The organism is Agrobacterium sp. ST15.13.013 (genome assembly GCF_027956525.1).
GTDB classification, from domain to species: domain Bacteria; phylum Pseudomonadota; class Alphaproteobacteria; order Rhizobiales; family Rhizobiaceae; genus Agrobacterium; species Agrobacterium salinitolerans.
Map to the genome: position 1 here is coordinate 110293 of NZ_JAQKGP010000008.1, position 55575 is coordinate 165867.

General features: G+C 62.3%; 56 protein-coding genes and 1 pseudogene (2 of these 57 cut by a window edge). 44 read left to right on the forward strand and 13 right to left on the reverse strand.

Annotation, left to right across the window (positions count from 1 at the left end; genetic code table 11):
* From PL597_RS10640 to PL597_RS10670, 7 genes are all read left to right on the forward strand, one after another.
* Positions 1-1296 carry the 3' portion of a heavy metal translocating P-type ATPase gene (locus tag PL597_RS10640; protein WP_271365122.1) on the forward strand. It extends 1287 nt beyond the left edge of the window, so the window shows 1296 of its 2583 coding nt (coding positions 1288-2583); its start codon lies off the left edge, out of view; it ends in the stop codon at positions 1294-1296.
* The gene (cueR, locus tag PL597_RS10645) at positions 1293-1715 is read left to right on the forward strand and encodes a Cu(I)-responsive transcriptional regulator (RefSeq protein ID WP_006311241.1); all 423 of its coding nucleotides are present in this window, start codon (positions 1293-1295) and stop codon (positions 1713-1715) included. The genes PL597_RS10640 and cueR overlap by 4 nt, the downstream gene beginning before the upstream one ends.
* A gap of 53 nt (positions 1716-1768) precedes the next feature.
* Positions 1769-1969, forward strand: a complete 201-nt coding sequence (locus tag PL597_RS10650) for a heavy-metal-associated domain-containing protein (protein ID WP_271365123.1) — start codon at positions 1769-1771, stop codon at positions 1967-1969.
* Positions 1970-2037: 68 nt separating this feature from the next.
* Positions 2038-2304: an AbrB/MazE/SpoVT family DNA-binding domain-containing protein gene (locus PL597_RS10655; RefSeq protein WP_127758200.1), complete on the forward strand. Its 267-nt coding sequence runs from the start codon at positions 2038-2040 to the stop codon at positions 2302-2304.
* The gene (locus tag PL597_RS10660) at positions 2304-2663 is read left to right on the forward strand and encodes a type II toxin-antitoxin system PemK/MazF family toxin (RefSeq protein ID WP_142912434.1); all 360 of its coding nucleotides are present in this window, start codon (positions 2304-2306) and stop codon (positions 2661-2663) included. The genes PL597_RS10655 and PL597_RS10660 overlap by 1 nt, the downstream gene beginning before the upstream one ends.
* 69 nt (positions 2664-2732) lie before the next feature.
* Positions 2733-3002 carry a ribbon-helix-helix domain-containing protein gene (locus PL597_RS10665; protein ID WP_077982680.1) on the forward strand — a complete coding sequence of 90 codons (270 nt, stop codon included), beginning with the start codon at positions 2733-2735 and terminating at the stop codon, positions 3000-3002.
* Positions 2992-3357 carry a type II toxin-antitoxin system RelE/ParE family toxin gene (locus PL597_RS10670; RefSeq protein ID WP_271365124.1) on the forward strand — a complete coding sequence of 122 codons (366 nt, stop codon included), beginning with the start codon at positions 2992-2994 and terminating at the stop codon, positions 3355-3357. Before PL597_RS10665 ends, PL597_RS10670 begins: the two co-directional genes overlap by 11 nt.
* On the opposite strand, the gene PL597_RS10675 is transcribed toward PL597_RS10670, so the two are convergent.
* Positions 3354-3602 (reverse strand): hypothetical protein, encoded by a 249-nt coding sequence (locus PL597_RS10675; RefSeq protein WP_077982678.1) that lies wholly within the window; start codon positions 3600-3602, stop codon positions 3354-3356. The two genes, PL597_RS10670 and PL597_RS10675, sit on opposite strands and share 4 nt — an antisense overlap.
* A gap of 176 nt (positions 3603-3778) precedes the next feature.
* On the opposite strand from PL597_RS10675, the gene PL597_RS10680 reads away from it, so the two are divergent.
* A complete protein-coding gene (locus PL597_RS10680) occupies positions 3779-5167 on the forward strand; it encodes an MFS transporter (RefSeq protein ID WP_173989587.1) in 1389 nt (462 codons plus the stop codon).
* Between the two features lie 75 nt (positions 5168-5242).
* Here PL597_RS10680 and PL597_RS10685 read toward each other — a convergent pair whose 3' ends face one another.
* Together PL597_RS10685 and PL597_RS10690 are read right to left on the reverse strand one after the other, a co-directional pair.
* On the reverse strand, positions 5243-5416 hold the full coding sequence (locus PL597_RS10685) for a hypothetical protein (protein ID WP_077982677.1): 174 nt from the start codon (positions 5414-5416) through the stop codon (positions 5243-5245).
* Positions 5417-5484: 68 nt separating this feature from the next.
* The gene (locus PL597_RS10690) at positions 5485-7200 is read right to left on the reverse strand and encodes a glycoside hydrolase family 32 protein (RefSeq protein WP_089153233.1); all 1716 of its coding nucleotides are present in this window, start codon (positions 7198-7200) and stop codon (positions 5485-5487) included.
* Positions 7201-7368: 168 nt separating this feature from the next.
* On the opposite strand from PL597_RS10690, the gene PL597_RS10695 reads away from it, so the two are divergent.
* Complete coding sequence (locus PL597_RS10695) at positions 7369-8829, forward strand: protein adenylyltransferase SelO (protein WP_271365177.1); 1461 nt, start codon at positions 7369-7371, stop codon at positions 8827-8829.
* Between the two features lie 194 nt (positions 8830-9023).
* Here the strand turns inward: PL597_RS10695 and PL597_RS10700 are convergent, their stop codons facing one another.
* On the reverse strand, positions 9024-10124 hold the full coding sequence (locus PL597_RS10700) for a saccharopine dehydrogenase family protein (protein ID WP_173988442.1): 1101 nt from the start codon (positions 10122-10124) through the stop codon (positions 9024-9026).
* A gap of 144 nt (positions 10125-10268) precedes the next feature.
* On the opposite strand from PL597_RS10700, the gene PL597_RS10705 reads away from it, so the two are divergent.
* Complete coding sequence (locus PL597_RS10705) at positions 10269-10700, forward strand: Lrp/AsnC family transcriptional regulator (protein ID WP_271365125.1); 432 nt, start codon at positions 10269-10271, stop codon at positions 10698-10700.
* 114 nt (positions 10701-10814) lie between these two features.
* Here the strand turns inward: PL597_RS10705 and PL597_RS10710 are convergent, their stop codons facing one another.
* Positions 10815-11183 carry a winged helix-turn-helix transcriptional regulator gene (locus PL597_RS10710; RefSeq protein ID WP_271365126.1) on the reverse strand — a complete coding sequence of 123 codons (369 nt, stop codon included), beginning with the start codon at positions 11181-11183 and terminating at the stop codon, positions 10815-10817.
* Positions 11184-11325: 142 nt separating this feature from the next.
* On the opposite strand from PL597_RS10710, the gene PL597_RS10715 reads away from it, so the two are divergent.
* A complete protein-coding gene (locus tag PL597_RS10715; RefSeq protein ID WP_271365127.1) occupies positions 11326-12165 on the forward strand; it encodes an SDR family oxidoreductase in 840 nt (279 codons plus the stop codon).
* A gap of 23 nt (positions 12166-12188) precedes the next feature.
* Here PL597_RS10715 and PL597_RS10720 read toward each other — a convergent pair whose 3' ends face one another.
* Complete coding sequence (locus PL597_RS10720; protein ID WP_271365178.1) at positions 12189-13829, reverse strand: alpha/beta hydrolase; 1641 nt, start codon at positions 13827-13829, stop codon at positions 12189-12191.
* Positions 13830-14188: 359 nt separating this feature from the next.
* On the opposite strand from PL597_RS10720, the gene PL597_RS10725 reads away from it, so the two are divergent.
* From PL597_RS10725 to PL597_RS10775, 11 genes are all read left to right on the forward strand, one after another.
* Positions 14189-14704: a hypothetical protein gene (locus tag PL597_RS10725; RefSeq protein ID WP_271365128.1), complete on the forward strand. Its 516-nt coding sequence runs from the start codon at positions 14189-14191 to the stop codon at positions 14702-14704.
* Positions 14701-15960, forward strand: a complete 1260-nt coding sequence (locus tag PL597_RS10730) for a DNA-packaging protein (RefSeq protein WP_271365129.1) — start codon at positions 14701-14703, stop codon at positions 15958-15960. Before PL597_RS10725 ends, PL597_RS10730 begins: the two co-directional genes overlap by 4 nt.
* A gap of 570 nt (positions 15961-16530) precedes the next feature.
* Complete coding sequence (locus tag PL597_RS10735; protein WP_271365131.1) at positions 16531-17169, forward strand: hypothetical protein; 639 nt, start codon at positions 16531-16533, stop codon at positions 17167-17169.
* 58 nt (positions 17170-17227) lie between these two features.
* On the forward strand, positions 17228-17536 hold the full coding sequence (locus PL597_RS10740; protein ID WP_003522330.1) for a Dabb family protein: 309 nt from the start codon (positions 17228-17230) through the stop codon (positions 17534-17536).
* A 269-nt stretch (positions 17537-17805) separates the two neighbouring features.
* On the forward strand, positions 17806-18972 hold the full coding sequence (locus PL597_RS10745; RefSeq protein ID WP_271365132.1) for a phage portal protein: 1167 nt from the start codon (positions 17806-17808) through the stop codon (positions 18970-18972).
* Between the two features lie 194 nt (positions 18973-19166).
* The gene (locus PL597_RS10750; protein ID WP_077982668.1) at positions 19167-19487 is read left to right on the forward strand and encodes a DUF6107 family protein; all 321 of its coding nucleotides are present in this window, start codon (positions 19167-19169) and stop codon (positions 19485-19487) included.
* A 29-nt stretch (positions 19488-19516) separates the two neighbouring features.
* The gene (locus PL597_RS10755; RefSeq protein ID WP_077982667.1) at positions 19517-20089 is read left to right on the forward strand and encodes an HK97 family phage prohead protease; all 573 of its coding nucleotides are present in this window, start codon (positions 19517-19519) and stop codon (positions 20087-20089) included.
* Between the two features lie 32 nt (positions 20090-20121).
* Positions 20122-21390, forward strand: coding sequence for a phage major capsid protein (locus tag PL597_RS10760; protein WP_271365133.1), 1269 nt, complete (start codon positions 20122-20124; stop codon positions 21388-21390).
* Between the two features lie 100 nt (positions 21391-21490).
* Positions 21491-22060, forward strand: coding sequence for a head-tail connector protein (locus PL597_RS10765; RefSeq protein ID WP_271365134.1), 570 nt, complete (start codon positions 21491-21493; stop codon positions 22058-22060).
* Positions 22061-22063: 3 nt separating this feature from the next.
* Complete coding sequence (locus PL597_RS10770; protein WP_271365135.1) at positions 22064-22399, forward strand: phage head closure protein; 336 nt, start codon at positions 22064-22066, stop codon at positions 22397-22399.
* Positions 22396-22791, forward strand: coding sequence for a DUF3168 domain-containing protein (locus PL597_RS10775; RefSeq protein WP_271365137.1), 396 nt, complete (start codon positions 22396-22398; stop codon positions 22789-22791). Before PL597_RS10770 ends, PL597_RS10775 begins: the two co-directional genes overlap by 4 nt.
* Before the next feature lie 7 nt (positions 22792-22798).
* Here the strand turns inward: PL597_RS10775 and PL597_RS10780 are convergent, their stop codons facing one another.
* Positions 22799-23998, reverse strand: a complete 1200-nt coding sequence (locus PL597_RS10780) for an MFS transporter (protein ID WP_271365138.1) — start codon at positions 23996-23998, stop codon at positions 22799-22801.
* Positions 23999-24087: 89 nt separating this feature from the next.
* Between PL597_RS10780 and PL597_RS10785 the strand changes: the two genes are divergently transcribed.
* The 21 genes and pseudogenes from PL597_RS10785 (at position 24088) to PL597_RS10885 (ending at position 46409) form a co-directional block, all read left to right on the forward strand.
* Positions 24088-24495, forward strand: coding sequence for a phage major tail protein, TP901-1 family (locus PL597_RS10785; protein WP_142912623.1), 408 nt, complete (start codon positions 24088-24090; stop codon positions 24493-24495).
* Entirely contained in the window at positions 24495-24854 is a 360-nt protein-coding gene (locus PL597_RS10790; RefSeq protein ID WP_077982662.1) for a gene transfer agent family protein, read from the forward strand. The genes PL597_RS10785 and PL597_RS10790 overlap by 1 nt, the downstream gene beginning before the upstream one ends.
* A complete protein-coding gene (locus PL597_RS10795) occupies positions 24851-25060 on the forward strand; it encodes a rcc01693 family protein (protein WP_269825833.1) in 210 nt (69 codons plus the stop codon). The genes PL597_RS10790 and PL597_RS10795 overlap by 4 nt, the downstream gene beginning before the upstream one ends.
* 70 nt (positions 25061-25130) lie before the next feature.
* Positions 25131-25712, forward strand: a complete 582-nt coding sequence (locus PL597_RS10800) for a phage tail tape measure protein (protein WP_269833764.1) — start codon at positions 25131-25133, stop codon at positions 25710-25712.
* A 45-nt stretch (positions 25713-25757) separates the two neighbouring features.
* Positions 25758-26396 (forward strand): TIGR02217 family protein, encoded by a 639-nt coding sequence (locus PL597_RS10805; protein WP_269824404.1) that lies wholly within the window; start codon positions 25758-25760, stop codon positions 26394-26396.
* Positions 26393-27283, forward strand: a complete 891-nt coding sequence (locus PL597_RS10810) for a DUF2163 domain-containing protein (RefSeq protein WP_271365141.1) — start codon at positions 26393-26395, stop codon at positions 27281-27283. The genes PL597_RS10805 and PL597_RS10810 overlap by 4 nt, the downstream gene beginning before the upstream one ends.
* On the forward strand, positions 27280-27714 hold the full coding sequence (locus PL597_RS10815) for a C40 family peptidase (protein ID WP_173988463.1): 435 nt from the start codon (positions 27280-27282) through the stop codon (positions 27712-27714). The genes PL597_RS10810 and PL597_RS10815 overlap by 4 nt, the downstream gene beginning before the upstream one ends.
* A gap of 15 nt (positions 27715-27729) precedes the next feature.
* Positions 27730-31531, forward strand: a pseudogene (locus PL597_RS10820) (baseplate multidomain protein megatron).
* A gap of 34 nt (positions 31532-31565) precedes the next feature.
* Entirely contained in the window at positions 31566-31772 is a 207-nt protein-coding gene (locus PL597_RS10825) for a hypothetical protein (RefSeq protein ID WP_035262738.1), read from the forward strand.
* A gap of 136 nt (positions 31773-31908) precedes the next feature.
* Complete coding sequence (locus PL597_RS10830; protein WP_003497070.1) at positions 31909-32163, forward strand: hypothetical protein; 255 nt, start codon at positions 31909-31911, stop codon at positions 32161-32163.
* A gap of 93 nt (positions 32164-32256) precedes the next feature.
* A complete protein-coding gene (locus tag PL597_RS10835; RefSeq protein ID WP_006311298.1) occupies positions 32257-32928 on the forward strand; it encodes a response regulator transcription factor in 672 nt (223 codons plus the stop codon).
* On the forward strand, positions 32918-34318 hold the full coding sequence (locus PL597_RS10840) for an ATP-binding protein (RefSeq protein WP_137409984.1): 1401 nt from the start codon (positions 32918-32920) through the stop codon (positions 34316-34318). Before PL597_RS10835 ends, PL597_RS10840 begins: the two co-directional genes overlap by 11 nt.
* A 105-nt stretch (positions 34319-34423) precedes the next feature.
* Positions 34424-34852 carry a hypothetical protein gene (locus PL597_RS10845; RefSeq protein ID WP_077982653.1) on the forward strand — a complete coding sequence of 143 codons (429 nt, stop codon included), beginning with the start codon at positions 34424-34426 and terminating at the stop codon, positions 34850-34852.
* A gap of 174 nt (positions 34853-35026) precedes the next feature.
* Positions 35027-36181: a c-type cytochrome biogenesis protein CcmI gene (gene ccmI / locus PL597_RS10850; protein WP_271365179.1), complete on the forward strand. Its 1155-nt coding sequence runs from the start codon at positions 35027-35029 to the stop codon at positions 36179-36181.
* Positions 36178-36690 carry a cytochrome c maturation protein CcmE gene (ccmE, locus tag PL597_RS10855; protein ID WP_269825828.1) on the forward strand — a complete coding sequence of 171 codons (513 nt, stop codon included), beginning with the start codon at positions 36178-36180 and terminating at the stop codon, positions 36688-36690. Before ccmI ends, ccmE begins: the two co-directional genes overlap by 4 nt.
* On the forward strand, positions 36687-38678 hold the full coding sequence (locus PL597_RS10860) for a heme lyase CcmF/NrfE family subunit (RefSeq protein WP_271365143.1): 1992 nt from the start codon (positions 36687-36689) through the stop codon (positions 38676-38678). The genes ccmE and PL597_RS10860 overlap by 4 nt, the downstream gene beginning before the upstream one ends.
* Positions 38675-39139 (forward strand): cytochrome c-type biogenesis protein, encoded by a 465-nt coding sequence (locus PL597_RS10865; RefSeq protein ID WP_271365145.1) that lies wholly within the window; start codon positions 38675-38677, stop codon positions 39137-39139. Before PL597_RS10860 ends, PL597_RS10865 begins: the two co-directional genes overlap by 4 nt.
* Before the next feature lie 152 nt (positions 39140-39291).
* Positions 39292-40845, forward strand: coding sequence for a Do family serine endopeptidase (locus PL597_RS10870; protein WP_271365147.1), 1554 nt, complete (start codon positions 39292-39294; stop codon positions 40843-40845).
* Between the two features lie 205 nt (positions 40846-41050).
* Positions 41051-41809, forward strand: coding sequence for a response regulator transcription factor (locus PL597_RS10875; protein ID WP_080791074.1), 759 nt, complete (start codon positions 41051-41053; stop codon positions 41807-41809).
* A 9-nt stretch (positions 41810-41818) separates the two neighbouring features.
* Positions 41819-43228, forward strand: coding sequence for a sensor histidine kinase (locus PL597_RS10880; RefSeq protein WP_271365180.1), 1410 nt, complete (start codon positions 41819-41821; stop codon positions 43226-43228).
* Between the two features lie 211 nt (positions 43229-43439).
* Positions 43440-46409 (forward strand): bifunctional [glutamine synthetase] adenylyltransferase/[glutamine synthetase]-adenylyl-L-tyrosine phosphorylase, encoded by a 2970-nt coding sequence (locus PL597_RS10885; protein ID WP_271365150.1) that lies wholly within the window; start codon positions 43440-43442, stop codon positions 46407-46409.
* A gap of 216 nt (positions 46410-46625) precedes the next feature.
* Here the strand turns inward: PL597_RS10885 and PL597_RS10890 are convergent, their stop codons facing one another.
* The 3 genes from PL597_RS10890 to pepN all read right to left on the reverse strand — a co-directional run bounded on the left by PL597_RS10890 (position 46626) and on the right by pepN (position 52296).
* Positions 46626-48962: a PAS domain-containing sensor histidine kinase gene (locus PL597_RS10890; RefSeq protein WP_077982645.1), complete on the reverse strand. Its 2337-nt coding sequence runs from the start codon at positions 48960-48962 to the stop codon at positions 46626-46628.
* A 226-nt stretch (positions 48963-49188) separates the two neighbouring features.
* Positions 49189-49509: a carboxymuconolactone decarboxylase family protein gene (locus PL597_RS10895; protein WP_271365152.1), complete on the reverse strand. Its 321-nt coding sequence runs from the start codon at positions 49507-49509 to the stop codon at positions 49189-49191.
* A gap of 138 nt (positions 49510-49647) precedes the next feature.
* On the reverse strand, positions 49648-52296 hold the full coding sequence (gene pepN / locus PL597_RS10900) for an aminopeptidase N (protein WP_271365153.1): 2649 nt from the start codon (positions 52294-52296) through the stop codon (positions 49648-49650).
* 440 nt (positions 52297-52736) lie between these two features.
* Between pepN and PL597_RS10905 the strand changes: the two genes are divergently transcribed.
* A complete protein-coding gene (locus tag PL597_RS10905) occupies positions 52737-53672 on the forward strand; it encodes a DMT family transporter (protein WP_269824396.1) in 936 nt (311 codons plus the stop codon).
* A gap of 299 nt (positions 53673-53971) precedes the next feature.
* Here PL597_RS10905 and PL597_RS10910 read toward each other — a convergent pair whose 3' ends face one another.
* The 3 genes from PL597_RS10910 to PL597_RS10920 all read right to left on the reverse strand — a co-directional run.
* Complete coding sequence (locus PL597_RS10910; RefSeq protein WP_003509784.1) at positions 53972-54163, reverse strand: hypothetical protein; 192 nt, start codon at positions 54161-54163, stop codon at positions 53972-53974.
* A gap of 152 nt (positions 54164-54315) precedes the next feature.
* On the reverse strand, positions 54316-55200 hold the full coding sequence (locus PL597_RS10915) for a uracil-DNA glycosylase (protein WP_271365154.1): 885 nt from the start codon (positions 55198-55200) through the stop codon (positions 54316-54318).
* Between the two features lie 43 nt (positions 55201-55243).
* Positions 55244-55575, reverse strand: the 3' end of a protein-coding gene (locus PL597_RS10920; protein WP_271365155.1) for an Hsp70 family protein. It continues 967 nt past the right edge of the window; the window shows 332 of its 1299 coding nt (coding positions 968-1299); its start codon lies off the right edge, out of view; the stop codon is at positions 55244-55246.

The following is a 55575-nucleotide window of genomic DNA, read 5'->3' on the forward strand; positions in this document are numbered from 1 at the left end:
CGCATGGTGGAGGAGGCGCAAGGATCCAAGCTGCCGATCCAGCTGTTGGTGGACCGCGTCACCGCGCTTTTCGTGCCCGTTGTCATAGCAATCGCTGTTCTGACCTTCATCGTCTGGGCGATCTTCGGCCCCGAACCCGCCTATACATTCGCGCTGGTCAATGCGGTCGCGGTGCTCATCATCGCCTGCCCCTGCGCCATGGGTCTCGCCACGCCGACATCCATCATGGTCGGCACCGGACGGGCGGCGGAGCTGGGCGTGCTGTTCCGCAAGGGGCAGGCGTTGCAGGAGCTACGTTCGGCTGAAATCGTCGTGGTCGACAAGACCGGCACTGTCACCAAGGGCCGCCCGGAACTGACCGATCTTGTGGTTGCCGAAGGATTTGCCGACAACGAGGTGCTGAGGCTGGTCGCCGCCGTCGAGGACCGCTCGGAACATCCGATTGCCGAAGCCATCGTCCGGGCTGCGGAAGAAAAGAATGTGACGACCCCGGCAGGACTCGAACCCACAACCGTCGAAAACTTCGAGAGTGTGACGGGCTACGGCATCGCCGCCACCGTCAATGGCCGTAGGCTGGAAGTCGGTGCGGATCGTTACATGGCCAAACTCGGCCATTCCGTCGATATTTTCGCTGAGGTCGCCGCAAGGCTGGGAGATGAAGGCAAGACGCCGCTTTATGCCGCCATTGACAACAGGCTGGCGGCTGCGATTGCCGTCGCCGATCCGCTGAAACCCTCGAGTATCGCTGCGATCAAAGCATTGCAGGCGATGGGCATAGAAGTGGCGATGGTGACGGGCGATAATGAACGCACGGCAAACGCCATAGCCCGGCAGGTCGGCATTTCCCGCGTGGTGGCGGAAGTACTGCCCGAGGGCAAGGTGAAGGCGATCCATGAGATGCGGGCAGGCGGCAAGGTGCTGGCCTTCGTGGGGGACGGCATTAACGATGCGCCGGCGCTCGCCGAAGCCGATATCGGCATTGCCGTCGGCACGGGCACGGATGTCGCCATCGAAAGCGCCGATGTGGTGCTGGTTGGCGGCGATCTTCTGGGCGCAGTCAACGCCATCGAGATGAGCCGGGCGACCATGCGCAACATCGAGGAAAACCTGTTCTGGGCCTTCGGTTATAACGTGGCGCTGATACCGGTTGCGGCGGGCGTGCTCTATCCGGCCTTCGGCATCACCCTGTCGCCGATGATCGGCGCGGGTGCGATGGCGCTCTCCAGCGTCTTCGTTCTCGCCAATGCGCTGAGATTGAAACGGGCGAAGGTGGTCCATCGGGAGGTGACGTCATGAATATCGGGCAGGCATCGGAAGCATCGGGCGTTTCCGCCAAGATGATCCGTTATTACGAGCAGATCGGCCTCATCACGCCGGCCGCCCGCACCGGCAATAATTACCGGGTCTATGGCGAGCAGGACGTGCACAATCTGCGCTTCATCAAGCGGGCGCGCACGCTCGGTTTCTCGCTGGAAGAAACCGAGACGCTGCTGAAACTCTGGCAGGACAAAAGTCGTGAGAGTTCGGCGGTGAAGGAGATTGCGCTCGTCCACATCGCCGATCTCGAGCAGAAGATCGCCGAGATGAAGAGCATGGTGAAGACGCTCTCTCATCTCGCCCATTGCTGCGGCGGCGACCACCGGCCCGATTGCCCCATCCTCGATGATCTCGCGGGTGCCGACAAGACAGACGGCAAGCCAGCCAGAACTCACTGAACTTTAATGACAACCGGCGCGACAATATCGCTACCGGCCAGAAGGAGAAAACCATGAGTGCAACCACCTTCCTCATTCCGGACATGACCTGCGGCCATTGCGAAAAGACGCTGCGCGGCGCTCTGACGGAGGCTCTTCCCGGCGCATCCGTCAGCATCGACCTCGATGCCCACAAGCTGACCGTGGCGGGCGACGGCGCAACCGCGGAAGCGGCGATCCGCGAAGCCGGTTATTCGCCGGAACGGGCGGGTTGAGGCACGACCTCCGTTTGCGCAGGCTTGAAAATGTGCTACATATATTGCACAAAATGGAGCGCAGACTGATGACCGTAACGACGAGAATAAGACGTCAGGGCGGTGCGGCGGTGATGACCATCCCGCCCGCTCTTTTGAAAATGCTGGGACTGGAAATCGGTGAGCAATTGACGCTGGAGGTCGATAACGGCGCGCTGGTCGCAAGCCCTGTTCGGCAGGAAAAGAAACGCTTCACGCTTGCCGAATTGCTGGAGGGGGCGGATGAAGTCGCCGCTCTCAATGCCGGCGCGCGGGAATGGGACGAAGCGCCGCCAGTCGGCAAAGAAGCTCTTTGATGGTCCGCAGTCAGGTTCCAAAACGTGGCGACGTTTATCTGGTCGACCTCAATCCTGTGATCGGCAGCGAAATCAGGGACGAACATCGTTGTATCGTCATCACGCCCAGAGAAATCAACGCGGTTGGACTGTGCCTTGTCGTTCCCGTGACCACGGGCGGGCTATTCACGCGCAGGGCGGGGCTTGCCGTGAACATATCGGGCCATAAGACAACCGGTGTCGCCCTATGCAACCAGGTGAGAAGCATGGACATTGTTGCCCGTGCCGCCCAGAAGAAAGCGAAATATATCGAAACCCTTGACGATGCGACGATCGACGAAATCGCCGGTCGTGTCATCAGCATGATCGATCCCGCCTGAGAACACCCATTGGAACAATGGGCGAAATATGCTACTGAGTAGTAGCTCTTTTGAACCGGGAGTGCCACAGTGTCCGTCAAGGCGTCAGTTTCCATCTCCGATCAACAGGATAGCTTCGCCCGCAGGCTGGTGGAGGAAGGGCGTTATGCCAGCCTCAGTGCCGTCGTGCAGCGTGGGCTGGAACTGCTTCGGCAGGAAACGGAGCTGCGGGACGCCGAACTTGCCGCGCTTCGTGATTTGCTGGTTGAGCGAGGGCAGGGTGACTTCGTCTCCGTGGAAGACGGCAAGCAAAGAACGGCAGCGATGATAGCAGCCCGGAAGGCCAGCCATGGCCTTTAAGGTCCTGCGTTCGACGCAGACGGATCAGGACCTCGACCTCATTCTCGATCATCTTATCCAGTCCTATCTCGACCTCGGCGATGCCTTGCCAGCGGCTTTCACGCGCGCCGCGCGACGCGTGGGGTCGATTGAAGCGGACATGGAAGCGCTTCACAAAGCGCCTTTTCAGGGGACATTGTTGCCCGAAATATTACCCGGCCTTCGCCGGGTAACGAAAAATCAGGCTGTCTTTTATTTCGATGTCGATGAGGGCGAAAAGATCGTGCGTATTCTTGCAGTCTTTTTCGGCGGTCAGGATCATCTACACCATATGCTCACGCGCCTTTCGTCCCGTCGCGCCCTGAATCTTCCCTAAACCTCGTCGAAAGCTCCGCCTTCCCGCGAAGGGTTGCGGTTGATCACCCGTTCCTCGGCATCGTCGGGCAGGGCCTCGTCGCTTTCCTGATAGGGGTCGTCCTCGGTCTCCGCCTCTTCTTCCTCGATTTCCTGTTCGATGGATTGCGGAATCTCTCCCTTGGCGGGCAGGGAGTCGATGTCGAGATCGAGCAAATCCTCGTCCATGGCGTCTTCGTTAAGGGGCAGGATTTTCTTGCGGTCCATGACGGTGTCCTTTCTGTCGGTCCTTCGGCAAACGAGCGGGCGCGCGGAGGGTTCCTGCCGTGCGGGATACCTTCAAAACAAATGACGTGAAAAAGTCGTCTTGACCTCAATGGTGCTTGAGGTTCTAGTTTGCCCGCCGTGCCCGAAAAAATGGAAAGGATACGGCTTTGTCGAGTATGGAAATGGTGGAGAAAAATGGCTGGGGCGAATTGCTGAGCGGGGCTAACCTCTCGCTTCTGACCGTCATCTCCTCAGGTATCGGCCTGCACGCTTTCAACCAGTTCGCGGTGGTGACGGCCTTGCCCGTGGCCGTCAACGAAATCGGCGGCGCTGCTTTCTATAGCTGGGCCTATAGTCTTTATTTCGTCGGTTCCGTCGCAGGCGGTGTCACCGCCGTGCTGTTCCGCGAACGTTTCGGCGCGCGCGCCGTCCTGCTTCTCTGCTGCCTGATATTTTCCTTCGGTTCGGTCCTTTCGGCAATCGCCGGCGACTTTTTGTGGGTCGTTATTGGCAGAGCCTTGCAGGGACTGGCCGACGGGCTGATCGTGGCCGTGTGTTACAGCCTCATTCCCGCCGGTTTCCGCTCCGGACTGTTGCCGAAGGTCTTCGCGATCGAAGCGGCGATCTGGGCGGTCGCCTCCTTCATCGGTCCGCTGACCGGCGGTTTCGCCACCGAGCATATTTCCTGGCGCGCCACCTTCCTGCTGTCGGCGCCGCTGATCCTGCTGCTTCTGGCCTATACCGCGATTGCCGTTTCCGCTGAGCGGCCGGTGGCGGCGACGCGCAGACCGCTTGTGCCGCTGGTTCTCTGCCTCGTCGGCGCATTGGCCTTTTCCGCCCCTTCCGCCTTCGAGGATGCGAGCCTGCGGGCGCTCTCCCTGCTGGCGGGGGCAGCGCTGCTGTGGGCCTCTCTGCGGGCGGGCATCCGGCCCTCGATCGGGCTTTTCCCGAAGAATTCGTTCCGGCTGAAGACGGTGCTCGGCAGCGGTTTCTGGGTGCTGTTCCTGATGTCCTATGCCCATGCGCTGGGCAGCGTCTATCTCGCTTATGTCGCCATCAATCTCTGGCGGCATGAGCCGACCTTTGCCGGTTTCATCGTGGTGACGATGCCGCTTGCCTGGAGCTTTGTGGCAATGCTGATCGGCAGCCTGCGTTCTGCCCGTCTGCGGGAGATTTGCCTGCATTACGGTCCCTACCAGATGGTGCCGGGCTGTGCGCTGCTGGGGCTCGGGCTGGCGACCGGCAACTGGGGAGAAATGCTCGTCGGGCAAATCCTGATAGGATCGGCTTTCGGCATGTCCTGGGCCGGCATCAGTCAGGCCGCCATGGAGGCAGCTCCTGAGGAGGAGCGCAAGATGACGGGTGCGCTCTTGCCAACTGTCGCGACGCTGGGCGCCGCCGCCGGTGCGGGCGCCAGCGGCACCGTCGCCGCCGCCACCGATCTGGTGGGGCAGATCGAGCGGGCGGATGTGACGATGCCGATGGTTTATCTCTATGGGCTGGGTGTTATCGTATCGGTGCTGGCGATCATGACCGCCAGCGGATTGCGGGGCGAAAGGCGCTGAAGCACTTTCAGAAAAAGTGGGATCCGGTTTTCCGTCCGAAATGCGGCAAAGCGAAAGGCGGCTCTTCCGCCGCCGTCAGGACTGGGTGGCGGCGATGGTGATCGCCGCCAGGTAAACGACGAAGGCCATGATCGCGATTGCGCCGATGATGACCACGATGCCCTTGCCGGCGCGTTTTTTCTCGGCCTTGTTTTCATTGGCTTCTGTCGGAAACAGGATCGGATCGCTGGTGTCGCGGATTTTGGTCATGCCGTTTCTCCTTATCCGTGGAATGGGCGCTGTCGGTCTATCAACCGCCCAATCCGCCAAAAGGTTCCTCAGGGTTTCAGCGCCCAGCTGGTGGCATGCACCACTGCGCCGGGGGCGGCCTTCAATAGCGCCGAACGCACCGGTTCGAACCCTTCGATGCGTTTGGTGCCCACATATCGGCCGCGATTGGCGAAGACTTCGATGGAGCCGTAATCGAGGAAGATGCGGATGCGGGATGCCTTGGCTCCCTTGGCGATATAATGTGGTGAGGCACCGTCACGGCCGTCCTCATGGCGGATCCACAGCCCTGTTTCATCCGACACGACGCCCAGAGTGACCGTCGGATGATCGAGCATCAGTTCGAAGGGCGCGCCGGGCGAGGCAAGCTCGAACAATATTTCCACCGCCCCGTTGATAAAGGTGACGCGTTCGCCCGCGGCAAGCCGCGTGCGGTCAAGGATATGGCTGCGCAGGCTTTCCGCCGCACCGATGGGCGGGGTCAGAAGCTCGCCGTTCACATAATGAATCCGACGCGGCAGGGTCATGGAGGTGGGGAAGTCGATTTCCGGATTGGCATCCGCCCAGTTGGCCAGCCAGCCGATGCCGATGATGCTGTCGCCATCCAGAAAGGCCTGGAAGGCGTAATTGTCGGTGCCGAAATCCAGCTCCTGCCCGGTTTCCTTTGTGAAGACCTTGCCGTCGAACCAGCCGACATCGGCCATGGTGAGGTTCTTGCGGCCGGTCTCCGGGTCCTCCGAATGCATCAGCCCATAGACCAGCACCCAGCGGGTGGAGCGGGCATTGGCGGGTCCATCGAGCGGCAGCAGGCAGGGGCATTCGATGGCCGTGGTTTTATATCGCGTTTCCACCCACAGCTTGCCCACATAGGTCCAGCCCGATGCAGCGGTGGGGTCCTGCGTCTCGTAAAGCAGAATGACGCCGCCGCCATCGCTCTGGCTGCCGAGCACCATTTTCCATAAGCCATCGGGACCGCGGAAAACATAGGGGTCACGGAAATCCGGCGTCAGCCCCTGTCCGTCCGGGCGGTGGCCCAGAATGACCTCGGCCTGCCCGGCCATGATGAGATCGGAGGAGGTGGCGGTGAGCTGAATCTGCTGTTCGGGAATGCGGTCCTGCACCTGCTCGGTGAAGAAGACGCGGATGCCCGTTCCTTCAACCAGCGGAATGGTGGAGCCGGAATAGGCGCCGCCCCGCTTGTCAGGTCTTGTCGTCAGATCTTCCGAAGGGAAAAGGAAAATAGGCAGGTGCCGCCAGCGCAGATAATCCGACGAGACGGCGTGGCCCCAATGCATGGTGTTCCAGCGCAGCCCATGCGAATAATGCTGATAGAAGAGATGCGGCCGCCCCTCGAAACGACCGAAACCGTTCGGGTCGTTCATCCATCCGAAGGGTGGGCGGAAATGATAGCTGCCGGGAAGTTCGGGTGCGGCATTGTCCGGCTTGGTATGGACGACCGTGATTCCGGTTTCGAGCACATCTGACGCGGTGAACCAGTAGATGACGGAAACGGCGGTCGTCACCGTATCGTAACTGATCTCCACATGGCCGCCGCCGAAAACCTGATAGATTCGAAAGCCGAACTCTTCCGTGTTGACGCTTGAAACCTCAGCGAATTTTCCATTCTGATTGGAAAAGGAGACGGCACCCGGCTCGGCGTCTTTTTTCGCTTTTAACCAGACATGGAAGGTGGCGTTGACGGGCAAGTCGGTATGAATGGTGCGGATGGCGCTTTCCGGTTCGGCTGCGGCTTCAACGACGGTCATTGCTTTTCCTTTCCTTCGGCATTCTGCGGATCAAGCATAGGAACGATGATGGCGCAGTAAAGTTCATTGCGCAAAATTGAATGAAGCAATCCGGAAGCTGTCGCATTTATCGCTCGCATCCGCCGTCTTCCGGCCCCATATAGGGGCAAAGCAGGGAGTTTACCCGTGATGAAATTCGACAATTCCTATGCCCGCCTGCCGGAGCGCTTCAGCGCCGCCGTGTTGCCGACGCCGGTGAAGGCGCCGCGTCTCATCGCCTTCAATCGCGAGCTGGCCGATGAACTCCTTCTCGATGTGGCCGGCCTTGACGATGAAAGGCTGGCGGCGATCTTTTCCGGCAATGTCGTGCCGGAGGGGGCCGAGCCGCTGGCCATGGCCTATGCCGGCCACCAGTTCGGCGGTTTCGTGCCGCAGCTGGGCGATGGCCGCGCCATTCTGCTGGGTGAAGTGATCGACAGGAACGGAAAACGCCGCGATATCCAGCTGAAAGGCTCCGGCCCGACGCCGTTTTCGCGCCGGGGCGACGGTCGCGCGGCGCTCGGCCCCGTCCTGCGGGAATATATCGTGTCGGAGGCGATGTTTGCGCTCGGCATTCCCGCCACGCGGGCGCTGGCGGCTGTCCTTTCCGGCGAGAGGGTGCAGCGTGAGGTCGGCCTGCCGGGCGGCGTCTTCACCCGCGTTGCGGCAAGCCATATCCGCGTTGGTACCTTCCAGTTCTTCGCCGCGCGCGAGGACAACGAAGCGGTCAGAAACCTCGCGGATTACGTCATCGATCGGCATTATCCCGAGGCGAAACAGGCGGATAATCCCTATCTCGCCTTGCTGCAGGGCATTGCGCAACGGCAATGCGACCTCATCGCCCGCTGGATGATGGTGGGCTTTATCCATGGCGTCATGAACACCGACAATATGGCGCTTTCCGGCGAAACCATCGATTTCGGCCCCTGCGCTTTCCTCGATGAATATCACCCCAACAAGGTCTTTTCCTCCATCGATGCGCAGGGCCGTTATGCCTTCAACAATCAGCCCGGCATCGCCCAATGGAACATTGCCAGGCTGGCGGAATGCCTGTTGCCGCTGCTCGATCCGCAGGTGGAAAAAGCCGCCGAACGTGCCAATGCCGTTCTCGCCGATTTCGCCGCGGCCTTTCCCCAACGCTGGCTTGCCGGCATGCGCGGAAAGCTTGGCCTGACGGTGGAGGAAGAGGGCGACATGGATCTGGTGCAGGCGCTGCTGGCGCTGATGCAGGCATCGGAAGCGGATTATACGCTGACCTTCCGGCGTCTTTCCCATGCGGCCAATGGTGACGCCGAGCCGTTTCGCGGCATGTTCGTCGATATTGCGGGGGCGGACGAATTTCTGGAGCGCTGGCGGGAAAGAGCCGGTCGCGAGGGGATTTCCGATTCCGAAAGGTCAGCGGCGATGCTGGCCGCCAATCCGGCCGTCATCCCGCGCAACCATCGGATCGAGGAACTGATCGAGGCGGCGGTGGAAGAGGATGATTTCGAGCCCTTCCACGCCATGCTGAGAGCGATCGCCACGCCTTTCGAGGAGCGGCCGGATAACTTCGTCTATATGCAGCCGCCGATGAGCCATGAACGGGTGTTCAGGACTTTTTGCGGGACGTAAGCGTAGCGCTGATCCGCAACGCCGGCGCGAGCGAGTGCCTGTTTCGCCTTCTCCCCGAGGGGGAAGAAGGTCGCGGCAGCGGGATGAGGGGGCAAGGGTGCGATCCATCGCTGGCGTCGCCCCCTCATCCGACCCTTCGGGCCACCTTCTCCCCGGCGGGGAGAAGAAACCGGCGGCAATGCTGTGCCCTCAAGTCACCCAACCCGCGCCAGTGGCTCATGCGCGCCGTAATAGTGGCCGAACCGGTTTTCGAGGAATTTCGGCAGGGCCACTTCCTCCTGTCGCACGAAGCCCTTCTGCGGCAGCGCGCCTTCGGCGAGCAGATCGAGAACCGTGCAGATACCGGCGGCTGTGGTGATCTGGATGGCGCTCATCATCCGGCCGGAAACCGGGCCGGCATAGACCTTGTTGGCATAGGTTTCCTGCAGGAAGCGGCCGTTGCGGGTGCCGCAGACGGTGACGAAGACGATGACCACATCCTGCATGGTGCCGGGCAGGGCGTTTTCGAACAGGTCCTTCAGCACATCACGGCGATTGCGCAGGTTGAGGTCGTTCAGAAGCGCCTTCATGATCGCCACATGGCCGGGATAACGGATGGTGCGGTAATTCATCGTCCGCACCTTGCCTTCCAGTGTGGCGCAGAGCGTGCCAAGCCCACCCGAGGTGTTGAAGGCCTCGTAGGTAACGCCGTCCAGCGAAAATTCCTCACGTTCTTCCAGCGCAGGCACGGCGGTGAGGCGGCCTTCGACGATCGCTTCGCAGGGCTCGATATATTCGTTGATCAGCCCGTCCGTGCTCCAGGTGAGATTGTAATTGAGCGCATTGGACGGATATTGCGGCAGAGCGCCGACGCGCATGCGCACGCTGTCCAGCTTGTCGAACTTGGCGGCGAGATCGGCAGCGACGATGGAGATGAAGCCGGGGGCGAGTCCGCATTGCGGAATGAGCGCCGTTTCGGCGGTTTCCGCCAGCGCCTTGACCCTGCGGGTGGATTCCACGTCTTCGGTAAGATCGAGATAATGCGTGCCGACGGCAACGGCCGCTTCGGCAATACCCGCCGTCAAGTGGAAGGGGGCGGCGGAAAGCACGGCGAATTTGCCTTTCAGCAGTGCTTCCAGAGCGGGACGGTCGGTGATGTCGACGATCTCGGTGTCGACCCGTTCATGCGCCGGCACATTGGCCAGCTGATCGGCTGAACGATCGGCGACGGTGATGCGATAATCGCCTGATGCGGCCAGCATCCAGGCGATTGCCGAACCGATATTGCCCGCGCCGATGACGACAATGTTTTTCATGTTTTTGTTCCCCGCAGTGAATGCAAATGTGTCAGCGCAGATACGCTTCGAAGACAGAATGCCAGTTTTTATTGACGATTCGCAGCTTCACTATGTGCGGATAGCAGGTTAATGTTAGACAATAAGACGACAGGATTGGTCATTATGACAATTACCGACAAGGATCGGGCGCTGCTCGCCCTGCTTTCCGAAAATGCCCGCATGCCGGTGGCGGAGCTGGCGCGCAGACTCGGCCTTTCGCGCACCACGGTACAGGCCCGTATCGAGCGACTGGAAGCGGACGGGGTGATTGCGGGTTATGGCCTCAGGCTTTCGGAAAGCTATCTTTCCGGGCTGGTGCGCGCCCATGTGCTGATCACCATCGCCCCCAAGGCCTTGCCCGGCGTCACGGCGGCCCTTGCCGCCATCAAGGAGGTGACGACGCTGCATTCGGTGAGCGGCACTTTTGACATCATCGCCATTCTGGCCGCTCCTTCGATCCTCGATCTAGACCAATTGATCGACCGCATCGGCGCGCTTGACGGCGTGGAGCGCACGCTGTCGTCGATCATTCTGTCGACGCGGATTTCGCGGTAGGGATTTTGGGAGTGCGGTGGGTGCAGCGCTGACTGTTATTGCGGACGCTCTCTTCCTCCTCATCCCAGTGCTTGTCACAGGGATGAGGGGCGCATGGGTATGTCGCGCCTCGATTTAAACCACCGCCCGTTCATCGTATGCCCTCTGCGCCGCCATCACAGCGTCGATATTCCCCTCCGCCCAGTGGGCAAGCGCCGCCACCGTGTCGGTCAGCGTCCGCCCCAGCGGCGTCAGCGAATATTCGACCGTCACCGGCACGGTCGGAAACACCTGCCTCGAAATCAGCCCGTCGCGCTCGAGCTTCTTGAGCGTCTGCGACAGGACCTTTTGCGAAATGCCCTTGATCTCCCGCCGCAGCAGGTTGAAGCGCACCGCTTCCACCCGCAGCCGGTGAAGGATCAGCAGCGCCCATTTGTCGGCAATCCTGTCCAGCACCATGCGGGTGGGGCAGCGGTCTTCATAGACGTCATAGATACGTTCCATGGGTTTATTCCATCGTTTCAGGGCCATTCCGGTTTCCGCGAGGATACCAGATAACCAAAAAGTGCTCTCTTTTCATGATTTCGCAAACGCAGTACCTGTGTTTTCGAAACATGGTTTCCATTAGATACTACGGAGATTTGAGATGACAGGCAAGATACTCGTAATCGGTTCCACCGGCACCATCGGCACGCCGCTGGTGAAAGCGCTGCTTTCCAGGGGCGAAAGCGTGAAGGCCGCCTCGCGCAGCGGCAAGGCGGCGGACGGCGCGGAAGGGGTGCGCTTCGATTATACCGAGGCCTCGACTTATGCGGATGCCTTCGAAGGCGTTGACAGACTGTTCCTGCTTCTTTCCGGTGGGCGTCTGGACGCTATCGACGCGCTGACGCCCGTGGTCGAGGAGGCGGCGCGCCGCAAGGTGAAGATCGTGTTTCTGAGCGTCCTCGGCGTCGATGCCGACGATTCCATTCCCTATCGCCAGATCGAGTTGAAGATCGTCGCTTCGGGCACGCCTTACGTCATCCTGCGCCCCAACTGGTTTGCCGATAATTTCCACAGCTACTGGAAAGCCGGCATCGACCACGGCCAGATCGCCGTGCCGGCCGGTGAGGGCAAGTCGAGCTTTATCGACGTGCGCGATATCGCCGACAGCGCTGCCGCCGCCCTGACTTCTGACGCCGTTAACGGCAAGGCTTTCAACCTGACGGGTCCGAAAGCCCTGGGTTACGGCGAAGCGGCCGCGCTGATATCGCAGGCGATCGGCAAGCCGGTGTCCTACGCGGCCGTTTCGGATGAGGTTTTCATCGGCATTCTCACCGGTGCGGGCGTGCCGCAGGACTACGCCTCGTTCCTCGCTTCGATCTTTTATCCCGTGCGCGAAGGCTGGACAGCACTGGTGACCGGCGATGTCGAAACGCTGACAGGCCATGCGCCGCGTTCACTCGAGACCTATATCGCCGACAATCTGGACCGGCTGAAGGGTTGAGGCTCCAGGCAAGCCCGCCGCGCTCACGCCGGATCGGTGGAGCCGCGGCGGGCCTTGAAGAACATCTTCAGCCGCTGGATATCGTCCGCATTCCATCCCTGCGGCTGGCTCACTTCCATCCACGCGTCGATATAATGTTCCGGCGCATAGACATGGCCATAACCCATCGGCGCCGTGGTCGCGGCGGCAACATCGAGACCGAGCTGCAGCAGGGTGACGACCGGGAACCAGCGGAAGGATGTGGAAACGTCAGGCCCGTGATGCGCCATCCATTGCGGCCGCCGGTAAAGCGAGGCGGCCTCGAAAAAGGTAATCGGGTCGCTGGCATATTGCAGATAGACGATCCGCATCGGCCCCCATTTCGCGTCGGGCATATGGGCTGTCGTATATTGGTTGGCGAAGCGGATGACCGAGGAATCGCGGAAGCGCGGCAGCCATTCCGGCGTGCCTTTCACCCGGCCATTGGTCGCCATGCGCCAGGTGGGGCTGGAAAAGGGCGGGCCACTCCACAATGCGCCCTGGAAGGGATCGGAGAGCACATCGTAGAGATCGGAGGATTTCTGTGAATTGAGAGAACCGAGGCTCAGGCCATGCAGGTAAAGCTTCGGTCGCGTTTCCTTCGGCAACGTCGTCCAGTAACCGTAGACGGCCTCGAACAAAGCGCGCGCCGTCTCGACACCGTAATCCGGCTCCGTCAGCAGCGCGATCCAGCTCGAGAGATAGGAATATTGCACGGCGACGCTGGCGATATCGCCATCATGCAGATATTCGACTGTATCGAGCGCTTCCGGGTCGATCCAGCCGGTGCCGGTGGGAATGACCACCAGAAGCACCTTGCGCTCGAAACCGCCGACCCGTTTCAGCTCCTCCAGCGCCAAGGCTGCTCTTTCTTCCGGCGTCGACGCCGAGTTGAGGCCCGCATAGACCCGGAGCGGCTCTTTTGCCGGACGATGGGTGAAGGCGGATATCTCGGCGGCCGCCGGGCCTTCGGCGACGAATTCACGCCCGCGACGGCCAAGCGATTCCCATGTCATCAGCGAGGCGCTGCTGCCTGTCTTGAGCGCGTCTGACGGGCGCGGCACATCCGGTTCGATCAGCGCATCCACCTGCTTCAGCGAGGAATCGGCAAATCTGAGGCCGATATCGAAGATCAGCCCATTGAGCAGCATCCATGAGAGGATGATCGCCGCTGCGATGCCGAGAACATTGGCAAGGCGGCGCGGCAGGAAATGGCGGCTGCGCGCCGCAAAGAACCGGCGGATAAGCTGGAACAGCCGACCGGCGCCGATGAGAATGGCGGCGACCAGCACCGCAAGGCCGCCCGTCTTCGTCGGGTGGGCGCTCGGCAGCGGATCGAGCTCCATCAAAACGCGGATGGAATTCTGCCAGTCCTTCGCCTGCCATAAAAACGTGATGGCCGTGATGGCGGCGGCAAGCGCGATGAGAAAACGAATGCCGCGCGCATTGTGGCGGGAGGGTTCGGGCAGTTCCAGATATGTCCAGACGGCATGCAGGGCGACACCGATCAGATAACCGATGGCAAAGGAGAAACCGCACAGCACGCCCTGCATCAGCCAGGTGCGCGGCAGGAGCGAGGGAGTAAGCGAAGCGCAGAACAGAATAGTGCCAAAGACGATGCCGGTTGCCGAAAGACCTGCGAACAACCGCTCAACCCATTGTTTTACCAACTTCTCTCGCCCCTTGTACTCACCGCGTGGTGCTGAGTGTAATATGTGACGGACGACGGTGCAAATCCTGCGGGAAGGATAAAAATCACAAGAATAGGAAAATAATCCTTTACAGCGTGACGGTGATTTGGTAGTGTTTGGCTACAGTCGGAGATTTGCGGCTGGGTCGCGGTTGGTTCAGAAATATCAGAGCGCTGGATTTTCGAGTACAAGGCTCTGCTCTCTTCCCTCAGTCCTGTGCTTGTCACAGAAATGAGGGCTGTGCGGAGGCACCACTCGCAAATGAACCGCTTCGCCGCCCATGTTCATCTCCATTTCCCTCTCAGGCCAATCCGATGACAAACGCTCATAATTGCGACCCCGCGCTCTACGGAGCCTGGCCGGACAGACCTGCTTATGCGGATGAGGCTGCGCCTGAGACCAAATCGCGGGCGGACAGGCTGGTCGCCGAAGATGCGGCGCGCAACGGCAGTCTGCGGCAGTTGCTGAACGAGCTGACGGAGGAGATGCGGGATCAGGTCTGCCTGTATCGCAATCTTCGGCAATCGGGCGAGGCGGGCCTTTTGCCTGACGCCGACGACACGGAGGGAAAGCAGGCCCGAGCCGATGTGAAAGTTGCAACGGATCAGCTGTCGCTCATCGTCCGCACACTGGAGCGGATCGACGCTCTGCAACGGGTGCTGGCGGAAGAACGGCAGGCGCTTATGGGCGAGGATGAAAACGATACGCAGGATTATGAGGCGGCGGTAGCGCATTTCCTCAACCGCATCGACGAACTGGCTGAACAGAAATGCCGCGCGAAGATGGAAGCAGATCTCGCCCGCAGCCCCTCCGCTGAAGCTGACAGATGATGGATATGTCGACCGGAACCCATCTGCCAGCGCAGGTCTTCAACCTTCTGCGCGACTGGCGTTTCATCGGCAACCTACCACAGCAGCCGCCTGAAGGCGACTGGCGAACATGGCTGCTGATCGGCGGGCGCGGTTCCGGCAAGACGCGGGCCGGGGCGGAATGGGTGCATCGTGTCGCCTCTGCCGGCAAGCAGTCGGATTTGCGCATCGCGCTTGTTGCCGAGACGCTGGGCGACGCCCGCGAGGTGATGATCGACGGCATTTCCGGCATCTGCCGCATTGCCCGCCGCCATCGCCCCGCCTTCGAGGTATCGCGCCGGCGGCTGCTGTGGCCGAATGGCGCGATGGCGCAGGTGTTTTCCTCGGAAGACCCGGAAAGCTTGCGTGGTCCGCAATTCCACATGGCCTGGGCGGATGAGTTGGGCAAATGGAAATATCCGCAGGAAACCTGGGACATGCTGCAATTCGGCCTGCGTCTGGGTGAGGCCCCCCGGCAACTGGTGACCACCACGCCCCGGCCCATTCCGCTGCTGAAAGCTTTGCTTTCCGATCCGACAAGCCGGGTGGCGCGGATGCCGACGGCCATGAATGCGCAAAACCTGTCGCCCGGCTTCCTGAAGGCCATGCAGGAGCGTTACGGCGGCACGCGGCTCGGCCGCCAGGAAATCGGCGGCGAGTTGATCGACGAGCGCGAGGGCGCGCTGTGGAAACGCGCCGATCTGGAAGCGATAATCGAAGCGGCGCATGAGCCGCTCACGCGCATCGTCGTGGCGGTAGACCCGCCCGCCGGCGTCGGTGAACATTCCTGCTGCGGCATCGTCGTGGCGGGGCTTGGCATGTCCGGGCGTCTTAACGTGCTTGCGGATTGTTCGGTGGAAGGTGAAACGCCGGCAGGCTGGGCGCGCGCGGTGGTTGCCGCTTTTCGTCGCCACGAGGCGGACCGGGTGGTGGCGGAGGTCAATCAGGGCGGCGAGATGGTGCGGGCGATGCTGCAGAGCATCGATGCCAACCTGCCGCTGACGCTGGTACGGGCAAGTCGCGGCAAATTCACCCGCGCCGAGCCGGTTGCGGCGCTTTACGAGCAGGGCAGGGTGAGCCACGCCGCACGGTTCGAAAAGCTGGAAGACCAGATGACGGATTTCGGGCCGGATGGTCTGTCGTCAGGGCGCTCGCCGGACAGGCTGGATGCGCTCGTCTGGGCGATCACGGCGCTGACGACGATGGTGGTGAGTGAACCGAAGGTGCGGGGGATGTGAGTTGGCTGATTATTGGCTCCCGCGAAGGAGAGCCAATTACCGGTCGAGCGGATGCCCCGGTTTCTTCTTCCCGCCGGGGAGAAGGTGGCGCGCAGCGCCGGATGAGGGGGCCACGGTCAATATATGCGGAGACAGTAGAGAAATCTGGAGATGTTGCCCCCTCATCTGACCCTTCGGGCCATCTTCTCCCCGCCGGGGAGAAGAAAATTGAGGCACCGTCAACGCCCGAAATCGGGCGTCTGGGGGGGCTTATTTCTTCGGAGATTGCGCCGGTTTCGGCTGGGAGCCGGTTTCGCGCATCTGGCGCCACTCGTTTTCGAGGCGGTCATAAACGGTCTGGGGGATTGTCGCTGTCATGGTGGCATTCCTCCTTGAATGGTTAACGCAGCTGAACTGCGCGGTGAATGGAGTAAGCCCGCTAAGGTTCCGAAATTCAAGGAATTTTTTACCTCAATCCCCCAGCCTTCGGATTAAAATCGATTAAGGTTTTTTCAAATCGATTTAGTTCTGACGGCCGTCATGTGGGAAAAAACCGGGCGTCATGTCGCCTGTCATTTTCAGGAGCCTTCCATGGCCTATGATGAGGCGCGATTCTTCGCGTCGGCGCGGATTTCGATTTTCGACGGTCGCCTGCGCACCGCCCAGCTCGCCGGCACCAAGACGGTGCTTTCCGGATTCGAAAAGGCGCTGCCGGGCGGCGATCCGCGCTGGCTCGCCTATATGCTGGCGACGGCCTTTCACGAGACGGCGGCGACCATGCAGCCGGTGCGCGAAACATTGGCGGCAAGCGACGCCGAAGCAATCGTCAGGCTCGACCGCGCCTTTGCGGCGGGCAGGTTGCCCATGGTGCGCAAGCCCTATTGGCGGCCGGACGAGGAGGGTAAAAGCTGGCTGGGGCGCGGCTTCGTGCAGCTGACGCATCGGCGCAATTACAAGGCCATGTCGGTGCTGACCGGCGTCGATCTCCTGGAGCGGCCGGAACGGGCCATGGAGGCGGAGGTGGCCACCGCGATCCTGATCCACGGCATGGCGGGCGGCGGTTTTACCGGCCGCAGGCTTTCCGATTTCTTCGGCGACAGGCGCGAGGATTGGGACGGCGCCCGCGCCATCATCAATGGCAGCGACAGGGCGCGGCTGGTGGGCGGTTACGGGCGCGCATTTCATCACGCGCTTGTCGCGGCGCGGATTGAACCCGGGCGGGCCAGATGATAACCCGTTACCCGGCGCCGAAAAAGCTGCCTTCGAATTCTGCATGACAGGTGACACCGTGATCCGCCATATCGTCTTTTTCACTGTTCCCGAGGAAAACCGCGACGCCGTGCGCAGGGGGCTTTCCGGCCTGACCGCGATACCGCATTCGCTGAAGCTGGAAATCGGCGAGAACGTGAAGAAGGACCAATGGGGCAATTCGGTCGATTTCATCGTCTATGGCGAGTTTGAAAACGAGGCGGCGCTCGCCGCTTACAAGGCCGATCCCGCTTATGATCTTTCGACCCGCACGGTAAAGCCGCTGCGCGAGACCCGCGTCGCCGCCGATTTCGACAGCGATACGGCGGTGAAAGCCCCGATCCGGTAAACGTCCGGTTTCGCCGAAGTTGGCGCGAGATATTGCCGCTGTGCGGACGGGGTGCCTCACGCGCGACGTCATCCTTGGGCTTGTCCCAAGGATCTGATCACGTCCAATAAAATCGAGACGTTGCAGATGCTCGGGACAGGCCCGAGCATGACGAAAGAGAGCTTTCAGGACTTCGTCAGAAATGTCAGGGTCTAGCCTGTCGGTGAAAACCCCACGCGGGCGACGCCGCAGGACTCGACGCCGCGCGCCATCAAAACAAGGACAACTCCATGCGATTTCCCTTCTCCCTGCCGTGGCTGCGCCCGGCGGATGGCAGAGCCGCGCCTGAAAGCCGGAAAATGGCCGATGGCTTCATGGCGGTTGCCGTGCAGGGCGGGCAGGCCTTCTGGTCGGGCCGGTCCTATGCCGCGCTTGCCCGCGAAGGCTTCATGAAAAACCCGGTCGCGCACCGGGCCGCCCGCATGGTGGCGGAGGCGTCGGCCTCGGTCCGCTGGCTGCTTTATGATGGCGATGAGGAACTGACCGATCACCCGCTTTTGGCGTTGCTTCTAAAACCGAGCGCCCATATGGGCGGGCCGGATTTTTTTGAGGCGCTTTATGGCCACCTCATGCTCGCCGGAAACGCCTATATCGAGCCGTTGACGGTGGGCGGGCGGCTGCGAGAGCTGCATCTTCTGCGGCCCGACCGGGTCAGCATCGTCGAAGGGCCGGATGGTTGGCCGGTGGCCTATGACTACCGCGCCGAGGGCCGCGCCTCCCGCCACATCGCCGTCGAGCGCGACGGGCTGGGGCTTCTGCATGTGAAACTTTTCCATCCGCTCGATGATCGGGCGGGTTTTGCGCCGCTCGCCTCCGCGGGTGCGGCGCTCGATCTCCACAATGCCGCGAGCCATTGGAACAAGCGCCTGCTCGACAATTCCGCCCGGCCTTACGGGGCGCTGGTCTATCAGCCGAAGGAGGGCGGCAATCTCTCCACCGAGCAATATGAGCGGCTGAAGCGTGAACTGGAGGAAGGCTATCAGGGCGCGATGAATGCCGGCCGTCCGCTGCTGCTGGAGGGCGGGCTTGACTGGAAGGCCATGGGTCTTTCGCCGCGCGACATGGATTTTCTGGAGGCCCGCAACGGGGCGGCGCGCGATATCGCGCTTTCGCTCGGCGTGCCGCCGATGCTGATCGGCATTCCCGGCGACAATACCTATGCCAATTACCAGGAGGCGAACCGCGCCTTTTATCGCCTCACCGTGCTGCCGCTGGTTTATCGCACGGCGGCACGGCTCTGCGGCTGGCTTTCTCCGGTCTTCGGCCCGGGGTTGAGGCTCGAACCCGATCTCGACAAGATTGCCGGGCTTGCCGGCGAGCGGGATGCGCTCTGGTCTCGCATCGGTGCGGCCTCGTTCCTGAGCGACGAGGAAAAGCGCGAAGCCGTCGGTTATTGATCGCCGTCCGGCGGGATCGAAACCCCGGTTTCCTGTTCAATCATTTTCTGAAGAACCGGACTCTCTTTGTGAGGTGTTCCGCCCAAGCTTCTCCGAAGATTCGCAAAATCACCCGGCGCAGGCACGCAAAAAACGCCTGCGTGCGACGCGGCGCGTCCGCCCGATGACAACATCCTAGAACGGAATGATTACCCATGTCTGAATTCGCCAATGAGGCCGGCATCTGGGCCGCCCGCATCACCGGCGCCGTGGCGGGCGCGGGTGTATCGCTCGTTTATCTCCTGCCGAAAAGCAAACGCGAGGCTGCGAGCCGGTTCATCACCGGCGTTTCCTGCGGCATGATCTTCGGCGGGCCTATCGGCTTGTGGATCGTGCAGCAGCTCGATATCGCCGGCGCGCTTTCGGGCCGGGAAATCATGGTGGCGGGTTCCGCCGCCGCCAGCATGGGCGCGTGGTGGGGGCTGGGCCTGCTGGTGCGCATCGCCGACCGCTACAGCGCCCGTCCACGCGGCTGACATTCCTCTTCACATCGCAGGAGTTACCCATGCACGTCTATCGCGGGCCGCGTCCCGCCACGCGCAAATTCGCCAGTCTGGAGCTGCGCGGCATAACCGTCGACGGCACCTTTTCCGGTTATGCCAGCGTTTTCGGCGAGGTCGATCTCGGTCAGGATGTCATCGAGCGCGGCGCTTTCCGCCGCTCCATCGAGGAGCGGGGCGCAGCCGGCATCCGCATGCTCTACCAGCACGATCCGGCCGAGCCTATCGGCGCCTGGCGCACCATCCGCGAAGACGAGCGCGGCCTTTATGTCGAGGGCGTTCTCGCCCCCGGCGTTGCCCGCTCCCGCGAGGTGCATTCGCTGATGAAGACCGGGGCGCTGGACGGGCTGTCCATCGGCTTTCGCACCGTACGTTCCGGCAAGGCGGCGAACCAGGGTGTCCGGCGCATTCTGGAAGCCGATCTGTGGGAAATCTCGGTCGTGACCTTTCCGATGCTGCCCTCGGCGCGGGTTTCCGACGTCAAGCATGCCCGCTTCTTCCGCGACCGCGAGACCGAACTGGTGCGCAGCATGCGCCGCGCCGCCCGCTCGCTGTTCGACACAACCTTCAAACGCTGACCGCAAAGATATCAACGAACAAGGAAAACCAGATGACGGAACAGATGACGAAACCAGCCCCGATGACCGCCGCGCCGCAGGTGAAGGCCGTACCCGATACGGTGACGGCCGCCTTCGACGAGTTCATGGAGGCTTTCGAGGTCTTCCGCGAAACCAACGATCAGCGGCTTGCCGATATCGAGCGCAAGATGGGCTCTGATGTCGTGACCCGCGACAAGCTCGACCGCATCGATAGGGCGCTCGACGACAACCGCAAAATCATGGACGACCTGGCGCTCAAGAAAGCGCGCCCCGCGCTTGGCCGCAAGGATGCGCTTTCCCACGATGCCGAGGAACACAAGGCCGCTTTCGAGGCCTATATCCGTCGCGGCGAGGAGGGCGCGCTGCGCGATCTGGAGGCCAAGGCCTTTGCCGGTTCGACCGGGGCCGATGGCGGTTTTCTGCTGCCGAACGAGACGGATGGCGAGATCGGCCGGCGCATGACGGCGATTTCGCCGATCCGGGCGCTGGCGACCGTGCGGCAGGTTTCGGCCGCCGTTTTGAAGAAACCCTTCTCGCCCGGCGGCATGACGACCGGCTGGGTTTCCGAGACGGCGGCACGCCCGCAGACGGCAACGCCGCAGCTTGCCGAACTGTCCTTTCCGACCATGGAGCTCTACGCCATGCCGGCCGCGACTCAAGGGTTGCTGGATGACGCGGCAGTCGATATCGAAGCCTGGATCGCCTCCGAAGTTGACATTGCTTTTGCCGAACAGGAGGCCGCCGCCTTCATCGCCGGCGATGGCGTGAACAAGCCCAAGGGTTTCCTCTCCTACACCGCTGTCGCCAATGATGGCTGGAGCTGGGGCAATATCGGGTATGTCGCGACTGGCGTTTCGGCCGGTTTCGCCTCCGCCGGGCCGATGGATGTGCTGCTCGACGCCGCCTATGCGCTCAAAGCCGGCCACCGCCAGAACGGCACCTTCCTGATGAACCGCAAAACGCAAGGGGCGCTGCGCCGGTTCAAGGATACCAGCGGCGCCTATCTCTGGCATCCGCCGGCCGCCGCCGGCCAGCCGGCCTCGCTGATGGGCTTTCCGGTGACGGAAGCGGAGGACATGCCGAACGTGGCGGCCAACAGCTTTGCCATCGCCTTTGGCGATTTCCGCGCCGGCTATCTCGTCGTTGACCGCACCGGGGTGCGCATCCTGCGCGATCCCTATTCGGCCAAACCTTACGTGTTGTTCTACACCACCAAACGCGTGGGCGGCGGCGTGCAGAATTTCGAGGCGATCAAGCTGGTGAAATTCGGGGTGAATTGAACCTCGACGGTGCCGCTCCTTTCTTCTCCCCCACGGGGAGAAGAAATTCGTTGCGCCCGCTCGCTCATCCAGCCTTTATTGCCGTCACCCCGGAGACCCCATGACCTATGCCCTCATTCATCCGCCGCAGGCGGAGCCGCTGACGCTTGCCGAGGCGAAGGCGCATCTGCGTCTCGACAGCGGCGATGAGGACGCGCTTCTTGCCGCGCTCATCCGCACCGCCCGCGAGCATCTGGAACGCACGACCGGACTTTGCCTGATCCGCCAGACCTGGCGGCTTTATCTCGACCGGTGGCCTGAGAACGGTGTGATTCTGATTGGCAGGACACCGGTGCAAGCCATCGAAACCATACTGGTTTTTGACGGCGAGGGGCGCCCGGCGGACATTGCCGCCGGGGAAAAATTGCTCGATGGCGCGGCGCGTCCCGCAAGGCTGTGGCTGCGCGATCCGCCAGCCCCTGGACGGGCGATGAACGGCATCGAGATCGATTTCATTGCCGGCTACGGCGAAGCGGGAACGGATGTGCCCGATACGCTGAAACGCGCCATGCTGATACATGTGGCGCAGATGTTCGCACTTCGCGGCGCGGTCGCCCCGGAAAACCAGCCCGCCGCTGTTCCCGCCGGCTACGAGCGGCTGGTGGCGCCCTTCTGCCGTCTGGGGCTTTGAGACATGAACCTTGTTTTTCTCGATCCCGGCAGGCTGACCGCGCGGCTGGAACTGGAGGTGCGGACCGAAACGCCGGACGGGCAGGGCGGTGCTGCGGAAAGCTGGAGTTTCCTGCGGTCGCTCTGGGCTGCGATCGAACCCCTTTCCGAGGCATCTCATGAAAGGGCCTCGGCCGAGGGCGTGACGATCACCCACCGCGTCTGGCTGGCTTACCGTGGCGACATCGCCCCCGGCATGCGCTTTCGCAAGGGCCGCCGCATTCTGGCGATCCGGGCGGTCATTGACCCGGATGAAACACGCCGCTTCATCGTCTGCCGCTGTGAGGAGGAAAGCCGATGAGCGCCGCAAACCTGCTTCTTCAGGCGATTTTCGCGCGACTGACGGGCGATGCGGCGCTGACGGCGCTCATTCCCGGCGGTGTCGTCGACCGGCTTCTGCCGCGCGCGGTTCTGCCGTGCATCGTTATCGATGATCTCGAAAGCCGTGACTATTCGACGGCGACGGAAAGGGCCGAGGAGCATTTCCTGTCACTGCATATATGGAGCGGCGCCAATGGCCGCAGGGGTGCAGGCGAAATCGTCGACCGGGTGACGATCCTGCTCGATGATGCCGCGCTGCCGATTGCCGGCGTCTCTCTCGTCAACCTGCGGCTTCTTTCCAGCCGCTCGAGGCGCGAGGCGAAGTCCCGGAACTTCATCGCGGAGATGCGTTTCAGGGCGGTGACGGAGTAGCGCCCTTTCAGGCGCTTTGCCTGCGTACGGTTTTCCACAGAAGGACAAGCAGCACGAACGAAATGGCGATCAGCACGGCGGCGATGCCAAGCATGGCCGCCACCCCGCCGCGCTCCAGCGCCAGCGTGAAAATAACGGGTGCAACGGCGATGGCGAGGTTCTGCGGCAGCGAGATGCGCGCCGCCTGAAGACCGTATTCCCCCGGGGAAAACACCGCCAGCGGCAAAACGGCCCGGCTGACGGTGAGCACGCCGGCGCCGAAACCGAAAAACACGATGAAGCCGATGAAGGCCGGTATGGCCGGGGCAAAGGCCAGCAACAGCAGCAGCGACAGGAGCAGAAGACAGAGGCCGATCATGGCGGTAAGAAAGGGACCGCCGCGTTTTCCCAGCAGGAAATCCAGCCCGCGCGCCGTAATTGCCAGCAGGCTGCGCGCCGATGCCAGCTGCACCGCAAGCGATTGCGTTGCGCCCGCCTGAACCAGCAGCAGCGGCAAGAGCGGCGACAGGCCGAAGGTCGTAAAGGCGCTGATTGTCGTCATGGCCGCCAGAAGCAGAAAAGCCCGGCGTGTATCGACCGGCGAAGACGAAGGAGCGTCGGATGTCTGCCGATGCGATTCCTTGTGGGGCGGACGGGCGGGAAGGACAAAGAGATAGAGGGGCAGAAGCACGAATATCTGCAGGCAGGCATAAAGCAGAAGTGTGCCGCGCCAAGCGAGATGCTGTTCAACAAACGCGGTGAGGGGCAGAAAAACCGCCCCCGAAAGCCCGGTGAACAGCATCAGAAGCGTCAGCAACCGGCCGCTTTCCGCGCCCACGCGCTCCACCACCGCCGTATGGGCAGCCGTCGTCAACCCGCAGGTCGCGGCCAGACCCATGACGGCCCAGCCGAAAAGATAGCTTGCGATATCGCTCGAAACGGCAAGCACGGCAAAACCGACGGCGAACAGCACGGAACCGGCCGTCAGCACGGGGGCCGCGCCACGGCGGACGAGCATTCTTCCCAGCAGCGGGCCGCAAAGCGCGCTGATCAGCATCATGATGGTGAGGCCGGCAAAAACGACCTCATTGCCGATCGCCAGTTCGCCGCCAATGCGCGGCGCAAGAACGGCCAGCATATCGAAACCGGTGCCCCAACTCACGATCTGCCCGAGCGCAAGCACGCCGATAAGGCGCGCGCGGGACGTCAGGGTGGCAGCCTGGGACATGGCAAGATCGCTGAATGCGAGAGGAAGAAATATTTTTGGTCGCAGGCCCGCAACACCCTGCAACCGCAATCGAAACGGAAGGAAACATGATGGTGGCGCAGAAGGGCAAGGATTTTCTGCTGAAATTCAACAATACCGGAACATATGTCACTGTTGCCGGGCTCAGAACCAAGCGGCTGGCCTTCAACGCCCAGGCGGTGGACATTACCGATGGGGAAAGCGCCGGTCGCTGGCGCGAGTTGCTGGCGGGTGCTGGCGTGCAGAGAGCCGCTCTGACGGCGTCGGGCATCTTCAAGGATGCGGCTAGCGATGCACTGGTGCGCGGCGCATTTTTCGCCGGCACCATTCCGGGCTGGCAGATCGTCATTCCCGATTTCGGCACCATTGCCGGCCCGTTTCAGATCGTGGCGCTCGAATATTCCGGCCGCCACGATGGCGAGGTGCAATTCGAGATCGCGCTGGAATCGGCCGGTCTTCTCAATTTCGGAGCGTTGTGATGGCTGAGCGTTTGCGTTACGGGCGGGCGAACCGCCATCGCGGCGAGATCGAAGCGCTGATCGACGGCGAAAGGCGCATTCTCTGCCTGACGCTCGGGGCTCTCGCCGAACTCGAAACCGCCTTTGCAGCCGAGGACCTCACCGCGCTCGCCGAACGTTTCGCGAGCGGCCGCATGAAGGCGGCCGACATGATTAGAGTGATAGGCGCGGGCCTGCGAGGTGCGGGCAATGTCTTTTCCGACGACGATGTGGCCGCCGCCACGGTGGAAGGCGGCATTGCCGGCCATGCCGCCATTGTCGCCGATCTTCTGACCGCGACCTTCGGCGGCCTGAAAGGTGAGACGCCACCGGACCCTTGAGCGCCGCAGCAGGCGAAGCGACGCTGCGCCCGTTCCCCTGGGAGGCGGTTGTCCATGCCGGCTTCTGCCTGCTGCGGCTCTCCTCAGAAACCTTCTGGCGGCTGACCCCGCGGGAATTCTTCGCGATGACGGGCGGCAACGCCGTTCCCCGCGGCCCCGACCGTCCGGCGATGGAAGCGATGATGCGGCGGTTTCCGGATCGGTGAGTTAATTCCCTAAAACGATCAAGCATTTCAAAAATTTATGGTTCCGATTTGAATCAGAAAGGCAAGCGCGATGGCGGGCGAAGGATCGATGGCGGAGAACCGGCAAGAGGCGGAGGCGCTGTCCGAGGCGATGGGCGATCTCGAACGCCGGTCCGAGCGGTTCGGGGCGGCCCTGTCCTCGGCCCTGCAGGCGGCGACGGCGGGCGGCAAAGGGCTGGACGACGTCTTGCGCGGGTTGGGGCAGCGGTTGTCCGGCATTGCGCTCTCTGCCGGTCTGAAACCGCTTGAGGGCATGATTGGCAATGCCGTCAGCGGGCTGTTGAGCGGCGGCGGTTCGCTGTTCGCCTTTGCCGATGGCGGTGTGCCGGGACGCGGCATCACGCCCTTTGCCGATGGCGGCGTCGTTTCCAGCCCCGCCTTTTTTCCGATGGGCGGCGGGCTTGGCCTGATGGGCGAGGCGGGGGCGGAAGCGATCCTGCCGCTGAAGCGCGGTTCGGATGGCGCTCTCGGCGTTGCCGCGCCGTCGGGCGGCGGCGGGGCGCAGATCGTTTTTAACGTGACGGCGACGGATGCTGCGAGCTTTCGGAAAAGCGAAGGCCAGATCGCCGCCATGCTGGCGCGTAGCGTCGGGCGCGGCCAGCGCGGATTGTGACGCGCTCTTTTCCCAGACCACAGAAAAGAATCCAGGAACAACGACATGGCGGCATTTCATGAAGTGCGGTTTCCGCTGCGGCTTGCGCTCGGCGTCAGCGGCGGGCCGGTGCGCCGAACGGATATCGTTAACCTCTCCAATGGCCGCGAAAGCCGCAACCAGCGCTGGAGGAACGCCAGACGCAGCTATGACGCCGGGTCCGGTATCCGCTCCGTCGCCGATCTTTATGAGGTGCTTGCCTTTTTCGAGGCGCGGCGCGGCGAACTATATGGCTTTCGTTTTCGCGACCCTGTGGATTTCAAATCCTGTCCGCCGGGGAAGACGCCCGCCGCGACCGATCAGAAGATCGGCACCGGTGACGGGACGACAGCAGATTTTCACTTGCGGAAGATCTATGCCGATGCGGGCGGCGCGTTCTCCCGGCGGATCGAGAAGCCGGTCGAAGGCTCGGTCATGGTTTCGGTCGAGGGGGTGAAGGTCGAAGCGGCCGATGTGGCGGTCGATCATGTAACCGGCATGATCGTGTTCCGGGCGGGGCGGGTTCCGCACGCCGGCGCCGCGATCCGCGCCGGTTTCGAATTCGACGTGCCGGTCCGCTTCGGGATCGACCGTATCGACGTGAATCTGACCGCTTTCGAGGCGGGCCGCATTCCCTCCATTCCACTGATGGAAATCCTGCCATGAAAACCATTCCCGCCGCGCTTGCGGAGCATCTCAAGGCCGATGCGACGACGACATGCCATTGCTGGAAGGTGACACTGAAAGATGGTGCGGTGATTGGTTTTACCGATCATGACGAGGCGATTTCGTTTGCCGGCACCTCCTACCTTGCCGCCAGTGGCTTTTCTGCCAGCGATAGCGAGGGCGAAACGGGGCTCGGCGCAGGCGTCGGGGAGGTGGCGGGTGGTTTTTCGAGCGAGGCGATTGCCGAGGGCGATCTGGCCGCCGGACGTTTCGATGGCGCGAGAGTGGAGCTTTTCCTCGTCAACTGGCAGGCGCCCGAGCAGCATGTGCTGCTGAACAGGCGCGAGATTGGCGAGGTGACGCGGGCCGGCGGGGCGTTTCGCGCCGAGCTGCGCAGCCTCGCCCACCGTCTCAGCCAGCCGCAGGGCAGGGTCTATGGGCGGCGCTGCGACGCCGCCCTTGGCGACGGGCGTTGCGGCGTCGATCTGGCGCGCTTTACCGGGCACGGCCGCGTGGCGGCGGTGGACGCCTCGGGCGGCCTGATCGTCTCCGGGCTAGATGCCTTTGCCGATGGTTTTTTCAGCCGGGGGAAGCTGCGTTTTCTGACCGGTCCGCTCGCCGGCAAGGGGTTTGATCTCGACGGGGAAGAGCGGCGTGACGGTGGCGTTCTTCTGTCCTTCTGGCTGCCGCCGGAACAGCCGCCTTTGCCGGGAGATGCGTTTTCCGTCACCGCCGGCTGCGACAAGAGTTTTTCCACCTGCCGGGCAAAATTCGCCAACCATCTGAATTTTCGTGGTTTTCCGCATCTTCCGGGGTCGGATTTTGCCTATTCCTATTCCTATGCCGCAGGCGGCGAGAGCCATGACGGCGGGGCGCTGTTTTCATGAGCGATACCGGCGAAAGAGTGCTGGCGCTTGCCGAAGGCTGGATCGGCACGCCCTATCGGCATCAGGCTTCGTTGAAGGGTGTCGGTTGCGATTGCCTCGGCCTCATTCGCGGCGTCTGGCGAGACCTTTACGGCCTCGAACCGGAATTGCCGCCGCCCTATGCGCCCGATTGGGCCGAACGCGGCGGCGAGGACCGGCTGATGGCGGCGGCAAGACGCCATTTTCCGGCGGTGTCGGGCATGGAAGAGGCAAGGCCGGGAGACCTGCTCCTGTTTCGCTGGCGGGCCGATGCGGCGGCCAAACATCTCGGCATTCTGGCCGGGCCGCAGCATTTCATCCATGCCTATGAACAGGCGGCGGTCGTGCGTTCGGCGCTGGTGCCGGGCTGGCGGCGGCGCATCGCCGGCGTTTTCCGTTTTCCCGATCCCTGATTTTTCGAGGCAAGCATGGCGACAATCGTTTTTCAGGCGGCGGGCGCGGCACTCGGCGGCATTTTCGGTCCTTTGGGCGCAGTAATCGGCCGGGCGGCCGGGGCGCTGGCGGGCAATGCCATCGACCGCACGCTGCTTTCCAACGGGCGGACGGTAACGGGCGCGCGGCTCTCGACCGCGCGCATTCCGGGGGCGGATGAGGGCGCGGCGATCAACCGGCTTTATGGCGCAGCAAGGATCGGCGGCACGCTGATCTGGGCGACGCGTTTTGAAGAAGGCGTCGAGGTGGAGCGCCGTGGCGGCAAGGGCAACCGTGGCCCGAAGGTCGAAACCTTCAGTTATTTTGCCAACGTCGCCATCGGCCTTTGCGAAGGTGAGGCGGCCATGGTGCGGCGTGTCTGGGCCGATGGGCGGGAGTTGGACCTGAGCGCCATCGAGATGCGTTTTTATCCCGGCAGCGAGACACAAATGCCCGATCCGTTGATCGAGGCGAAGCAGGGGGGCGGGCAATGCGCCGGCCTTTCGCGGACTGGCCTATGTGGTCTTCGAACGCCTGCCGCTCGACGGCTTCGGCAACCGCATTCCGCTGATGCAGTTCGAAGTGGTGCGGCCTGTCGGGCGGCTGGAAAAATCCATCCGCGCCATCACCGTCATTCCTGGCGCCACCGAGCATGGATACGCCACCGCGCAGGTTTGCGAACGCACGGGCATCGGCCAAAGCCGCATCATGAACCGCAACGGCCTGACCGCTTCGACCGACTGGCAGGCGGCAATCGACGAATTGCAGGCGCTCTGCCCCAATCTTGAGAGCGTGGCGCTGGTGGTGAGCTGGTTCGGCACGGATATGCGGGCGGGGGAATGCCGCATTCTGCCGGGCGTGGAAGTGGTCGGTCGGGATGGGGAAACCACGCCATGGTCGGTCGCCGGCCTGTCGCGCGATGAGGCGCATCCTGTCAGCCATCATGGCGGCGGCCCGGCCTATGGCGGCACGCCGAACGACGAAAGCGTGTTGCAGGCGATAGCCGATCTCAGGGCGCGCGGCCTTCGGGTGTGCCTTTACCCCTTCGTGATGATGGATGTTCCCATCGGCAATCGGCTGCCGGACCCCTATGGCAAAAGCGAGCAGGACGCCTATGCCTGGCGCGGGCGCATCACCTGCTTTCCCGCCCCCGGCAAAGCCGGCTCTGCGGATCGCAGCGCGGGTGCAAGGGCGCAGGTTTCCGCCTTCTGCAACCGCGATGAAGGCTACCGTCGCATGGTGCTGCACTATGCGGCGCTGGCGGCCCGGGCGGGTGGGGTGGATGCCTTCCTGATCGGCTCGGAGCTGCGTGGGCTGACGGCGCTGAGAGACGAGAACGACGCCTTTCCCTTCGTGGCGGAATTGGTACGGCTGGCGGGCGATGTGCGGGCGATATTGGGGCCGGCGGTGAAGCTGACCTATGCGGCGGACTGGAGCGAATATTTCGGCCACCAGCCGGCGGACGGCTCGGGCGACCTATTCTTCCATCTCGATCCGCTCTGGGCGAGCCCGAATATCGACGCCATCGGCATCGACAATTACATGCCGCTTTCCGACTGGCGCGACGGGGATTCCGCAAACGGCAATCCGGACGGCATGACCGGCCCGGACGATGTGAGCGCCTTGCGCCGCACTATTACGGCGGGAGAGGGGTTCGACTGGTATTATGCCAGCGATGCGGACCGCGCTGCGCGGCGGCGCACGACGATTACCGACGGGCTGAAGGGCAAGCCGTGGGTGTTCCGTTACAAGGACCTGCGCAACTGGTGGGGAAACCTCCACTACGACCGGGTGCGGGGTGTGGAGAAAACCACGCCGACGGCATGGGCGCCGCGCTCTAAGCCCATCTGGTTCACCGAACTCGGCTGCCCGGCGGTGGACAAGAGCGCGACGCGCCCCAATGTCTTTCCCGATCCGAAATCGGCGGAAAACGCCTTTCCCTATTTTTCCCGCCGCAATCGCGCCGACAGCCAGCAGCGACGGTTTCTGGAGGCGCATCTCGACCATTGGGGAAAGGGCGATGCGGCGATGGTCGATGCAGGCAGGGTCTATCTGTGGACCTGGGATGCAAGGCCCTTTCCCGCCTTTCCGCAGAATGGTGCGGCCTGGAGCGATGGTGGGAACTGGCGCACCGGCCACTGGCTGAACGGAAGGCTGGGCACGGCAACGCTTTCCGATACCATCGCCGCCATCCTCGCCGATCACGGCTTTTCCGACTTCGACGTTTCGGCCGTCAGCGGCGATCTGGGAGGTTATGTGCAGGGCGACGTGACCTCGGCCCGCAACCTCCTGGAGCCGCTGATGGCGGCGTTTCAGGTGGATGTGACGGAAGATGGCGGAACCCTGCGCTTCCGCTCCCGCAATACGGCGGTCTTGCCGGTGCGGGATATTGCCGTGCTGGCCGATCTCGAGGACGAGCCGCTCTGGTCGGAAAATCGCGGCCATGACAGCGATTTCGCGGCTGAAGCCGTGCTGACGTCTTTCAACCCGGCGCTGGATTACGAGCAGGCAAGTGTAAGGTCCCGCCGCATCGACAATGCCGGCAGCCGGGTGATGCGGCTCGATCTCAACGCTGCCCTGCCTGCGGAAACGGCGGAAGCCGCTGTCGAGGCGTTGTTGCGCGACAACCGGCAGGCTCGGCGCAGCCTGCGCTTTGCTCTGCCGCCTGGCGATATCGCGCTTGAACCGGGTGATTGTATTCGTCTGCCGGAAGGGGCTTTTCCACAGGCGCCGGCAGGGCGGTTTCTGGTCAGCCGGATCGAGGACGGCGCGGTGCGGCAGGTGGAGGCGCGGGCTTTTTCCGCTGTCTTTCCGGTCTTTGCCGGCGGCGCGGAGGAACGGCGCAGCAGCGGCGTAAGCGGAGCGGAAGGTTTCGCCCCGGAGGTGCTGTTTCTCGATCTGCCCTACCATGACGGCACTGCGCCGGAGGATTCGGCGCGGATTGCGGCGCTTGCCAAGCCCTGGCGCCCAATCATCATTTCCGCGTCGCCGGGCAGGGAAGGTTACCGGCAGCGCGTGCTGCTGGACCGGCCGGCGATGATCGGCGCGCTGGCGATGCCGTTGACATCGGGCCCTTCCGGCCGCTTCGACCGGAAAAACACCGTCTTCGTCGATCTGCCCTTCGGCGAGGTATCGTCGGCCGGGGAGCTTTCGGTGCTGAATGGCGACAACCGTCTCGCCATCAAGGCGGCGAACGGCGTGTGGGAAATCGTCGCCTTTGCAAAGGCCGAGGAAATAGCACCCGCACGCTGGCGGCTCTCCGCTCTTCTGCGGGGACTGGCCGGCACGGAAGATGCGCTCGCCGCAGGCGCGCCGAAAGGTGCGCCGGTGGTGGTTCTGGATGCGGCGGTGCGGCCTCTCGGTCTTGCCGCGAGCGAGCGCGGACGACGCCTGAACTGGATTGCGGAAGCTGCCGGAATGGCGGGCGCGCCAAGCGGTCCTTCTGCCTTCGAGGGCGGCTTGCGGGCGCTGACACCGCTCGCGCCGGTGCATCTTGCCGCCGAACGGCGCAGGGACGGCGTTTTCATCGGGTGGAAACGCCGGGGCCGGGTGGAGGCCGACGGCTGGGATGCGAGCGACATCCCGCTGGACGAACCCTTCGAGCTCTATCGCATCGAGGTGCTGGACGGCGAGACCGTGCGGAGGGTGGCGGAGGTTTCGCAACCCTTCTGGTTTTACGCCGCCGCAGACGAACTCACAGATTTCCCGGCATTGCGGGATCACATTTCCGTGCGTGTCCGAATGCTCGGTCGCGCGGTGCCCTCGGGCGTGGTGGCGCAGGCCACCCTCCCGATTTGACATATGCCTGAAAAACAACACAAAGGATGAGACGATGGACAGCACCAAAGCATGGTATCAATCGCGCACGATCTGGGGCGCCCTGGTCGCGGTTTTCGCACCGCTTTTCAGCATTGCCGGCCTCGATCTGCCCGCCGGTCTGCAAGGCGAACTTGCGGACGGGCTGGTGACGGTTGCGGGCGGAATCGGCGGTCTGGTCGCACTTTACGGCCGTCTTTCGGCGACCAGCGCCATTCGCTGACAGCGCCCACGACGCCGCCGTTCCCGCCATGCGCCCATGCGGCGGGGGCGGCATTCATTTGCCATTCAGACGCTTTGCGCTACATATTCGCTCACAATAAGGTTCGAGACGCACCCGGTTTTTGGAAGTTTGTAGAATGGCATCACCTCTCATCATCGCGACGCTTGCAGCCGGGCTTTCCGGTTTCACGGCGCCCGAGGCTGATCTGCAGGGCCATTACATTCTGGCGGCGAGCGATTGCGGCGCAGCCGTCGCCCGCGTGGTGCGCGAAACCGGTGGTCAGCTGCTTTCGGTCTATCCTTCCGGTGACGGTCAGTCCTGTGTCGTCACCGTTCTCGTCCAGGGCAATGGCGAACGCCCGCGTAAGGTAACGATGCGCGTGCCGATGTAGCTTGCCCGCATCGCCGAAATATCGGAAAACAACCCGACACATGTAGCATGACCGGCCACCCGCGTGGGCCGGGACGGAAGGAAAGGGCGGACAATGCGTATTCTCGTTGTTGAGGACGATGCCAATCTCAATCGTCAGCTGACCGATGCGCTGAAAGAAGCCGGTTATGTTGTCGATCAGGCATTCGACGGCGAGGAAGGCCATTACCTCGGCGATACCGAGCCCTATGACGCCATCGTTCTCGATATCGGTCTGCCGCAGCTCGACGGCATCACCGTCGTTGAAAAATGGCGTGCGGCCGGCAAGGCCATGCCGGTGCTCATCCTCACCGCCCGCGACCGCTGGAGCGACAAGGTCGCCGGCATCGATGCCGGCGCCGACGATTACGTCACCAAGCCTTTCCATGTCGAAGAAGTGCTTGCCCGCGTGCGCGCGCTCATCCGTCGCGCCGCCGGCCACGCCTCCTCCGAACTCGTCTGCGGCCCTGTCCGGCTCGACACCAAATCCTCCAAGGCGACCGTCAACGGCACGACGCTGAAGCTCACCTCGCACGAGTTCCGGCTCCTGTCCTATCTCATGCACCACATGGGCGAGGTCGTCTCGCGCACGGAGCTGGTAGAGCACATGTACGATCAGGATTTCGACCGCGATTCCAACACGATCGAGGTGTTTGTCGGACGTTTGCGCAAGAAGATCGGGGTTGATCTGATCGAGACGATCCGTGGTCTCGGTTACCGGATGCAAGCGCCGGCAGATGCGAAGTAATTCCCTCACCGCCCGCGTTCTGCTGCTCGCCTCGCTCTGGTCGGTGCTGGCGCTGGTGGTGATCGCCGTCGTGATCTCGACGCTTTATCGGCAGGGAGTGGAGCGCAGCTTCACCGATCTTCTGCGGGCGCAGCTTTATAACGTCATCAATTCCGTGACGATTTCCAACGAGAACACGCTGGCCGGCAGCCCGCAGCTCGGCGATCTGCGCTTTTCGCAACCCGATACCGGCTGGTACTGGGTTGTCGAGCCGCTCGGCAATTTTCAGACCGCGCCACTGGTGTCATCGTCGCTCGGCGTCTCCACTTTGCCGGTGCCGAGCATTCTCGATGCGCCCTTCGACAACCGCTATGAGCGCTTTTATGCCGTGACCGACGAGGCGGGCAATCAGGTGCGCGTGGCGGAAACCGAAGTCGTGCTGGATGGCGAAGGGCGCGCGGCGCGTTTCCGTGTCTCCGGCAATCTGAACGTCGTGGAAGACGATGTGCGCGATTTCTCCAACAGCCTTTATCTGGCGCTCGCCGTTTTCGGTGTCGGCAGTCTCGTCGTCAACGGCCTTGCCATTCTCTACAGTCTGCGGCCGCTCGATCAGGCCCGCGTGGCGCTCGGCAAGATCAGGGGCGGGGAGGCGGAAAGCCTCGAAGGCGAATTCCCGCGTGAAATCCAGCCGCTGGCCAATGAGGTCAATGCGCTGATCGACAGCAATCGCCGCCTCGTGGAGCGCGCCCGCATGCAGGTCGGCAATCTGGCGCATTCGCTGAAGACGCCGATCGCCGTTCTTCTGAACGAGGCCCGCACGCTGGAGCCGCAGCATGGCGATCTGGTGCGGGCGCAGGCAGATGCCATGCAGGCGCAGGTGCAATCCTATCTCTCCCGCGCCCGCATCGCGGCCCAGCGCGGCTCGATCCTTGCCCGCGTCGAAGCGGAGCCGGCGCTGGAACGGCTGGTGCGGGTGATGCGCCGTCTGAACCCGGACAAGCAGTTCATTCTGAACATTGACGAGGCCGGCGCCGTGCTCGGTATGGAACAGCAGGATCTGGAAGAGGTCGTCGGCAATCTCCTCGAAAATGCCGCGCGGTTTGCCCAGGCGCGTGTGGTCATCACGCTCGCCGCTGGCACGCACCCGTCCCCCGATGCGGAAATCGCCCGTCGCGCCTGGGTGGAACTGACGGTGGAGGATGACGGACCGGGGCTTGAGCCGGAACAGATAAGCGAAGCGATGAAGCGCGGGCGGCGGCTGGACGAGAGCCGGCCGGGCACGGGCCTTGGATTGTCGATCGTTTCCGAGGTGGTGTCAGAGTACCATGGCCGCTTTTCGTTGTCGCGCAGCGGCATCGGTGGGCTGAAAGCCGATCTGATTTTGCCGGGCCTTTCGAAAGAGCTTGCGTGAGGCAAGAAAAAAGGCAAGAAATTCAATGGCGATATATTAGGTGCAATGCGGTAGGAAAGAGGACAGGGTTTGGTTGACGTGTATGATGGCTGTCGCTCCGTGACGATGCGCTCGCTGGTGTCACGCCCGGCGCTTGTCTCGATCCTGTGCGTATCGATGCTAAGCGCCTGCACCACCACGGGCACCCGCCCGGCGGGCGGCGGCCTGTTCGGCCGCTCGTCGCAGCCCTCGACGCCGTTCCTGGCCAACCTGCAAGGCGGCATCATCGGGCGAAGCGGCGTTGAGCTCGACAGGGGTGACCAGACCAAGGCGCTGGAAGCCGAATATAAGGCGCTGGAAGCGGCCCCCGTCGGCACGCCGGTTTCCTGGGCCGGCGATGACGCCAAGGGGCAGGTGGTCGCCAATGCGCCCTATCAGGTCGGCAACCAGAATTGCCGGCAATATTCGCACACCCTGACGGTCGACGGACGTGAAACCAAAGTGCGCGGCGCAGCATGCCGTAATGCCGACGGAAGCTGGTCGCCTCTCACGTAATGACTTTGCGTAAAATACTTTGACGTAAATCAAGGTCACGGGCCTTTTGCGATGACAGGAAGAGGCATGGCGGTGCAGCCGGGAGAGGGTCTGCGGTGCGGCGTGATGTCTCAAATTCGCGTCATCCCCGCGCTTCGTGTTTCCATGCGCCGCGCATTCGAGTAATTGAGCCTTATGTTCTGGATTGTCGTTGCGATATTGACGGCGGCTGTCGCCATCGTCCTGATGTACCCGCTGATGCGGAAGACCGAGGCGCCGCAGACGCGCCGCGACGGTGAGGTCGCCGTTTATCGCGACCAGCTGGCCGAACTGGACCGCGAACGCGCCGCCGGCCTCATCGGCGACACCGAGGCGGATTATGCCCGCGCCGAAATCGGCCGCCGGCTTCTCGCCGCCGCCGAAGCCGAGGAAACGCCGGCGAAAGAAAGCCGGTCGCGTCGACACCATCTCGCCACAAGCTTCATCACCCTTCTTCTGCCGGCGCTCGGCCTCTGTCTTTACATCTGGAACGGCAGTCCGGATACGCCGGACATGCCGCTCGAGGCGCGTCTTGAAAATCCCGGCAACGATATGAACATGCTGGTGGCCCGCGCGGAACGGCATCTGGCGCAGAACCCTGAGGATGGCGCTGGCTGGGATATTCTGGCGCCGATCTATTTCAAGATGCAGCGCCTTGGCGATGCCGAGCTTGCCTACCGCAACGCGCTGCGCATCCAGGGGCCGAGTGCTGAACGGCTGACAGGCCTTGGCGAAACGCTGGTGGCCGGCAATGACGGTGTCGTTATCGAGGCCGCGCGCGACGCTTTTGCCGAGGCTGACCGGCTGAGCCCCGGTAATCCGCGCACCCGCTTTTATCTGGCGCTGGCCCTCGAACAGTCGGGCAAGTCTGAGGAGGCTCAGTCGGCCTTTGCGGCACTTGCCGCCGCCGCCCCCGCCGGTGCTCCGTGGCTGCCATTGGTGCAGGAACATATCGCCCGCACTGGCGGAAAAGCCGGAACAGGGCCAACTGCCGCCGATGTTGCGGCTGCCAAAGAGATGGCGCCAGCCGACCGGCAGGCGATGATCGAGGGCATGGTGGCGAGCCTCGACGCCAAGCTGAAGGATAACCCTGATGATTTCGAAGGGTGGATGCGCCTCATGCGCGCCTATTCCGTGCTGAAGAACGAGGCTAAGGCCGGTGAAGCCTTGCGGGCCGGCCTGCAGGCTTTCCCGCCGGAGGGCGAAGAGGGCAGGCAGCTTCTGGCGCTGGCAAGAGAACTGGGTGTTTCCGCCGGTCCGATCCGCATGAACGGGCAGCAGGATGCCGCGCCGCAGGGAGTGACGCAATGACCCGCAAACAGAAACGTCTGGCGATCATCGGCGGCGGGATGAGCTTCATCGTCGCTGCCGTGCTGCTGGTCATGTTCGCCTTCGGCCAGTCCATTGCCTATTTCTATATGCCGGCCGATCTGGAGAAGACGCCGGTCAACCCCGGCACCCGCATCCGCCTCGGCGGGCTGGTGGCGGAAGGCTCGATCAAGCGCGGCGAGGGCCGGACGGTCAGCTTCACGGTGACCGATGGCGAGGCAACCGTGCCGGTCAGCTATACCGGCATCCTCCCCGATCTTTTCCGCGAAGGGCAGGGCGTTGTGACCGAAGGCATGTTCGATGCCGCGACCCACGGTTTCGTGGCCGACAGTGTGCTGGCCAAGCACGACGAGAACTACATGCCGAAGGAAGTGGCCGACCGGCTGAAGGACAAGGGCCTGTGGCAGCAGGGCGCCGAGGGAGCGGCACCCGCCGCCGCAACGCCCGCGGGCAGCGCCCCTTCTTCCGACAAGACCGGAGCGACCAGATGATCAACGAGATCGGCCATTATGTTCTGGTTCTGGCGCTCGGTGTGGGGCTGATCGTCTCGACGCTGCCGGTCATCGGCGCGCGCCGCAACGACCGGGCGCTGATGGATATCGCGTCCATCGGCTCTGTTCTGATGTTCCTTCTGGTCGGCCTGTCTTTTGCGGCACTGACGAGAGCCTATGCCGTCTCGGATTTTTCCGTGCGCAACGTCTGGGAAAACTCCCATTCGCTGATGCCGATGCTCTACAAGCTGACCGGCGTGTGGGGCAACCACGAAGGCTCGATGCTGCTGTGGCTGCTCATCCTGGTGTTTTTCAGCGCGCTCGTCGCCGCCTTCGGCCGCAACCTGCCGGAAACGCTCAAAGCCAATGTTCTTGCCGTACAGGCATGGATTTCCGTCGCTTTCCTGCTGTTCATCCTGCTCACCTCCAACCCGTTCCTGCGGCTGGAGCCGGTGCCGGCGGAAGGGCAGGACCTCAATCCCATTCTTCAGGATTTCGGCCTCGCCATCCATCCGCCGCTGCTTTATCTCGGTTATGTCGGCTTTTCCGTCTGTTTCTCCTTTGCCGTTGCGGCACTTCTGGAAGGACGCATCGACGCCGCCTGGGCGCGCTGGGTACGGCCGTGGACCCTCGCCGCATGGACCTTCCTGACCGCCGGCATCTCCATGGGCTCCTACTGGGCCTATTATGAACTCGGCTGGGGCGGCTGGTGGTTCTGGGATCCGGTGGAAAACGCCTCCTTCATGCCCTGGCTTGCCGGAACGGCGCTCTTACATTCAGCGCTGGTCATGGAAAAGCGCGAGGCGCTGAAGATCTGGACCGTGCTTCTGGCGATCATGACCTTTTCGCTGTCGCTGCTTGGCACTTTCCTCGTGCGCTCCGGCGTTTTGACCTCGGTGCATGCTTTCGCCACCGATCCGAGCCGCGGTATCTTCATTCTCGGCATTCTGACGATCTTTATCGGTGGCGCCTTCGCGCTGTTTGCGTGGCGTGCGCCGTCGCTCAAGGCAGGCGGCCTGTTCGCGCCGATCTCGCGTGAGGGATCGCTCGTTCTCAACAACCTGATCCTGACGGTCTCCACCGCGACCGTACTGATCGGCACGCTCTATCCGCTCATTCTGGAAACGCTGACGGGCGAAAAAATCTCGGTCGGCGCACCCTTCTTCAACCTCACCTTCGGCCTCCTGATGATCCCGATCCTGATCGTCACACCCTTCGGCCCGATGCTCGCCTGGAAGCGCGGCGATCTTCTCGGAGCCTTCCAGCGGCTTTATGTGGCCGCGGCGCTTGCCGCTCTTGCCGGGCTGACGCTGTGGTATGTCGAAAATGGCGGTCCGGTGCTGGCCGCCCTCGGCATCGCCGCCGGTTTCTGGCTGATCTTCGGCGCTTTCGCCGACCTCTGGTATCGCGCCAATTTCGGCAAGCTCGCCTTCGGTATCGCGTTTCGCCGCCTGAAGGGCCTGCCGCGTTCGGCCTTCGGCACGGCATTGGCGCATATGGGCCTCGGCATCACCGTGCTCGGCATCGTCATCGTCACCACCTATGAGACCGAAACGGTTCTGGAAATGAAACAGGGCATGAAGGCGGAAGCGGGTGGCTACAGCCTCACCTTCGATGGCATCCGCCACGCCGGCGGCCCGAACTTCACCGAGGATCGCGGCCATTTCACCGTGCGCAAGGCGGGGGTGGAGGTGGCCGATGTCTGGTCGTCCAAGCGGCTCTATACCGCGCGACGCATGCCGACGACGGAAGCCGGCATTCTGACCTTCGGCCTCAGCCAGCTTTACGTCTCGCTGGGTGACCCCATGGCCGATGGCGGCATGGTGGTGCGAATCTGGTGGAAACCCTTCATCCTCTGCATCTGGGGCGGCACGCTGTTCATGATGTCGGGCGGTTTGATCTCGCTCTCCGACAGGCGATTGCGCGTAGGCGCGCCGACCCGCAAGGCAAAACCTGTACGGGCTGCAATGCCGGAGGCGGCGGAATGAGGGAGGTTGTGGCGGGCCTCACGCTCCTTCTCGTCCTCATGGTTACGTCATGGCCGGTCTTCGCCTTCAACCCGGACGAAGTCCTCAAAGACCCCGTGCTGGAGCAGCGCGCCAGAAACCTCACCTCTCAGCTCCGCTGCATGGTCTGCCAGAACCAGTCTATCGACGACAGCAACGCCGAACTGGCGCGTGACCTGCGCGTCCTCGTGCGCGACCGGCTGGTTCAGGGTGACAGCGACAAGGCCGTCATCGATTATGTCGTGTCGCGTTACGGCGAATTCGTGCTCCTGAAACCGCGCCTCAGCCTTCGAACCGTGCTTTTGTGGGGCGCGCCCATCGGCCTCACCCTTGCCGGGATTTTCGCCGTCTTCGTGTTTTCGCGTCGCCGCGCCACCCAGGAACAGCCACAAAAACTGAGTGCGGACGAAGAAGAGCGAATTCGCAATCTCATTGAAAAATAATCGGTTTCCTTTTTTCTTCCGGTTCTTTTTCAACATTACGGATTTTTCATTCATCAGACACTTCGCCGTAAGGTGTTGCCTCCTATATCTTCATCATCCACCGCTTCCCCGGTCACACGGGTTCCAGTCTGAATGAAGAAAGAAGGTACACCATGTCTCATTCGCAAAACGGCAATTCCTCGCTGAAGACGGCCCTGAAGGCCACGACCGTTGGCGGCCTTGCGGCGCTGATGCTCTCGACCGGCCTCGCCGCTCCGATCCTTCACTCGTTTGCTGCCCCTGTCGAAGTAACCGCGCCGCAGGTTCCGAGCTTCGCCAATGTGGTCGATGCCGTCTCGCCCGCCGTCGTCTCCGTTCGCGTGCAGTCGAACGTGCAGCCTGCTTCCGACGATTCCAGCAACTTCTCCTTCAATTTCGGCGGCCGCGGCCTCGACCAGCTGCCGGATGACCATCCGCTGAAGCGTTTCTTCAAGGAATTCGGCGGCCCCAACCAGGATCGCTCCGACCGTGGGCCGAACCGCCATCGTGACGGCAAAGGTCCGCTGCGCCCGGTCGCGCAAGGCTCCGGTTTCTTCATTTCCGAAGACGGTTATGTCGTCACCAACAACCACGTCGTCGATGACGGTTCCGCCTATACGGTCGTCATGAATGACGGCACCGAACTCGACGCCAAGCTTGTCGGCCGCGATCCGCGTACCGATCTGGCGCTGCTCAAGGTCGATGTGAACCGCAAGTTCACCTATGTGAAATTTGCCGATGACACCAAAATCCGCGTTGGTGACTGGGTCGTCGCCGTCGGTAACCCCTTCGGCCTCGGCGGGACGGTGACGTCAGGCATCATTTCGGCCCGCGGCCGTGATATCGGCTCCGGCCCCTATGACGACTATCTCCAGATCGACGCTGCCGTGAACCGCGGTAACTCGGGTGGTCCCGCCTTCAACCTTAACGGCGAAGTGGTCGGCATCAACACCGCCATCTTCTCGCCCTCCGGCGGCAATGTCGGTATCGCCTTTGCCATCCCGTCCTCGGTCGCCAAGGATGTGATCGCCGACCTGCAAAAGGACGGCAAGGTCGAACGCGGCTGGCTCGGTGTGCAAATCCAGCCCGTCAGCAAGGACATCGCCGAATCGCTCGGCCTTGCCGAAGCCAAGGGCGCGCTGGTCGTTTCGCCGCAGTCCGGCTCGCCGGGCGACAAGGCCGGTATCAAGCAGGGTGACATCATCACTGCCGTCAACGGCGATCCCGTCAAGGATGCCCGCGATCTGTCGCGCCGCATCGGCGGCATGGCGCCCAACAGCAAGGTCGAAATCTCGCTGTGGCGTGGTGGCAAGTCGCAGTCAGTCACGGTGACGCTCGGCGATCTCACCAGCGACGAGGCCTCCAAGGCGACACCAGGCCAGAACGACGACAAGGGCAGCCAGTCCTCCAGCGAGAAGGTGCTCTCCAGCCTCGGACTGACGGTTGCTCCCGCCGATGACGGAAATGGCCTCGCCATTACCGATGTCGATCCCGACAGCGATGCCGCTGCCCGTGGTCTGAAGACGGGTGAGAAGATCACCTCGGTCAACAACCAGCAGGTCGCCTCCGCCGCCGATGTCGAGAAGATCCTCGAGCAGGCCAAGAAGGACGGTCGTTCCAAGGCCCTGTTCCAGATCCAGACGGACGATGGCAGCCGCTTCATCGCTCTGGATATCGACCAGGGTTGATAATTTGAAAGGCGATGCCGGTTCCTTTGGGATCCGGCGTCGCATCTCGCTCTTGAGACGGGGCGGTTGGGTATGGCACGGCGTTGCGGCCCGTTTCTTCTCCCCGAGGGGGAGAAGAAACAAGCGGCGACCACTCGCTCCACAGGTAGTCGCCCATCTTGAAGCGAGATAACGCCATAGGCCTTAAGTCTTCGGAGGAAACCTCATGGAAAACAAAGTTCAGGAAGTTACTCCCGCATCTGTTTCCGGTTGTGCGGAAAAGGGCGAGGGCGCTATTGTCCCGCACATGAAGATTCTTGTCATTGAAGACGACCTAGAGGCTGCGGCCTATATGACCAAGGCGTTCCGCGAAGCCGGGATCGTCGCCGATCATGCCAGCGACGGTGAGAGCGGCCTGTTCATGGGCTGCGAGAACGCTTACGACGTGATGGTGATCGATCGCATGTTGCCGCGCCGCGACGGGCTTTCCGTCATAAGCGAGCTGCGCCGCCGCGGCATCGAGACGCCGGTTCTGATCCTTTCCGCGCTGGGGCAGGTGGATGACCGCGTCACCGGACTGCGCGCCGGCGGCGACGATTACCTGCCGAAGCCCTATGCCTTTTCCGAACTGCTTGCCCGTATCGAGGTGCTCGGCCGCCGCAAGGGCAAGCCCGAGCAGGACATGATCTACCGGGTCGGCGATCTCGAACTCGACCGGCTGTCGCACGATGTTCGCCGCGGCGGCAAGGAAATCCTGCTGCAGCCGCGCGAATTCCGCCTGCTCGAATATCTGATGAAGAATGCCGGCCAGGTCGTGACCCGCACCATGCTTCTCGAAAATGTCTGGGACTATCATTTCGACCCGCAGACCAATGTCATCGACGTGCATGTGTCCCGCCTGCGCTCGAAGATCGAGAAGGACTTCGAAAAGCCGCTCTTGAAGACCATTCGCGGCGCCGGTTACATGATGAAGGACGAGGGCTGATTGGCGAAAATGGCCCGCCTCAGAATATTGTTCAGATCGACGGCGGTGCGCCTTTCGGCGCTCTATATTCTGCTGTTCGCACTCTGCGCCGCCTTCCTCGTCTTTTACGTCACCGCTCTCTCCGAACGGTTGCTGAACCAGCAGACGCGCGATGCCGTGTTGCAGGAAGTCTCGGATGTACAGCGCATCTATAATCGTGGCGGCATCAACCCGCTGCTGCGGATGATGGAGCGACGCGCCCGCCAGCCGGGTGCGAGCCTTTACATCATTGCCGGCCCGAATGGTGAAATCCTGGCCGGCAACGTCGCCTCCGTGCAGCCCGGCGTCTTCGACAAGGAAGGCTGGACAGGTTTCCCTTTCCGTTACGAGCGTTATTCCGAAAGCGGCAACAGCGTTCAGCATCTGGCCACCGCTAATGTCTTCACGCTGGACAACGGTCTGCGCATCCTGATCGGCCGCGATCTCGGCGAGCCGACGAAGTTCCGGGCGCTGGTGCGCAACGCGCTGATGGTGGCGCTGGCGATCATGGGCGGCGGCGCTTTGCTCATCTGGTTCGGCATTGGCCGCAATGCGCTGAAACGCATCGACCGCATGTCGGCGGCGACCAAGAAGATCATGGCCGGCGACCTTTCGCAGCGCCTGCCGCAGGGCCGCTCCGGAGATGAATTCGACCGCCTGTCCGGTTCGCTCAACGCCATGCTCGGCCGCATCGAAAAGCTGAATGAGGGTCTGCGGCAGGTCTCCGACAACATCGCCCATGACCTGAAGACGCCGCTGACGCGGCTGCGCAACAAGGCGGCCGCAGCGCTCGACGACGATGACGAGACGAAACGCCGCGCAGCGCTTGAAGGCATCATCGCCGAATCCGATCAGCTTATCCGCACCTTCAATGCGCTCTTGATGATCTCCCGCGTCGAGGCAGGTTCGATCGCCGCCGAAATGACCGATGTGGACGTCTCGGCGATTGCCGAAGACAGCGCCGAACTCTACGAGCCGGTGGCCGAAGATGCGGGGCTGGCTCTGGAAACCGAAATCGAGCTGGGCCTTGTCGTCAAGGGCAACCGCGAACTGATCGGCCAGGCGCTCTCCAACCTCATCGACAACGCCATGAAATATGCCTGCGAGGGCGAGGGCGATAAAAAACTCGTCGTGCGTCTGGCAAGAGAGCAGGAGGCCATTGTGCTCTCCGTCGCCGATAACGGCCCCGGCATTCCCGCCGACAAACGCGGCGAGGTGCTGAAACGCTTCGTCAGGCTGGATGAAAGCCGCTCGAAACCCGGGACCGGGCTCGGCCTGTCGCTGGTGGAAGCGGTGATGGAACTGCATGGCGGATCGCTGAAGCTGTCGGACACGGACGCCGCGAATGCGGCCTGCCCGGGGCTGACCGTTTCGATGGTGTTTCCGCTGACCAAACTGTAAGCGGGGGTCACGCTCGCCCCTGGCAGCCAGCACGCCGTTCGCCCTGCCTTGGAGGGTGGATGCAATGGATTGGTACGCTTGCATCGATCTCGGATTCGGGAAAGCATCTCCCTCAGCGGTTTTTTGATCGCAACGCACTCGGCATTTGTTACAACGCCAGAGAGGCGCGCCGGCAGGCTCTGGCAGGACGGGCGGAAGAGGGAGAGACACAGTGACGAAACGGGAAACCGTCGAAAGGCGGCTGAGCGAGGTTCTGCCGGGCGTGATCCGCCCCTATACGCAGACGGAACTGAAATCCGTTCTTTCGACGCTGAAGGATATCGGCAAAAGCGAGCCTGCGGTCGCCGCGCTGCTGGCCGGAGAAAGCCCGCTGAAGGAATTTATCGCCGCGGCTTTCACGCTGTCCCCCTATCTGCGTGACATGGCGTCGGCGGATGAGGGGCTTTTGTCGCTGGCGATGTCGAAACCGCTCGAGCCGCTGCTGACCGAGCTTGTCCGTGATGCGCGCGATTGCTGGAAGCCGGGCGAAGAAGGTGGGGCGCCGAGCGAAAACGAGGTGATGTCGCGGCTGCGGGTAGCCAAGCGGCGGCTCTCTTTCATCGCAGCACTTGCCGATCTGGCGCGCATCTTCACCGCGCGCGATACGACACGCTGGCTGAGCGATATGGCGGATGCATCGCTCTCCGCCGCCATCGATCACCTGTTGCTCGCCGCCCATGAGAGCGGCAAGCTGAAACTGAAGAATGTCGCAGCACCCAGCGAAGGGTCCGGCCTCATCGTGCTCGGCATGGGCAAGCTCGGCGCGCGCGAACTCAACTATTCCTCCGATATCGACGCGGTGGTGTTCTTCGAACCCTCCGCCGGCATCATGGACGATCCCTATGATGCGACGGAGAATTTCGGCCGCATGATGCGCCGCCTCGTGCGCATCATGCAGGAGCGCACGGCCGATGGTTACGTGTTCCGCACCGATCTGCGGCTGCGTCCCGACCCCGGCTCCACGCCGCTCGCCATTCCGGTGGAAGCGGCGCTGCTTTATTACGAGGGCAGGGGGCAGAACTGGGAACGCGCCGCCTATATCAAGGCGCGGCCGGTGGCCGGCGACATCAAGGCGGGTGAGAGTTTCCTGCGCGAACTGACGCCCTTCATCTTCCGCAAATATCTCGATTATGCGGCGATTGCCGATATTCACTCCATCAAGCGGCAGATCCACGCCCATAAGGGCCATGGCGCCATTGCGGTGAAGGGCCACAATGTCAAACTCGGGCGCGGCGGCATCCGTGAGATCGAGTTCTTCGCCCAGACGCAGCAGCTCATCGCCGGCGGCCGCATGCCGCCGCTGCGCGTGCGTGCAACGGAAGAGGCGCTTGCCGCGCTGACCGAGGCGAAATGGATCGACGCCGAGACCCGCGACAGCCTGACTGCGGCCTATTGGTTTTTACGCGAGGTCGAGCACCGCATCCAGATGGTGCGCGACGAACAGACCCATGTGTTGCCAGACACTGAAACGGAATTGAAGCGCATCGCCTTCATGCTCGGTTTCGAGGACACAAAGGCTTTCTCGGAAAAGCTGGAAGAGGTGCTGCGGCTGGTGGAGCGGCGTTATTCGGCGCTGTTCGAGCAGGAGGTGAAACTGTCAGGCGAGGCCGGCAATCTGGTCTTCACCGGCCAGAAGGACGATCCCGATACGCTGAAGACGCTCTCTACCCTTGGTTTTCAGCGGCCGGAGGATATTTCCCGCGTCATCCGCACCTGGCACAATGGCCGCTATCGTGCGACGCAATCCGTCGAGGCGCGCGAGCGGCTGACGGAACTGACGCCCGACCTGCTGCGCGCCTTCGGCGAAAGCAAGCGGGCCGATGAGGCGCTGCTGCGTTTCGACAATTTCCTCTCCGGCCTGCCGGCGGGCATCCAGCTCTTCTCGTTGCTCGGTAACAACCCTGCGCTCCTGTCGCTGCTGGTGACGATCATGTCCTCGGCCCCGCGTCTTGCCGAAATCATCGCGGCCCGCCCGCATGTCTTCGATGGCATGCTCGACCCGGCTCTGATGAGCGACGTGCCGACCCGCGATTATCTCGCCCACCGCATGGGCAATTTCCTCTCCAATGCCCGCCATTACGAGGATATTCTCGACCGGCTACGCATCTTCGCCGCCGAACAGCGCTTCCTGATTGGGGTTCGGCTGCTGACCGGCGCAATCCGCGGTGAAGTCGCTGCCCGTGCTTTCACTCATCTTGCCGATCTTGTCATCGAGGCGGCGTTGAATGCGGTTCTTTCGGAGATGGAAGCGGCGCATGGGTCCTATCCCGGCGGTCGCGTGGCCGTCATGGGCATGGGCAAGCTCGGCTCCTTCGAGCTGACGGCCGGTTCGGATGTCGATCTCATCCTCCTCTACGATTATGACGATGCCGCCCATGAATCGACCGGCGCAAAACCGCTCGATGTGGTGCGTTATTTCACCCGCGTCACGCAAAGGCTGATCGCCGCCCTTTCGGCCCCGACTGCGGAAGGCGTGCTCTACGAGGTCGACATGCGGCTTCGTCCCTCCGGCAACAAGGGGCCGGTGGCGACCCGCATTTCCGCCTTCGAGAAATACCAGCGCGAGGAAGCCTGGACCTGGGAACATATGGCGCTGTCGCGCGCGCGGCTCATCTGCGGCGAAGCCTCGCTGATGGAGGACGCGCGCCGCATCATCGCCTCCATCCTTTCGCAAAAGCGCGACGTGGCCAAGGTCTCGGCCGATGTGCTGGAAATGCGCAGCCTCATCGAGCAGGAAAAACCGCCGGAAAACAATTGGGACTTCAAGCTCATCAATGGCGGCCTGATCGACCTCGAATTCATCGCGCAATATCTGGCGCTGGTGGGGCCGGTGAAAGGACTTGCCGTGCATGAACCGGGGCGCAACACCGCCGAAGCGCTGCAGGCGCTCGCAGCACCCGTCATGGAGCCGCAGGCTCTCGATGACTGTATGGCGGCGATGGGGCTTTATACCGAGATATCCCAGATCGTGCGGCTGTGCATCGATGGGGCGTTCAATCCGAAAGAGGCGCCGGCGGGTCTGATCGATCTCGTGTGCCGAGCGGGGGATTGTCCTGATGTTCCGACGCTCGAGGGAGAAGTGAAGCGGCTGGCGAAAGCGGTGCGGAAAGCGTTTGTGGCGACGGTGAAGAATGGTGGGTGAGGCTTCACCCCCCTCTGCCCTGCCGGGCATCTCCCCCTCAAGGGGGGAGATCGGTATGCGGCAACGGCGCGATCATCTCAAATGTTGCGAATTTGGCGGGGAGCATCCGTCTAGCTGATCTCCCCCCTTGAGGGGGAGATGCCCGGCAGGGCAGAGGGGGGTATCGCGCACTCGACCTTTACTTATTACAGGACAGTCAGCGCATCCAACGCCACCTCAATGCACCATCCCACACCGCCCCGCCGTATGCGGAATGATAATCGTCACCACCGTCCCGCGACCCTCACACGAGCGAATTTTCATCGTTCCGCCATGCAGCTTCACCAGCGAGCGGGAAATCGCAAGACCAAGCCCCGAGCCGCCCTGGCTTTTGGCGTATTGGCTTTGCACCTGTTCGAAGGGTTGGCCGATCTTGTCGAGCGCCTGGGCGGGGATGCCGATGCCGGTGTCGGCGATGGTGAGGATCATCGCGGCTTCGTGCACATGGGTGCGCAGCGCGATACGGCCGCCCTCGCCGGTGAATTTCACGGCGTTGGAGAGCAGGTTGAGCATGATCTGCTTCATGGCGCGGCGGTCGCCCTGCATGGTGAGGCCAGCGCAGACCTTCTGCTGCACTGTGATGTTCTTCTGCTCGGCCTGAATGGCGGTGAGACGCAGCGTTTCCTCGATCAGCGGCGCGAGATCGATGGTCTCGCGGTTGATGCGCATATGGCCGGCTTCAATCTTCGACATGTCGAGAATGTCGTTGATGACGTTCAAGAGGTGTTTGCCGCTATCGTGGATATCGCGGGCATATTCGGAATATTTCGGCGAGCCGACCGGCCCGAACATCTCGTTCAGCAGGATTTCGGAAAAGCCGAGGATAGCGTTGAGCGGCGTGCGCAGCTCATGGCTCATATTGGCCAGGAACTCCGATTTCGCCCGGTTTGCCGCCTGGGCGCGCTCTTTTTCGGCGAGGTAATTGGCGTTGGCGTCCGAAAGTTCCGTCTTCTGCCGCTCCAGCTTGTGCTGCGAGGCGGAGAGATCGCCAATGGTCGCCATCAGCCGGCGTTCGGAATCGCGCAGCCGTTCCTGATGGCGCTTTAAAAGGGTAATATCGGTGCCGACCGAAACGAGGCCGCCATCTCGGGTGCGGCGTTCGTTGATCTGCAGCCAGCGGTCATCGGCAAGCTGCACTTCCGTGGTGCGCGACAGGCCGGACTGGTCCGGATCGGCAACGCGACGCTCAACGACAGGGCGAGCGGCTGCAGCATAGACGGTGCTTTTTTCGGTGCCCGCAACCAGCACGCTGTCCGGCAGGCCATAGGCCTTCTGGTAATGGGTGTTGCACATCACCAGGCGATCATTCTTGTCCCACAGCACGAAGGCTTCCGAGGTGGATTCGATGGCGTCGGCAAGGCGTTGGTCGGCCTCGGCGTAGCGTTGCGCGAGGCGATGCTGTTCGGTGACGTCCATGGCGATGCCGATGACGCGCGGGCCGTTATTGGTGCGGATGACCTGGGCGCGGGCACGCAGCCAGACGTAATGGCCCTTGGCATGGCGCATGCGGAAAATCTGATCGATCTGGCGCAGGTTGCCGCAGCCGACGGCGCGGGCAAGCTCATAAAGATTGCCGTCTTCGGAATGCATCATGCGGGCAGCGTCGGAGAAGGAGAGCGGTGCGGCCTTCGGCGGCCGCCCGAGAATTTCGTAGAGTGAGCCCGACCAGAACATGCGCCGGCTGGCAAGATCGAAATCCCACAGGCCGCAGCGGCCGCGCGACAGCGCCGTTTCCACCCGCAGGTTCGATTCGGCGAAGATATCGTCGGCGTCGCGGGCGCGTTTCACCTGCATGTAATAGGCGTAGAGCACGACAAGCAGGATGGAGGAGATGCCGGCGAACAACGTCACGTTCATGGCGATTTCGCTGCGCCAGAAGGACCGGATCGGCTGCAGCGAACGCGCCGCGATCACCATCGCGCCATCGTCGCCGAAGGGGATCATCGTCGCATAATGCTGCTGGCCATCGATATTGGTCTCGATGGTGCCGGGTGCGCCGGGGAAACGCTGCACGATGGCAATCTCGGGAAGCAGGGCGGGCAGCGAGGTGCCGACGTAAAGCAAGGCATCCTTACCGGCGCCTGCGAAGATGCGGCCATTGCTGCCGGAGAGCAGCACCATGGTGCCATCGGCAAGGCTGCCCGATGGCAAAGCGGCGACAAGGTTCGCCTCGGCGCGGGTCCGATCCTGCGTGGTGAAGACGGTGTCGTTGTTGAGAAGGGCCGCTTTGGCAGTCAGCGCCGTCAGCGCGGTGGAATGGCGGGCGGCTTCTTCCATGCGGCTATATTCGGCAACGATGCCCATCATGCGCGAGGCGGCAACGACGACGAGGAAGGCGAGGATGAGAATGGGGATCAGACGTTTCAGCAGGGTCTCGACCTGCGCCGGCGGTCGGTCGGTGCCATTCATCAAACCCATCAGGTCGCTGGAAAGCCTTTCGCCCCAGGCCGCCAGATCAGAAAATTTGGCATACGGCCGCTCATCGCCCGCAGTCGCCCGCCGCACGTTCGTCATTGTCCCGCCTTTTAGATATCCCCACTGATTCGAAGCGCCGCCGCTCGAATATCCCTAATGAATCAAATGCGATTCGCCGTGTCCAGAGGCAAAAGTTAAAAGAATTTTAACCCCTTGAACCGACTCCGTATTTTTTCGGGACGGTTTGATGCTGCTCAGGAAAAAGCGGGTTTTGTCAGCAAAATCAGTGAGCCGGAACCTCAATTCCGGCGGTGCAGGGATGTGCTCAAACGCCGTCGAAAGCATCCAGTGCAGGCCCAAGCGCACCGATCACGCCATTGCCGGCGGCGGGGAGGCCGGTCAGCACTGCGCTGATGATATCGTCGCGGCTTGCACCGCGCGCCTTGGCTTCCACCACATGAAAACCGATGCCGCTTTCCAGGCGCAGTGCGGCCAGAATGCCGATATAGATCAGGCTCTGCGTCTTCACATCCAGCGTCGAGGCCGCACCCAGACCCTGCACGGCCTGAAACCATGCCGCCTTGTGGGCCGGGGCATCGGTCATGAAGCGCTGAAACGAGGCGCTCGCCTTCGACATGTCCGTCATCTGCCATTCCTTTCTGATCCCGGGCCTGCTTCGGCCCCTTGTGCAGCATAATGCCGCCCAATGCATGACGCCGCCTTGATGGAAATCAAGACGGCGTCATGGCGTCGATCAGGGTGGCCGTGCAGCCTCGGCGGAGGTTCAGCCCTTCAGGATGCGCCCGACAATATCGCTTACATCCGTCGAGAGGCCCTTTGCCTCGGCAATGGTCGAAAGCGCGGCTTTCGCGTGTTCGGCACGGCTTGCCTCCAGCGACCGCCAGGAACGCATGGAGGTGAGGATGCGCGCGGCAAGCTGTGGATTGCGTTTGTCGATGGCGACGATTTGCTCGGCAAGGAAGCGATAGGCCGCGCCATCCGCACGGTGGAAACCGGTGGGGTTTGAGAAGGCGAGAGTGCCGACCAGCGAACGCACCCGGTTCGGATTGGTGGCGATGAAATGTTTCGATTTCATCAGCGTCTTGATGCGGTCAAGCGCCCCGTCGCCGGGGATGGCGGCCTGCAGCGAGAACCACTTGTCAAGAACGAGCGCATTGTCGGCAAAGCGCGTTTCGAAGGCGACGAGTGCTTCCTTCGTCTCGGCGCTATCAGGGAAACGCTGGGTCAGGACGCTGAGCGCATGTGCGAGATCGGTCATGTTGGTGGCGTCGGCATAGGCCTTCGCCGCCCGCTCCGGTGTTCCCTCGGCATAGGCGAGGAAACTCAGGGCGCCGTTTCGCAACGAACGGCGTCCGGCGCTGTCGGCGTCGGGGCTGTAGGCCTCGGCATTGGCAGCACTATCGGCAAGCCGTCGCAGCGTCTCGAGGCCGGTCGTGGCAATGGCCTTGATTGTGGTATTGCGCGCCTTGTGGATGGCGTCGGGATCGGTGTTGCCGCCGAGTTCGCGGGCGATATCCGTTTCGCTCGGCAGGGCAAGCGCCTGCGCCCGGAACGCCGGCTCAAGCGTATCGTCACCGATGATTTCGATGAGCGTGGTAGAGAGCGCCGCATCCGTCTGTATCTCTTCACCGTTCTGCACCGCCTTGGTGGCGGCAATCAGCGCCGGCAGGGCAAGATCGGTCAGCGCCTGGAAACGAGCGAACATGTCGGTTTCATGCCGGGCGATCTGCACCAGATCGGCCGCATTCTGTTCGAAATCCAGATTGATCGGTGCCGAAAAACTGCGGTTGATCGACAGCACCGGCCGCGAGGAAATGCCGGAGAAGGAGAAGGTCTGGTTGCGCTCAGTCAGATGCAGCACGCCATCGCGATACTCGCCGCCTTCGACGGCCTGCGGCTCGGCGATCTGGCCGTTATCGAGGATCAGCGCCAGCGAGAGCGGAATGTGGCGCGGCTGTTTTACCGGCTGGCCGGGCGTTGGTGCCACGGTCTGTTCCAGCGTCAGGCTGAAAGTGGCCTTGCCGGCATCGTAAGCGGACGACACCAAGACCAGCGGCGTGCCGGCCTCGGTGTACCATAGCGAAAACTGCGAGAGATCGCGACCGCTGGCATCGGCAAAGCTCTTGACGAAATCTTCGACCGTCGCTGCTTCGCCGTCATGCCGTTCGAAATAGAGGTCCATGCCCTTCTTGAAGTCTTCAGCGCCAAGAATGGTGGCGATCATGCGGGTGACTTCGGCACCCTTCTCATAAACGGTCGTCGTGTAGAAATTGTTGATTTCGCGATAGGTATCCGGGCGCGGCGGATGCGCCAGCGGACCGGAATCCTCCGGGAACTGCTCCGATTTCAAGTGACGTACATCGGCGATACGCTTGACCGGACGCGAGCGCATGTCGGCGGAAAATTCCTGATCGCGATAAACCGTCAGGCCTTCCTTCAGGCAGAGCTGGAACCAGTCGCGGCAGGTGATGCGATTGCCCGTCCAGTTGTGGAAATATTCATGCGCGATGATACGCTCGATATTGGCGTAGTCAGCGTCGGAAGCGGTTTCCGGGTCGGCCAGCACGAATTTGTCGTTGAAGACGTTGAGACCCTTGTTCTCCATCGCGCCCATGTTGAAATCGGATACGGCGACGATCATGAAGATATCGAGGTCGTATTCGCGTCCGAAGCGCTCTTCGTCCCATGTCATCGAACGCTTCAGCGCATCCATGGCATAGGCCGCGCGCGGCTCCTTGCCGTGCTCGACATAAATCTTCAACGCAACGTCGCGACCGGACATGGTGGTGAAGCTATCTTCCACCACACCGAGATCACCGGCGACAAGCGCGAAGAGATAGCTGGGCTTGGGATGCGGATCGAACCAGGCCGCGAATTGACGGCCCTCGTCGTAATTGCCGCCGCCGAGGAAATTGCCGTTCGAAAGCAGCAGCGGATTGCCTTCCTTCGCCGCGATGATCGTCACCGTATAGGGCGCCAGAACATCCGGCCGGTCGGGGAAATAGGTGATGCGGCGGAAACCTTCCGCCTCGCATTGGGTGCAATAAACGCCGTTGGTGCGATAAAGCCCCATCAGCTGCGTATTGACCTGCGGGTTGATGTAATTCGTGACGCAGATCTCGAAGGGAGATTCGGCCGGCAGGTCGCGGATGGTCAGGCTGTCGGGCGTTGCCTCATATTGGCCGGCGGGAAGTTCCACCTGGTCGAGCAGCAGGCTTGAGAGCTTCAGCTCGTCGCCATCGAGAACCAGTGGCGCCTCACGCTCAGCACCTTCGCGCCGGTGAAAGATCAGACGGGCTTCGACCTTGGTATTCTTGGGGTCGAGTTCGAAGGTGAGATCCACCCGCTCCAGAACGAAATCGGTGGGGCGGTAATCTGCCAGGTGAACGATCTGGCCCGTGTCTGTTCGCATGACTATCCCTGAATAACTTGGCGTGGTCTTCCCGGCATCATGTCGTCATAAGGCCCGGATGTAAAATAGGTGGAGTATTCGTCACGTTCATGTGCGCATCGGAGGACATTCTGTCCCGCCATGGAAGGCTTCGTCGGCCCCGCAGACGATCCTCCCGCCGCCGGACTTCAGGACCATCGCAGCAAATGTTGAACGATTGCTGAAATTATATTTTATTTTCTTCAAATTTTAGCGCGTGTCGCTTTTGGTGCGCGGCCATCCCGCCAGCCGGGCAAACGAAGCTTCTCCAGATCAACCGAATTCATGGGTAAATAGCATTTTTTGCTGTAAAGCCCCGGAAGAATGCTCTAGCCTTGGCGCATCCACTTCTCCTGCGTCGTCCTTTCCCGCATGAAAATCTCCAGATGGCGTGTTTGCGCAGCCGATATGAGTAACTGCCAATGAACGCCGAACCGATGAATCCCTTTCGCGGGATTAGCATGAAGCTGATTTCGGTCGGCTTCTTTCTCGTCATGCAGACCTGTATCAAGGCCGCAGGTGATGTGCCGGCCGGCCAGATCACCTTCTTCCGCTCCGCCTTTGCCATTCTGCCCATTGTCGTTTATCTCGCCTGGCTGCATGCGCTGGCAAGCGCGCTGCACACCAACAATCTTCTCGGCCATTTCAAACGCGGTTTTCTCGGCATTCTTTCCATGGTCTGCGGCTTTTACGGGCTGACCATGCTGCCGCTGCCGGAATTCATCGCCATCGGTTATGCCTCACCCCTGCTTGCCGTCGTTTTCGCCGCCTTCATCCTGCGTGAGAAGGTGCGCATCTATCGCTGGAGTGCTGTCTTCGTTGGCATGATGGGCGTGCTGGTCATTCTGTGGCCGAAGATGACGCTTCTGCGGGAGGGCGGCTTTGCCGCGGGCGAGGGGCTGGGCGCCATTGCCGTGCTGTGCGGCGCAGCACTCGGCGGACTGGCGATGATCCAGGTGCGGCAGCTGGTGGAAACGGAAAAGACCCCGACCATCGTCCTCTATTTTTCGCTGACCGCTACGTTGTTATCGCTGATCAGCGTGCCATTGGGCTGGAGCTCGCTGACGATGACACAGGCCGTGCTGTTGATCACCAGCGGCATCTGCGGCGGCGTCGCGCAAATCTTCCTGACGGAAAGTTATCGCCACGCGGAAGTCTCTGTCATCGCGCCCTTCGAATACAGCTCCATCGTTTTCGGGATCGCTGTTTCCTACATTCTGTTCGGAGATATTCCCACGCTGACGATGCTTATCGGCACGGCGATCGTGATTCTCGCCGGCATCTTCATCATCTTCCGCGAGCATCAACTGGGTCTGGCGAGACGCGCGGCCCGCAAGGCCTCGACGCCGCAGGGGTGATGTTGCGGCTCCCGTGGTATGCTTGCGTGCCGTTCTCTTGAAGTTGACGACGACGGGTCTCTCTTCTCTCGGCGTCATCCTCGGGCTTGTCCCGAGGATCTGCCAACGTTTTGATTTTGTTGAGGTGCTTAGATCCTCGGGTCAAGCCCGAGGATGACGTCAGAGCATTGGGGGGGCTCAAAAACCTCGCAACCCTCTCGCGAAAAAAGCTCCACAAAAAGCAAAAGGCGCCTTCCCGAAGAAAGACGCCAGCGCGCAATTATATCTATGGGCCAGTGTTAAACTGGCCTGAGAGCATCTCAGCGCTCGCGGAAATCCGCAAAGACTGCCGAGGGACGCGTCACGCGGACCTGCTGCATGGCAGCGCGTGCGGTCATCTGTTCGTTAGCGGCTGCGCCGAAACGATGGTAACCCTGACTGGAGCGAGGGCCGAGGCCCGCCAGGCGGAGCGTTTCAAAGCCGGAATGGACCGGACGGAAGCGAGTGGTCATTGCCTTGGTTCCTTTAACCGAATTCCTCCCAAGACACGTCCGATATATCGCAGCGCAGCATGGATTCGGCAAGCGGACCAAATGCGCCGCTGTTATGCGTAATGCGCATGGCTTTTTTCATAATTCATTTACATTGACCAGGAATGAGGCAGTCAGCCTTCAGTAATCTTTGCCTGAAAAGCCAATAAATCGTGCCATGCCAAGGACTTGCTGGCCGGCGCGTTCAACAGTTCCTGCGGATGCAGGCTTGCGAGCGCCGGCACAATCAGGTGTCCGGCTGCGACATCACGCCACTGTCCGCGCATCGTATGGATGGTGCCGGTGCCGCCAAAGAAGAAACGAGCGGTGAAGTTGCCGAGAAGCAACAGGTGTTTCGGCTCGGCAAGCGCGATCTGACGCTCGATGAAGGGGCGGCAGATATCCATTTCGGCCTGAGTCGGCGGGCGGTTGCCCGGTGGCCGCCACGGCACGACATTGCCGAGCATGATGGCGCTGCGCTCCAGGCCGATGGCTGCCAGCATGCGCTCGAGCAGCAACCCCGTCTTGCCGGCAAAGGGCGTGCCCTCGCGGTCGTCATCGGCATCCGGCATGGGGCCGATGACCATGATGGCGGAGGCGGGGTCACCCTCGGTGAAAATCGTATTGCGCGCGCTGTTCTTGAGGTTGCAGCCGTTGAAACCCTCAAGCGCGGTTTTCAGCTCGCCGAGTGAGCGCGCGCTTTCCGCCGCAAAACGCGCGGCCGCCACGGCCTGTTCGTCCGGCATGGCGACATTCTGCTGGATGGCGGGGGCCACCGGCGTGCTGCGCGTCGCCGCCTGCCGCTGAGGCGCATCGGCACGGCGTTCCGCCGGCCTTTCCATCTGGCGTGATGCCTCGGGCACCTCCCGCGCAGGCGCGGATCGGGCCGGGCGGGCCTCGGCGAATTCGGCGAAACGATCGACCGGGGTCTCTTCCAGCAGCCAGTCCACGCCCGCATCCGCATGGAAATGCAGGAGGGCGGCAAGTTCGGCCGGGGAAAGGTCTTGGGCGGCGATCATGGGCGGAAATTACCCCATGTTCGACGCCCGCGATACCCGCTAATCACACTGTCCAGCGCTGAATATCGTCGCTTTCGCCGATCATGGCGAGACCATGCGCAATCGAGAGCAGCTCGCCGCCGCTTTCGATCCGGTCGGCGTCGAAACGGCGGGTGAAAAGCTCGCGCACGGCCGGCACGAAGGAGGTGCCGCCGGTCAGGAACACCTTGTCGATGGCTTCGGGCGCGACTTTTGTTTTTTCCAGAACCTCGTCGAGCGCTTCTTCTATCTTGGCGAGGTCTTCGGCGATCCAATTGTTGAAATCGCTGCGCTTCACCATCTTGCGCCCGGCCTTGCCCAATGGTGCGAAGTTGAATTCCGCTTCTTCCGCCGAGG

What these genes read in the sequence shown, in the direction of transcription:
- cueR (WP_006311241.1), top strand. Translation starts at nt 1,293, where the DNA reads ATGAATATCGGGCAGGCATCGGAAGCATCGGGCGTTTCCGCCAAGATG.
- PL597_RS10650 (WP_271365123.1), top strand. Translation starts at nt 1,769, where the DNA reads ATGAGTGCAACCACCTTCCTCATTCCGGACATGACCTGCGGCCATTGC.
- PL597_RS10655 (WP_127758200.1), top strand. Translation starts at nt 2,038, where the DNA reads ATGACCGTAACGACGAGAATAAGACGTCAGGGCGGTGCGGCGGTGATG.
- PL597_RS10660 (WP_142912434.1), top strand. Translation starts at nt 2,304, where the DNA reads ATGGTCCGCAGTCAGGTTCCAAAACGTGGCGACGTTTATCTGGTCGAC.
- PL597_RS10670 (WP_271365124.1), top strand. Translation starts at nt 2,992, where the DNA reads ATGGCCTTTAAGGTCCTGCGTTCGACGCAGACGGATCAGGACCTCGAC.
- PL597_RS10675 (WP_077982678.1), bottom strand. Translation starts at nt 3,602, where the DNA reads ATGGACCGCAAGAAAATCCTGCCCCTTAACGAAGACGCCATGGACGAG.
- PL597_RS10680 (WP_173989587.1), top strand. Translation starts at nt 3,779, where the DNA reads ATGGAAATGGTGGAGAAAAATGGCTGGGGCGAATTGCTGAGCGGGGCT.
- PL597_RS10685 (WP_077982677.1), bottom strand. Translation starts at nt 5,416, where the DNA reads ATGACCAAAATCCGCGACACCAGCGATCCGATCCTGTTTCCGACAGAA.
- PL597_RS10690 (WP_089153233.1), bottom strand. Translation starts at nt 7,200, where the DNA reads ATGACCGTCGTTGAAGCCGCAGCCGAACCGGAAAGCGCCATCCGCACC.
- PL597_RS10695 (WP_271365177.1), top strand. Translation starts at nt 7,369, where the DNA reads ATGAAATTCGACAATTCCTATGCCCGCCTGCCGGAGCGCTTCAGCGCC.
- PL597_RS10700 (WP_173988442.1), bottom strand. Translation starts at nt 10,124, where the DNA reads ATGAAAAACATTGTCGTCATCGGCGCGGGCAATATCGGTTCGGCAATC.
- PL597_RS10705 (WP_271365125.1), top strand. Translation starts at nt 10,269, where the DNA reads ATGACAATTACCGACAAGGATCGGGCGCTGCTCGCCCTGCTTTCCGAA.
- PL597_RS10710 (WP_271365126.1), bottom strand. Translation starts at nt 11,183, where the DNA reads ATGGAACGTATCTATGACGTCTATGAAGACCGCTGCCCCACCCGCATG.
- PL597_RS10715 (WP_271365127.1), top strand. Translation starts at nt 11,326, where the DNA reads ATGACAGGCAAGATACTCGTAATCGGTTCCACCGGCACCATCGGCACG.
- PL597_RS10725 (WP_271365128.1), top strand. Translation starts at nt 14,189, where the DNA reads ATGACAAACGCTCATAATTGCGACCCCGCGCTCTACGGAGCCTGGCCG.
- PL597_RS10730 (WP_271365129.1), top strand. Translation starts at nt 14,701, where the DNA reads ATGATGGATATGTCGACCGGAACCCATCTGCCAGCGCAGGTCTTCAAC.
- PL597_RS10735 (WP_271365131.1), top strand. Translation starts at nt 16,531, where the DNA reads ATGGCCTATGATGAGGCGCGATTCTTCGCGTCGGCGCGGATTTCGATT.
- PL597_RS10745 (WP_271365132.1), top strand. Translation starts at nt 17,806, where the DNA reads ATGCGATTTCCCTTCTCCCTGCCGTGGCTGCGCCCGGCGGATGGCAGA.
- PL597_RS10750 (WP_077982668.1), top strand. Translation starts at nt 19,167, where the DNA reads ATGTCTGAATTCGCCAATGAGGCCGGCATCTGGGCCGCCCGCATCACC.
- PL597_RS10755 (WP_077982667.1), top strand. Translation starts at nt 19,517, where the DNA reads ATGCACGTCTATCGCGGGCCGCGTCCCGCCACGCGCAAATTCGCCAGT.
- PL597_RS10760 (WP_271365133.1), top strand. Translation starts at nt 20,122, where the DNA reads ATGACGGAACAGATGACGAAACCAGCCCCGATGACCGCCGCGCCGCAG.
- PL597_RS10765 (WP_271365134.1), top strand. Translation starts at nt 21,491, where the DNA reads ATGACCTATGCCCTCATTCATCCGCCGCAGGCGGAGCCGCTGACGCTT.
- PL597_RS10770 (WP_271365135.1), top strand. Translation starts at nt 22,064, where the DNA reads ATGAACCTTGTTTTTCTCGATCCCGGCAGGCTGACCGCGCGGCTGGAA.
- PL597_RS10775 (WP_271365137.1), top strand. Translation starts at nt 22,396, where the DNA reads ATGAGCGCCGCAAACCTGCTTCTTCAGGCGATTTTCGCGCGACTGACG.
- PL597_RS10780 (WP_271365138.1), bottom strand. Translation starts at nt 23,998, where the DNA reads ATGTCCCAGGCTGCCACCCTGACGTCCCGCGCGCGCCTTATCGGCGTG.
- PL597_RS10785 (WP_142912623.1), top strand. Translation starts at nt 24,088, where the DNA reads ATGGTGGCGCAGAAGGGCAAGGATTTTCTGCTGAAATTCAACAATACC.
- PL597_RS10790 (WP_077982662.1), top strand. Translation starts at nt 24,495, where the DNA reads ATGGCTGAGCGTTTGCGTTACGGGCGGGCGAACCGCCATCGCGGCGAG.
- PL597_RS10800 (WP_269833764.1), top strand. Translation starts at nt 25,131, where the DNA reads ATGGCGGGCGAAGGATCGATGGCGGAGAACCGGCAAGAGGCGGAGGCG.
- PL597_RS10805 (WP_269824404.1), top strand. Translation starts at nt 25,758, where the DNA reads ATGGCGGCATTTCATGAAGTGCGGTTTCCGCTGCGGCTTGCGCTCGGC.
- PL597_RS10810 (WP_271365141.1), top strand. Translation starts at nt 26,393, where the DNA reads ATGAAAACCATTCCCGCCGCGCTTGCGGAGCATCTCAAGGCCGATGCG.
- PL597_RS10815 (WP_173988463.1), top strand. Translation starts at nt 27,280, where the DNA reads ATGAGCGATACCGGCGAAAGAGTGCTGGCGCTTGCCGAAGGCTGGATC.
- PL597_RS10825 (WP_035262738.1), top strand. Translation starts at nt 31,566, where the DNA reads ATGGACAGCACCAAAGCATGGTATCAATCGCGCACGATCTGGGGCGCC.
- PL597_RS10830 (WP_003497070.1), top strand. Translation starts at nt 31,909, where the DNA reads ATGGCATCACCTCTCATCATCGCGACGCTTGCAGCCGGGCTTTCCGGT.
- PL597_RS10835 (WP_006311298.1), top strand. Translation starts at nt 32,257, where the DNA reads ATGCGTATTCTCGTTGTTGAGGACGATGCCAATCTCAATCGTCAGCTG.
- PL597_RS10840 (WP_137409984.1), top strand. Translation starts at nt 32,918, where the DNA reads ATGCGAAGTAATTCCCTCACCGCCCGCGTTCTGCTGCTCGCCTCGCTC.
- PL597_RS10845 (WP_077982653.1), top strand. Translation starts at nt 34,424, where the DNA reads ATGCGCTCGCTGGTGTCACGCCCGGCGCTTGTCTCGATCCTGTGCGTA.
- ccmI (WP_271365179.1), top strand. Translation starts at nt 35,027, where the DNA reads ATGTTCTGGATTGTCGTTGCGATATTGACGGCGGCTGTCGCCATCGTC.
- ccmE (WP_269825828.1), top strand. Translation starts at nt 36,178, where the DNA reads ATGACCCGCAAACAGAAACGTCTGGCGATCATCGGCGGCGGGATGAGC.
- PL597_RS10860 (WP_271365143.1), top strand. Translation starts at nt 36,687, where the DNA reads ATGATCAACGAGATCGGCCATTATGTTCTGGTTCTGGCGCTCGGTGTG.
- PL597_RS10865 (WP_271365145.1), top strand. Translation starts at nt 38,675, where the DNA reads ATGAGGGAGGTTGTGGCGGGCCTCACGCTCCTTCTCGTCCTCATGGTT.
- PL597_RS10870 (WP_271365147.1), top strand. Translation starts at nt 39,292, where the DNA reads ATGTCTCATTCGCAAAACGGCAATTCCTCGCTGAAGACGGCCCTGAAG.
- PL597_RS10875 (WP_080791074.1), top strand. Translation starts at nt 41,051, where the DNA reads ATGGAAAACAAAGTTCAGGAAGTTACTCCCGCATCTGTTTCCGGTTGT.
- PL597_RS10880 (WP_271365180.1), top strand. Translation starts at nt 41,819, where the DNA reads ATGGCCCGCCTCAGAATATTGTTCAGATCGACGGCGGTGCGCCTTTCG.
- PL597_RS10890 (WP_077982645.1), bottom strand. Translation starts at nt 48,962, where the DNA reads ATGACGAACGTGCGGCGGGCGACTGCGGGCGATGAGCGGCCGTATGCC.
- PL597_RS10895 (WP_271365152.1), bottom strand. Translation starts at nt 49,509, where the DNA reads ATGACGGACATGTCGAAGGCGAGCGCCTCGTTTCAGCGCTTCATGACC.
- pepN (WP_271365153.1), bottom strand. Translation starts at nt 52,296, where the DNA reads ATGCGAACAGACACGGGCCAGATCGTTCACCTGGCAGATTACCGCCCC.
- PL597_RS10905 (WP_269824396.1), top strand. Translation starts at nt 52,737, where the DNA reads ATGAACGCCGAACCGATGAATCCCTTTCGCGGGATTAGCATGAAGCTG.
- PL597_RS10910 (WP_003509784.1), bottom strand. Translation starts at nt 54,163, where the DNA reads ATGACCACTCGCTTCCGTCCGGTCCATTCCGGCTTTGAAACGCTCCGC.
- PL597_RS10915 (WP_271365154.1), bottom strand. Translation starts at nt 55,200, where the DNA reads ATGATCGCCGCCCAAGACCTTTCCCCGGCCGAACTTGCCGCCCTCCTG.